Raw genomic sequence first — 53724 nt, 5'->3', positions numbered from 1 at the left:
CGCCTCAGGCAGCTGCCTTCGCAGGCGAGCCACCTGGCTGAGAACCTGCCCGAGACCCTCAAGGACCTGCCCGCCAAGGCCCAGGACGTCGTCCAGCACCTGCCCGAGCACCTCGAGGAGGGCGCCAAGTCCGTGCTGGCCAACGAGACCGTCGCCCAGGGCTGGCGCACGGTCGGCAAGGGGGTCGGCGAGCTCGTCGGCTTCCAGCCCGGGGACAAGGTCAGCCTGACCCACCCGGCCGCACCCGTCGTGAAGCCCCCGGTCTCGGGCGGCAACGCGGTCCTCAACCCCGCCGCCGAGATCCCCGCCGGCGCCGTCGCGGTCCCCAAGCCGAGCGCGGGCAGCGCCATCCCCAACGCCGCGACCAAGGTTTCGAAGGTCAAGCCGGTCGCCACCCCTCGGCCCGGCGCCGTGAGCGTCATCAAGGAGCCCGGCTTCGTTTCGGGCGGCACGGCCGTCACCGAGCCCGCGAATGCCGTCGCCAAGACGGTCCAGCGCGCCCGCAGCGCCAAGGAGGCGGGCCGGGTCGCGAGCGGCGTGCGCAACGCCGTCAAGCCCGCGGCCCCGGCGCTCGCCGCCCCCGTCGCAGAACCGATCAAGAAGGCCGCCGACGTCCTCAAGAACGGGGCGACGGTGCCGGTCAAGGTCAAGGACCTCAACAGCCTCAAGGAGTACGCTTCGGCGTCCAAGCACATCGCCGAGCGGGCCGCCCTGCTCAAGGAGGTGGGCCAGCCCGAGGCCGCCCAGACGATGACCGAGCTCTCGAAGCGCCTTTCGCGCGCCGGCGAGCTCGCCAAGCAGGGCAACACGCCCGCGGCCTCGCGCATGCTGCACGCCAAGATCAAGGTGGGGCTGCGCAACCCCGGCGTGCAGGACGCGATCCGACTGGCCGACAAGGCCGACGAGCTCAAGGCCGCCTTCGGAACGACCCCCGCCACCGCGCAGCCCTTCGCCGCGGCCTCCGAGAAGATGCTGTCGCGTGCCAAGCAGCTTTCCGACATGGGCCACGCGGGCGAGGCGCGCACCCTCACGAACTTCGCCAAGAAGCTGAGCAAGGCGGGCGAGACCTACGCGGCGGGCGACAAGTCGGGCGCCATGAAGCTCTTCCGCACGGGCTTCAACGAGAAGACCCAGCAGGCTCTCAAGGTCAGCGACAAGGCCGACGAGGTCTTCGCGGCCTTCGGCAAGGGCAAGGGCGCGGCCAAGAGCGCCACTTCGGCCAAGGCCGCCGTCGATTCGGCCTCCCAGGTCGCCCAGGAGGGCACCAGGACGGTAGCCAAGGCGGCGAAGGCCGCCAAGGGGAGCGCCCAGGCCGTCGAGGCGGGCGGGGCTGCAGTTGCCAAGGAGACCACCGCAACCGTCGCCAAGGAAGCCACGGCGAGTGCCGCAAAGCACGCAACCACCAGCGCCCGCACCGCCACCTCGGCCGCGCGCGTCGCGAAGGGCGCGAGTGGCACGAAGGCCGCGGCTTCGGCGGCGACTGCGGGGGATACCGCGCAGGCGCTAACCCAGACCGCGACCAAGGCGGCGAAGGCCGCCAAGGGTGCCCAGGCCGTTCAAGCCGGGGGCACCGCCGCCAAGGAGGTCGTGAAGACCGCAGGAACCACCGCCAAGGACGCCGTCTCGGCCGCCGGCGGCGCGGCGGGAACCGCCAAGGGCATGTTCGGCAAGCTGGTCGACGGCGCCAAGAACCTGTTCGGGAAGGCGAGCGAGAAGGTCAAGGGCCTCTTCGGCAAGATCAAGACGGGCGCAGGCAACTCGGCAGGCTGGCAGACCATCAAGCAGGGCTTCAAGGAGATGCTGCCGGGCCTCAAGAAGGCAGCCGTCTCGAGCGCCATCTTCTCGGCGGTCTTCTCGACGGCCGAGAACCTCTTCAAGATGTTCAAGGGCGAGCGCGCCCCCGGCCGCGCGCTGGGGGGGGTCCTCGGCGACACCCTGGGCGGGACCGTCGGCGGCGTCATCTCGTCGCTGGCGAGCGGCGGAGCCATCGCGGCCCTCGGAGCCCTCGGGGTGGTCGGCTGGCCCGTCACCCTCGCCGCGGGCGCGGTGGGCATCCTGGGCTTCATGGCCTTCGACCGCTTCTTCCGCAAGTCCTGGGTCTACGACCAGATCACCCACCTCTTCACCTGAGGTGACGAAGGCCGCTTGATAGGGTATACGAGAGAGGCCCCCAGAGGGGGGCCTCTTGAGCGTTTGGCAAAGCTGTTCCTTCGAGCCGCCACAGGCGGCAAATGGCGACACATGCCTGGCTTTGTCGAATGCTCATTCGTTCGAGGCGACGCATGGCAGACGATCCCAACCAGAAGGCCGGCTTCTTCAACCAGCTCCTTTCGACCCTGGGGCTCAAGAAGCCCGAGCCGGAGCCGGTCTCGCCTCCTGCTCGAGCGCGCACCGGCAACACCGGGGCGATCGCCCGCAAGCCCGGCACCGGTGAGCAGTTCGCCCGCTCGCGCACCGGCCCGGTCGGCGCCGAGCCCTCGCCCGAGAAGAAGGCCGTCACCGCGCCGCTCTCGCCCGAGGAGAAGGCCAAGCAGTCGGACGAGCGGCGCTACTTGATCGCGGCCTTCGAGTCGACCCCGACGCTCATCCCCGAGTTCCAGAACCCCCAGTACATGTACAAGCTCATCTCCAACGAGCGAGAGTACACCCAGGAGAAGCTCAACGCCCTGCTGGAGGAACGCAAGATGCTGCTCATCGCGCAGGGCGGCCAGCCGGGTCACGACCAGCAGGAGCGCCTCGACGCCCTGGAGGCCCAGGCCCAGGATCTGCGCAACGATCTCACGCGCCTCTTCCTGCTCATCAAGCGGGTCGCGGGCATCCAGAAGAGCGGCACCGGAGGCACGGACTTCCTGGATCCGCTCAAGAGCTAAGACTTAGTCGCCGCGAGGCATCTCGAGCGATCCCTTGTTGTACTCGCCGTGGGGCCGCGCTATATTGGCGCGCAACGAGAGTGAAGAAGGAGAATCGCCGTGAGAGTCCGAGGGATCCGCAACCTGCTCGAGCTTCCTCTGGTGACCGCGCAGCAGGTCCACATGGGGGACATCTCGGACGCGCTGCTCGATCTGAGCGAACAGCGGGTCATCAAGCTCGTGATCGACTGGGTCATGGACAACCGCCAGATCTCGGGCTCGGACATGGACCTGCCCTACAGCCAGGTTGCGACCTTCGACCCTCACCAGGTCGTCGTCAGCGACGAGATCGCCGAGACGGCGGGCCTGGACCTCCTCAACTACGACGACGAGGGTCTCGTCTCGGCGCAGCGCCTCCTGCTCGATCGCGACGTGGTCACGACCAGCGGCGATCGCCTGGGCTCGCTGGTCGACCTCTACTTCGACGAGGAGGACGGCGCCATCCTGGGCTTCGAGGTGAGTCGCCTGGATCTCGGCGCCGAGGAGGTCCGCACGCGCATGCTCGCCCCCACCACGGACATGGAGTTCAAGGACGGCGCGATCGTGATCCCCGACAAGATCCTGACCATCACCCTCGCCTCGGCCGAGGGCCTCTCGCGCGTGGAGGGCGAGGACCAGGAGACCTCGGACTACGTCTACGAGTCCGAGGGGCGCTCGGCGCGCACCCAGGAGCCCGACTCCGACGAGGAGCTCACCGACCCCAACCTGTTTCCCGAGGGGCACCCGTCGGGCATCGCCGCCGAGACGCGCGACAATCTCTTCGGCTGAGACCCCCGGCACGAGCGCGCCTGGGCGGGCGCTTTACAAGGGGGGAAGCGGGCTTCTATAATCGTCAGGCTTACGCCACATTCGCGCCATCGCAGGAGGACCACCGTCGCCATGACCCGCCTGAACCGCCTGAACCAGGCTCTTGCCAACCGCACCTTCGTCAAGGTGATCGCCGGGATTGAGAACTTCGACACCCACCACGTGATGGGCGTGGTCGCCGCCGCCGAGGCCGCTGGCGCCCATGCGGTGGACATCGCCGCCGACGCCGCGCTGATCCGCACCGTCAAGGAGTCGACCTCGCTCGCCGTGTTCGTCTCGGCCACCGAGCCCGCCAAGCTGATCGCCGCCGCCGAGGCCGGCGCCGACGTCATCGAGCTCGGCAACTTCGACGCCATGTACGCCCGCGGCGAGGAGCCCACCGCCGAGCAGATCCTCGGCTGGACCCGCGAGGTCAAGGCCGCCGTCGGCGACCGGCTGCCCCTGTGCGTGACCGTCTCGGGCCGCCTGCCCCTCGACGCCCAGCTCGACCTGGCCACCCAGCTCCAGGCCGCCGGCGCCGACCTGATCCAGGCCGAGGGCGTCATGGGCAACGTCGCGATCGTCGACACCCACAGCGCGCTCGCCGCGATCACCTCGGCCCTGGCCAACGCCAGCGAGATCGCCAAGGCCGTCGAGATGCCCGTGTTCGTCGCGGGCGGCATCACCCCCGCCAACGCGGCCTTCGCCGTCGGCGCCGGCGCCTGCGGCGTGGGCGTCGGCCGTGCGGTCAGCAAGCTTGCGACCGTGGCCGAGATGGAGGCCGTCGCCAAGGGCGTGGTCACCTCGCTGGCCAACGTCCGCGCCGCGGCCCCCAGCCTCGCGCTCGCCTAGCACGCCCCGTCTTCGAGCCCCGGCGACCATGGTCGTCGGGGCTCGTGGGCTGTGAAGGACCCCCGATGGCCAAGAAGCGACAAGCTCCGGTCTCCAAGAAGAAGCGCCGCAAGAAGCGCCGGCACGACCCGCGCGCCGCGCGGATCCGCGGCATCCTGATCGGCGGGGCGCTCGTCCTGGCCGCCTTCGTCGGCGTGGGCCTCGTCGCGCTCTACGAGCTCCAGGTGGAGGAGGCCGAGCGCCTCGAGGCCGCCCGGGCGACGGCCGCCCCGCGCCCCACCCCGACGAACGCCCCCTCGGCGTCAAGCGAGGAAGGTCCCGGGCCTTCGGCGCAGCCGACCAGGGTGGCCGATCTGAAGCTGGGCCTTCCCGAGAGCAAGGTCCGCGCCTTGCTGGGTGTCCCGGATGAGGCCCTCGACGACCATCGTTTCCGCTACGAGCGCCTGGGGCTCGAGCTGGCCTTCGAGCCGGGGCCGAACGGCGCCGCGATCCTGTCGGCGATCCGTCTGGTCGGCGCCTCGGTGCCCGCGGTCGCGCTGGGCGAGGGGCAGGAGGCCTTGCTCGGGGCCCTCGGGCTTTCGGGGATCGCGCCGGGCGGCGATCCGCATGCCCTTCGCGAAGCCCTGCCCGGCGGTCGGATCGTCTTCCATCGAGACACCGGCCACTTCACCCTCTACGCGCCCGAGCGGCGGCTCGCGGTCGATTTCACCCAGGAACGCATCACCGAGGTGCGCCAGGACGCCCGGATGAAGGGCAAGCTCGAGGCCGAGCTGAAGGGGCCACGCGCCTTCGAGGTCTCCTTCTCGCGGGCCTTCGACGCCCAGGGGCTGGTGCCTCAGGCGCTGAGCGACCACCAGGTCGAGACCCGCTCGCGCAAGATCGCTGCAAAGGGGGGGGCGGCGCGGGCCGTCGACCTGCGCCTCAAGGTCGACACCTTCGACGTCGACGACCTCAGGGCCCTCATCAAGCGCCGCGTCTCCATGCAGATCGCCGCGGGGGACGCGGCCGTCGCGATCACGGTCCGGGCAAAGAACGGCAGCAAGCTGGTGGCTTGCGACTGGTACTCGCCGCGCTACGCCCAGGCGGCCGGTGAGATGCCCGAGCGCCTCGGCAGCGTCGACAGCGCCGACAACATCTCCTGGCGGTGGTACTAGGACCGAGAAAGGGCCCGCAAAGGCCCGCTGTGCGTGCTCTGGCCCGGTCTGGTCGTGCTATAATGAGCCTTGCTCTGTCTATTTTTGCCGCGCCGCAGCGAACGCATATCAGGAGGCATCCTTGGAACCGACCGCGACCGTCCCGTCGAACGCCGACCTCTCCGAGCACGAGCAGGTTCGCCGTCAGAAGCTCGCCGAGATCCGCGCCCTCGGGATCGATCCCTACCCGGCGAAGTTCGACCGCACGCACGTGGCCGGCGACCTCCAGGCCAAGTACGCGGCGCTCGCAAGCGGCGAGGAGACCCAGGACGTGGTCCGGGTGGCCGGTCGCATCGTCGGCCGCCGCGAGGCGGGCAAGCTCAACTTCATCGACATCCAGGACGGCACGGGCAAGCTGCAGCTCTTCGTCTCGCTCGCGACCATCGGCGAGGAGTCGTTCGGCCAGCTGAGCCTGCTCGATCTGGGCGACTTCGTGGGCGTCGAGGGCACCGTCCGGCGCACCAAGCGCGGCGAGCTCTCGGTGGCCGTGACCTCGTGGCGCATCCTCAGCAAGAGCCTGCGTCCCCTGCCGGACAAGTGGCACGGCCTCTCCGACGTGGAGGCCAGGTACCGCCAGCGCTACCTGGACCTCATCAGCAACGACGAGGCGCGCGAGACCTTCCGCAAGCGCAACGCGATCATCAAGGCGGTGCGCGCGTTCCTGGACGAGCGGGGCTTCATGGAGGTCGAGACCCCCATGCTCCACGCGATCCCGGGCGGGGCGGCGGCGCGCCCCTTCAACACCCACCACAACGCCCTGGACATGGAGCTGCACCTGCGCATCTCGCCGGAGCTCTACCTCAAGCGCCTCATCGTGGGCGGCTTCGAGAAGGTCTACGAGATGAACCGCAGCTTCCGCAACGAGGGCATCTCGACCCGCCACAACCCCGAGTTCTCGATGATCGAGGTGTACGAGGCCTACGCGGACTACGATGACGTCATGCGCATGACCGAGGAGCTGATCAGCTCGGTGGCCCAGCAGGTCTGCGGCTCGACCCTGGTCCCCTACGGCGAGCACATGATCGAGCTGAAGGCGCCCTGGCCGCGCCTGACCATGGAGCAGGCCATCAGCCAGCGCCTGGGCAAGGACATCTCCGCCCTGGACGTTCCGGCCCTGGTCAAGCTCGCCGAGGAGGTCGGCGCCCAGATGCCCACCGAGCTCACGCGCGGGCGCCTGGTCAACGAGATCTTCGAGGCGCGGGTCTGCGACGAGCTGATCCAGCCGACCTTCATCATCGACATGCCGGTCGAGATCTCGCCGCTTGCCAAGAAGCACCGCAACAACCCCATGCTCACCGAGCGCTTCGAGGGCTTCGTCGCGGGGCGCGAGCTGTGCAACGCCTTCTCTGAGCTCAACGATCCCATCGACCAGCGCGAGCGCTTCGAGGACCAGCTCAAGGAGCGCGAGGCCGGCAACGACGAGGCGCACCGCATCGACGAGGACTTCCTCACCGCCCTGGAGCACGGCATGCCCCCGACGGGCGGCCTCGGCATCGGGATCGATCGCCTGGTGATGCTCTTGACCAACTCGCCCTCGATCCGCGACGTCCTGCTCTTCCCCCTGCTCAAGCAGCGGGAGAGCGTCTAACAAAACTGTTCCTACAAGCCGACTGCGGCGGCCACAGGAGGTAACATGCCTGGTTTTGTTAGAGGCTCGACGGGCGCGGCGGTGAAGCGTCCAGGCCTGCGCTCGGCGATCGCCCTCACGCTCCGTCAGGCGGGGGTGCTGCTGCACCCGCCGGGCGCGAGTCCCTACCTGGCGCTCATGATCGCGGTGGCCGGCTTCGAGGTCGGCTTCAACACGCCCTACACCATCGCCGAGACCCTGGCGGTCCGGACGCTCGCGACCGACGGGCCGGCCGCCTTCTTCGCCGCCATCCAGGCCGTGCCCGATCCCTCGCGACCCGCCCTCGGGTCGGCGCTGGCCCTGGCCGGCCTGTGCCTGCTGACGTTCGGCGGGTGGCTCAACACGGCCCATGCGCTCTCGCGCGGCGAGGAGCCGACCCCCGAGGTCTGGCACGGCGGCATGGCCAGCTCGGGACGGGCGCTCTTCTGGCTCGGACTCGCGGGCCTCGTCGCCATCGTGTTGATCGGTGGGCTCGGCGCCGCCTCGGCCGGGCTGATCAAGGCCGCGTCCATGGGGGCGCTCGGGGACGGCTGGCAGGCGCACGTGCTGCCCTGGGGGGTGACCAGCGCCTTCATCGCCCTGGTGCTCGTCGGGGTGTACGCCCTGGTCTTCGCCTTCCTCGCCGCGGTGGTGGCGGTGGGCGAGCCGGGTACCCGGCTGTTGCGCGTGCCCGGCCGGACCTGGCAGCTCTTCAAGGGGGTGGGCGGCGATCGCTTCTTGCCCCGGATGGGGGGGCTGCTCTTCGCGTGGTTCGTGCTCAAGACCGTCCTGCAGCAGGCGGCGATCCCCTTCCAGCCCCTGACCGGGCGAATCGGCGAGCTGGCCTCGGTCGGCGGTGCGGTCCTCGGGGGGCTCCTCATGCTCGGGGACGGGCTGGTTGCCATGGTCGGGATCGTGCTCGCGGTCCAGCTCTACCAGAGCGTCGTCGGCAGAGAGTCGCAACCATGAGATCCCCCCGCCCCACCCGGGGGCGGGGGATTTTTTTTAGCGGCCGAAGGTGACCTCGCCGGGCAGCATGACCCGGTAGCCGTCGGGGCGCTGGCCGCTGAGGTCGTCCATGACGTGGAAGAGCTGGTCGTCCGTGCCGCCCTTCTTGCGCACCGACACCTTGTAGGAGTCCAGCGGGCCCGCCTCGATCTTGACCTTGGAGAAGTCGAGCTCGGCCACCTTCTCGCCGGCCTTGCGGCGCGCATCGGTGCCCTTCTGCACGGCGATCGCGAGCACCAGGTTCACGTTGGTCCGCTTGGGGTCGGTGGGGATGGTCAGGACCTGGCCCGGGCGCAGCACGTCGGACGTGAGCCCGTTCACCTTCTTGAGCTCCTCGATGAAGCGGGCCGTGTCCTTGCCGTCCGCCTGGCCGAAGGTGTTGTCCCCGGCGTAGTCGGTGGCGTAGGCCCGCGCCAGGCTGTAAAAGGTGGTCGCCTTGGTGACCGGCACCTGGAGCGAATCCTTGCCGGGGGTCACCGTGATCCAGCGCTGGGACGAGAGCTTGACGGTGTCGCCGGCGGGCTTGGACGCGCGCGCGGCGCTCGGTGCGCTCGTGAGCGCCGGTGCGCGAAGCGGGGCGACCTTGGCGGTGGCGGGGACATCGAATGCGAGCAGCATCTGGCGAGTCTTTCCTTTCGCGGGCGCTTACCTGGTAGGGTTATCGTGCTTTTAAGGAGAGACTTGCTTCGGTTTAAGGGGGCATTACGAGGCCTGGGCCGGCTGTCGCGTCCGGACGAAGTCCATGATGAGGTCGAAGACGCGGTCCTTCTCCCAGTCGATCATCATCTCGTGGCCGGAGCGCTCGAACCAGTGGAGGTCCTTGTCAGTCGAGCCGACGCGGTCGTAGATGACCTGTGAGGATTCGGGCTTGATGGTCTTGTCGGCCTTCGAGACGAGGATGCGGATCGGCACCTTCACCTTGTCGAGCAGGGTCTCGACCTCGCGCCCGAGCTCGTAGAACTCGACGAACGCCTTGGTGGGGAAGATGGCGTAGTTCTTGGCAGTGCCGTACGCCGTGCCCTTGGGGGCCGGGGGCATCCACCAGTAGGGCACGACCTTGGCCATGAGGTGGCAGTAGGGGGCGAGGGGGTCCGCGACGCGCAGGGCGGGGGCCACCGCCACCACCCCGGCGAGGTCCGCTTCGCGGGAAATGGCGAGCTGGAGGGTGATGAGGGCCCCCATCGAGAGCCCGACCAGCACGACTCGCTCCGCCTCGACGAGCAGGTCGTCGAGCGCCGCGGTGGCGTCTTCGAGCCAGTCCTTGGCCGTGACCCCCACCAGGTCCCGCGGCTGGGTCCAGTGGCCGCGCATGGCGGGCATCCGGAAGGGGATGCCTGCGGCCTTGAGGTGGGGGATCAGGCCGTCCACCGTTTCCGGCAGGCCGGTGAAGCCGTGGAGCAAGAGGACGCCGATGGGCTGCTTCATTTTTGCCTCCAAAGGGGTGCTAGACCTCGCGTCGGCCCTCGAGGGCCTTCACGAGGGTCATCTCGTCCGCGTATTCGAGGTCGCCGCCCACGGGCAGGCCGAAGGCGATTCGGGTCACCCGGACGCCCAGCGGCTTGAGCATGCGGCTGAGGTAGAGGGTGGTCACCTCGCCCTCGATCGAGGGGTTGATGGCGAGGATGACCTCCTGGATCTCGCCCGGGGTGAGCCGGGCGAGCAGTTCCTGGATCTTGAGCTGCTCGGGACCGATCCCGTCCATGGGCGAGATCAGGCCCTGCAGCACGTGGTACCGGCCCTTGTACTCCTTGGTCCGCTCGACGGCGACCAGGTCCTTGGGCTCGGCGACCACGCAGACGGTGGACACGTCGCGGCCCGGGTGGGCGCACAGCTCGCATGGGTCGAGCACGCTCAGGTTGGAGCAGACCGAGCACAGGCGGATCTGCTCCTTGGCATCGAGCAGGCTCTGCGCGAGGCGCTTGACGTCGGCATCCGGCTGCTTGAGCAGGTGGAAGGCGAGGCGCTGCGCGCTCTTGGGGCCGATGCCCGGGAGCTTCTGGAGCTCTTCGATGAGCTTGGCGAGGGGCTTGGAGTAGAACACCGGTTCTCCTTGGTCTGGAGAGCACCCAACAAAACCAGGCATGTTTCGGCCTTTGGTCGCCGTGGGCGACGAGAAGGAACAGTTTTGTCAGGCGCTCTGAGGCTACCTGCCGCCGAAGCCCGGGATGTTGAGGCCGCCGGTCACCCCGCCGATCTGGTTATCGGCGAGGGCTCCGGCCTTGGCCTGCGCGTCGCGGACGGCGGCGAGCACCAGGTCCTCGAGGGTCTCGACGTCGTCGGGATCGACCGCCTCGGGCTTGATCTTGATGCCGGTGATCTCCTTGTGGCCATTGGCGCTCACGGTGACGGCGCCGCCGCCAGCGGTGCCCTCGACCGTCTGCGAGCCCAGGTTCTCCTGGGCCTTCATGAGGTCCTCCTGCATCTTCTGGGCCTGCTTCATCATCTTCTGGAGGTCCATCCCCCCGCCGAACCCGCCGGGCATGCCGCGCATCTTGCTTCCCTTTCATTCTTCGAAATCAGTGACACGATCCAGCCAACGAGTATACCACGCGGGCCCGATCGAACCTTTTGGGCCCTTTTCTCGTCGAGGGACCGGAAGGGTCAAGCCGAGGAGGAGACACGGATGGTTTCGAGCGCGATCGCCCTGCGGTCCTCCGGGACGCCCGGGTTGTGGGGGGAGTCCAAGTCCGGTAGAATCTCGGTCGGTAACCGAGTAATCGCAACGGTGGCGCCCGCGCCGCCGAACACGAAAGGACGCGGCGTGTCCAACCCCCCCGACCGGCAAGCGCTTCTGGCGCGGGCCCAGGCGGGCGACAAGGGGGCCTTCGAGCAACTGATTGCCCCCCTCCTCAACCGCTACTACGGCCTGGCCTACCAGATGATGGGCAACCAGGAGGACGCCTCCGACGTGGTCCAGGAGGCCATGATCAAGGCCTATCGCTCCCTGTCGAGCTTCCGCAGCGAGGCCGACGTGGCCACCTGGCTGGGGCGCATCGTCCGGAACTGCGCCCTCGACGAGCTCAAGCGCTCGGTGCGCAAGCACGAGGAGGCGACCGAGATCCTCCCCGAGGCCCTGGGCCCGAGCCTCGACCACCCGACCGAGCAGCGCGAGCTGCAGCAGATCATGGGCGAGGCCATCGGCACCCTCTCGGACAAGCTGCGCGAGCCCCTGGTGCTGTACGATATCGAGGGCTACAGCTACGACGAGATCGCGTCCATGCTGGAGATCAACCTCGGCACGGTCAAGAGCCGCCTCAACCGGGCGCGCGAGACCCTGCGCCAGAAGCTCCTCGCTCAGAAGGCACGCCTCGCCGAGTACCTGCCCGGCGAACATTTCGGCGAATCGAGGCAACCATGACCTGCGACGACGTTCAGAACTACCTGGGCGAGTACCTCGACCCCGCCGAGGACGCCATCCCGCGCGCGGCCATCGCCGAGCACCTGGCAAGCTGCCCGGAGTGCGCCGAGCACCTGCGCGAGCTCGAGATCGTCACGGCCATGCTGCGCGATCGCAAGGCCCCCGAGGCGCCCGCCGACCTGATGGACAAGATCCGCCTTCGGCTCGCGGACGAGCCGGTTCCCTCGAGCGCCCCTTCGTCGGATCCCGGCGTGCTCATGCGTGTCGCGCGGCTCATCAACTGGCCGAGCCTCGCCGCGGGCGCCGTGGCGGCCGGGACGATCATCGCCCTGGTGACGGTGGTGCTGCGCAACCAGGCCCCCTTGCCGACCATCCAGACGGCGGCCGTCGCGGTCTCGAGCCCGACCTCGGTCAACATCGGCTTCGACGTGGCCCAGGACGTCAACGACGTCACCTTCACCATCGATCTGCCCAAGGGGCTGGAGTTCGTCGATGCCAACAACCAGCCCATCGACTCCCAGACCGTGTCCTGGCAGGGCGAGCTGAAGCGCGGCAAGACCGTCGTGCCCATCACGGTGCGCGGCGTGCAGCCCGGTCGCTTCGAGATCCTGGCCACCGTCCGCAAGAACCAGTTCGCCCAGACGACCAAGATCGTCGTGCCGATCGAGGGCCGGCAGGGTACGAACCCTTCGGTCACGCCCTTGGCTTCCTTGATCCTCGAAGGGGGGAAACCCGATGCTTAGCGCCCTTGCGATCGCCGCCGTCCTGGTCACGGCCGTGCCCGATCCCGTCCAGCTCGCCGCTGCTCCCGAGCCGCAGCAGAGCCCGGGCCTCCCCATCAAGGGGGTCACGGTCGACAACCAGATGCCCCACGGGGTCACCCACATCGAGGCGCCGCCCTTCAGGGCCTACCGCACCCAGCAGCTCGCCCCCACGGCCACGCCCTCTTTCACGCCCGAGCCCAGGCGCCGCTAGCCGGCCGCCCTTTCGCAGCAAGGAATGCCGACCATGTCCGATTGTCTCTTCTGCAAGATCGTCGCAGGCGCGATCCCTGCCGAGATCGTGTACCAGGACGAAAACGCCGTCGCCTTTCGCGACATCAACCCCCAGGCCCCGGTCCACGTCCTGGTCATCCCGCGCGCGCACATCCCCTCGCTCGCCCACCTCTCGGGGGCTGCCTGCCACCACATGATGGAGGCCGTCAACGCCGTCGCCAAGGAGCAGGGGATCGCCGAGAGCGGCTACCGGGTCGTCACCAACGTCGGAAGGGACGCCCAGCAGACGGTCCACCACCTGCACTGGCACGTCCTCGGCGGCCGCGCCCTCCAGTGGCCTCCAGGTTAGGAGTTGTCTTTCACTCGCTTCTAGGTTAAGATTAAGCTTCCTGGGTTGCCAAAGAGCCTTTGGCGGATACCCGGCATCTTAAAAATCGGAGGGGGTGAGTTACTTGGCAGAAGTTCGTCTCGGCGAAAGCGAGTCGATCGAGAGCGCCCTCAAGCGTTTCAAGAAGAAGATCCAGAAGGCTGGCATTCTTTCCGAAATCAAGCGTCGTGAGCGTTACGAGAAGCCCAGCGTGCGCCGCAAGCGCAAGTCGGAAGCCGCTCGCAAGCGTCGCTCCTAAATCGCCTCTCTGGATAAACTCAGGAACGGAGCTTGGTTTCAGGCTCCGTTCTTGAGTTTTCTGCTATCATGCCCCTGCCCCCCGGCCCATTGCCGCCTCAGAGAGACCTGAATGCCCACGGAGATCCGGATCCCGCTCAAGACCCCCCACGACGCGCTGTTGCTGACCGGCAACAACGAGGAGAACCTTCGCCTTGTCGAGCACGAGCTCGGCATCCAGGCCACCATGCGCGGCAACGAGCTGGTGTTGATGGCCGGCGACGACGCGGGCGAATCGCTCGAGCTGGGCCGGCGCCTGTTCGAGGAGCTGGAGGCCTGGCAGGGGATCGACTCGATCAAGGCCTCCGAGATCTCCTACGCCCTGCGCCAGATCCGATCCAACCCTGACGCCCCCATCGGCACCCTCTACGCCGAGACCATCGTCACGACCCAGCGCGGCAAGCCGATCCGGGCCAAGACCCTTCACCAGCGCGCCTACGTCAAGGCCATCAACGACCACACCCTGACCTTCGGCCTCGGCCCCGCCGGCACCGGCAAGAGCTTCTTGGCCGTCGCCATGGCCGTCTCGGCCCTGAGGGACAAGCGCGTCAGCCGCATCATCCTGACGCGCCCGGCCGTCGAGGCGGGCGAGAACCTGGGCTTTCTGCCCGGAGACTTCCAGGCCAAGGTCGATCCCTACTTCCGTCCCCTCTACGACGCCCTCTACGAGATGATGGACGTGGAGCGCTTCCAGAAGTACGTGGAGCGCGGGACCATCGAGGTCGCGCCCCTGGCCTTCATGCGCGGGCGCACCCTCAACGACGCCTTCATCATCCTCGACGAGGCCCAGAACACCACCCCCGAGCAGATGAAGATGTTCCTGACGCGCCTGGGCTTCGGCTCCAAGGTGGTCGTCACCGGCGATGCCAGCCAGACCGACTTGCCCCGGGGCAAGACCTCGGGTCTCGCCGACATCGAGTCCCTGCTCCAGGGCGTCCACGACATCGCCTTCGTCAAGTTCACGCAAGCCGACGTGGTCCGCCACGATCTGGTGGGCCGCATCGTGAAGGCCTACGAGCGCTACGAGGCACAGAAACCGCATGATTCAAGCCGCAATCGACAGGGTTCGCGCTAGCGCGGCCGCTCGGATCCCCGAGCCGGTCCGCGCCGCCTTCGAGCGGGTCGAGACCCACCAGGCGATCGCCTTCTGGACCTCCTTTCTCTTCCTCACGGCGCTCCTGCTGCAGATCCACTCCGCGTGGCTGCCGGCAGGGCACCCGTCGAGCTTCCTGCCCGCGGTGGGGGTCGCGATCCTCGTGGCCACCCTCGTGAGCCTCTACGTCGCCTACCTCCAGCTCTTCGAGCGCCAGATCGTCCGCGAGCCGCGCCGCCTCTACGTGCTGGTGCTGGTGACCCTGCTCGTCTTCGTGGCGGTGTGGCTGCTGGAGCTCCTCAAGGCCTCGCCCTACCTCTCGCCCTTGCCCGCGGCGGCGATCCTGCTCGCGGTCTTTCTCAACCCGCGCATCGCCTTCTTCACGGTGCTCGTCATGGCCCTGACGGCGGGCGCCACCCTCGGCGCCGGGGCGCCCTCGGCCCTGGAGGGCGCGGGCGCGGTGCTGGTGAACATCGGCGGGGCGCTGGCGGCGGTGCTCACGGTCCACCGGATCCGGGCGCGATCCGACCTCGCCCGGGCGGGCCTGTTCGCGAGCCTGGTCAACGTGGCCCTCATCGGGGCGCTCGGCGCCCTGGAGGGCGGCATCGACCCGGCGGGCTGGAGCCAGAAGGCCATGTGGGGGGCCATCGGCGGCGTCGGCTCGACGGTGCTCGCGGTGGGGATCCTTCCCTACATCGAGGCGATCTTCGACATCGTCACCCCCTTCAAGCTCCTGGAGCTCGCCAACCCCACCCAGCCGCTGCTGCGCCTGGTGCTGACCAAGGCGCCCGGCACCTACCATCACTCGATCATGGTGGGGAACCTGGCCGAGTCGGCGGCCGAGGCCATCGGGGCGGACGGCCTGCTGTCGCGCGTGGGGGCCTACTACCACGACATCGGGAAGACCAAGCGCCCCATCTTCTTCGTCGAGAACCAGCTGGGGATCGACAACGCCCACGACCGGCTCAACCCGCGCCTGTCGGCCCGCGTCATCATCGCCCACGTCGAGGAGGGCCTTGAGCTCGCGCGCCACCACCGCCTGCCCAAGGACATCTCCGACTTCATCGCCACCCATCACGGCAAGAGCTTCGTCAGCTACTTCTACCACCAGGCCAGAGAGGCCGAGGGGGCCGACGCGGTCTCCGAGGAGGGCTTCCGCTACCCGGGGCCGCGTCCCTGGACCAAGGAGCAGGCCATCGTCATGCTGGCCGACGCCACCGAGGCGACCCTGCGGACCCTCAAGAACCCGACCATCGAGGCGATCGAGGCCACGGTGCGGCGCATCATCAACAATCGCCTGGCGGACGGCGAGCTCTCCGAGAGCCCCCTGACCCTGCACGAGCTGGAGGTGGTGGCCCAGACCTTCATCCGCATCACCCAGGGCCTCTACCACCAGCGGATCGAGTACCCGGACCAGTGGCTCAAGGACCTGAGCCCCAAGAAGCAAAGCGAAGGAAAAAAGGTTGGAAATCCTGCTCGATGACCAGAGCGAGGCGGGGCTCGACCTCGCCCGCTGGGAGGGGCTCGTCGCCGAGATGCTCGTCGCCGCGGGCGTGGAGGATCGCGCCGAGGTCTCGGTGACCTTCGTCGACGACGCGGCGATCCACGCCCTCAACCTCGAACACCGCCAGAAGGATCGGCCAACCGACGTCCTGAGCTTTCCCCAGTTCGAGCCCGACGAGGACTTTCCTCCCGAGCCCATCCCCTTCTCCCTGGGGGACGTGGTGGTCTCGGTCGAGACGGCCGCGCGGCAGGCCGAAGAGTACGGCCACCCCTTCGAGCGCGAGGTGGGCTTCCTCCTGGCGCACGGCCTCTTGCACCTTCTGGGCCACGACCACCAGACCCCCGACGAGGAGGCCGAGATGCGCGCGCGCCAGCGCGCGCTGCTCGAGGCGGTCGGCCTCGGCCGAGAGGGAGAAGAGGCTTGAGGTTCAAGGCCCATAGCCTCGTAGCCAGCTTCAAGTACGCCCTGGCGGGCCTCTACTTCATGCTGCGCACCCAGCGCAACATGCGCATCCACACCCTGAGCGGGGTGCTGGCCTTCTGCCTGGCGGTGGCGCTCAGGCTGCCGCGCCTGGAGCTTGCGATCATCGCCATGGTCTGCTCGCTGGTGGTGGTCTGCGAGATGTTCAACACCGCCATCGAGAACGCGGTGGACCTGGCCACCCACAAGCGGCACCCGCTCGCGAAGGCCGCCAAGGACGTGGCCGCGGCCGCCGTGCTCGCCTCGGCCCTCAACGCCGTGCTGGTGGGCGGTCTGCTGCTGCTGCCTCCCTTGCTCAGGGCTCTGTCGCTTCGGTAGCCACCGGCGCCAGGAGGGGCAGCTCGCTCGGGTGGTCCGCCTCGTTCCAGGCGGGCAGCGTGAACCGGAAGGTGGCCCCCTGCCCCAGCTCGCTCTCGACCTCGATGCGGCCTCCGTGCAGGGCCAGAAGCTCCTTCGAGATGGACAGCCCCAGCCCCGTGCCGCCGTATTGCCGCACGTTCTCCACCTGGGTGAAGCGCTGGAAGAGGCGCTCCTGGGCCTCCGGCGAGATGCCGATCCCCGTGTCCTTGACCTCGATCACGACCTCCTCGCCCGAGCGCCTCGCGGTGAGGGTGATGCTGCCGCCCGGCTTGGTGAACTTGATGGCGTTGCCCAGCAGGTTCACCAGCACCTGGATGATGCGCATCGGGTCCACCCAGACGAGCGGCAGATCGCCGGGGAGCGGGGCGATCGCTAGCGACAGCTCGCCGCGCTGGGCCAGGGGGCTGACCTGCTCGATGGCATGGGCGAAGAGCTCTGCGAGCGAGGCCGGCTGGCGATCGAGGTTCAGCCGGCCGCCTTCCAGTCGCGACAGGTCCAGGAGGTTGTTGATGAGCAAGAGCAGATCCTTGCCGCTCTGGATCATGCGGCGCAGCACCTCCTGCTGCTCCTCGGTGAGGGGGCCGTAGGTCCCCTCCTCCAGGAACTCGCCGTAGCCGAGCAGCGCCGTGAGCGGGGTCCGGATCTCGTGGCCGACCAGGTTGAGCAGATCGGCTTTCTGCTGGTTGAGCCGGGTCTGCTCCTGGTGAGCGACCTGGAGCGCCTCGTGCTTCTCGTTGAGCTCCTGGTTCAGCCGCTCCAGGAGGTGGGCGTACTGGCGGTAGCACTCGGCTTCGGCCCGGTGAACCTCGGCCTGCTTGCGGTAGGTGGCGACGAAGGGGGTGGTCGCCTGGGTCAGGAGATCGTTCGCAAGCTTGATCCCCTCGCGGGGGCTGAGCCGCTCGCATCGCCTGAGCGCCTGCGCGTGCAGATCGAGGAGCTTCTCGGGGCCGCACGCCCCGGCGATCAAGAGCTCGCCTATCACGCGGGCGCGATCGCGATCGGCCTGGTTCGGGTGCGAGACGTAGCGGCAGAGCAGCGTCGCGTACTCGTCCAGGAGCGGGCGAGTCCCGCCGTTGGTGCAGGCGAGCGAGGTGTCGGCCATCGGTTTCTCCTCTTGCCGCCCGGGTCGTCTCGTTGTTGCCGGGGCCCGGGCTGAGGCGACTCATTGTATCAACTCCGCCGAGCCAGTTGAACGCCATCTCCCCTGCATGGCCCCCCGGCCGCGTCGCTGTCGCGCGCGGGCCTTCGACAGGGGGGCAAGACGAGCGCCGCACCTGGTATAATCGAGATCAAGACGGATTCAGCACGCCAAGATCGAGGAGTCGCATGCCCACCAAGTACATATTCGTGACCGGCGGGGTCGTCTCGAGCATCGGGAAGGGCATCGTGGCGAGCAGCCTCGGGCGCTTGCTCAAGAACCGCGGCCACTCGGTGCGCATCCTCAAGCTCGACCCCTACATCAACATCGACCCGGGCACCATGAGCCCCTACCAGCACGGCGAGGTCTTCGTGACCGAGGACGGCGCCGAGACCGACCTGGACCTGGGGCACTACGAGCGCTTCACCGACACGGATCTCGCGCGCGAGAACTCGGTGACCTCGGGGGCCATCTACTGGTCGGTCATCACCAAGGAGCGCCGGGGCGACTACCTCTCGGGCACCGTCCAGGTGATCCCCCACATCACCAACGAGATCAAGGACCGCATCCACCAGGTGGGCGCCAAGGCCGACGTGGCCATCGTCGAGATCGGCGGCACCGTGGGCGACATCGAGGGCCTGCCCTTCCTGGAGGCCATCCGCCAGTTCCGCAAGGACGCCGGGCGCGACAACGTCCTCTACGTCCACGTGACCCTGGTGCCCTCGCTCAAGGCCGCCGGCGAGCTCAAGACCAAGCCGACCCAGCACAGCGTCAAGGAGCTGCGCTCGCTCGGCATCCAGCCCGACGTGCTCGTCTGCCGCACCGAGGCCCCTCTGCCCGAGTCCGTCCGCGAGAAGCTTGCCCTCTTCTGCGACATCGACCCCGAGGCGGTGATCGAGAACCAGGACGTCCGGAACATCTACGAGGTGCCCGCCATGCTCGAGCGGCAGGGCCTCGCCGAGCAGGTCATCGCCCGCCTCGGCCTGAAGCCCTCGGCCAACGACGCCGCGGCCTGGGACGACTTCGTCGCGCGCCTGTCCAACCCCGCCCGGAAGGTGCGGATCGGCATCGTCGGAAAGTACGCCAAGCTCGCCGACGCCTACCTCTCGGTCATCGAGAGCCTGCGGATCGCTTCGGCCCAGGAGGGCGCCGAGGTGGAGCTGAAGTGGATCCACGCCGACGCCGAGATCGAGCAGGACGGCGCCGAGCGCCACCTCTCGGACGTGGACGCGGTGCTGGTGCCCGGCGGCTTCGGCCTGCGCGGCATCGAGGGGAAGATCGCCGCCATCCGCTACGCCCGCGAGCGCAAGATCCCGTTCCTCGGCCTCTGCCTCGGCATGCAGACGGCGGTCATCGAGTTCGCCCGCCACGTGGCGGGGCTGGGCGGGGCCAACTCGGCCGAGTTCGACCCCGGCACCCCTTACCCGGTCATCGACCTGTTGCCCGAGCAGAAGGACGTCCACGGCATGGGCGGCACCATGCGCCTGGGGGCCTACCCCTGTCGCCTCTCGGCCGGCACCCGCGCGCGCGAGCTGTACGGCGCCGAGCTCATCTCGGAGCGGCACCGCCATCGCTACGAGGTCAACAACGCTCTTCTGCCGCGCCTGGTCGAGAAGGGCCTGGTCGTCAGCGGTACCAGCCCGGACGGCCGGCTGGTCGAGATCGTCGAGCTGAGCGACCACCCCTACTTCGTCGCCTGCCAGTTCCACCCGGAGTTCAAGAGCCGGCCCGGCAAGCCCCACCCGTTGTTCCTCGGGTTCGTCCGCGCTGCTCTCGCCCACAGCGATAGCGCCGGCGCCCCTCTCGCCGCGGAGGTCCGCTAACATGACATCAGGCCCAGGCTTCGATCCCACCGCCCTTTTGGACGCTGCGCGTGACGCCATGCGGTCGGCTTACGCCCCCTACTCGCGCTTTCCGGTCGGCGCGGCCCTCCTGACCGAGGACGGCCGCGTCTTCACCGGCTGCAACGTCGAGAACGCGGCCTACCCGCTCTCCATGTGCGCCGAGCGCGTCGCCATCGGCAAGGCCGTCTCGGAGGGGGCCACGCGCTTCGTCGCGATCGCCGTCACCGCCGAGCGGATCCGGCCCGTCACCCCCTGCGGGGCCTGCCGCCAGGTGCTCGCCGAGTTCGGCGAGATGACGGTCGTGCTGGACCAGCCCGGCGAGGGCTGGAAGCTGACGGTCGCCGATCTTTTGCCCCACGGGTTCTCCCCTGCCAGCCTCGAGGAAGTCTAATTTTGTCCGAAACTCCCTTTCGCTCCGGTTTCGTCGCCTTCGTCGGCCGCCCCAACGTGGGCAAGTCGACCCTCATGAACAAGATCGTCGGCCAGAAGATCGCGATCGTCTCGTCCAAGGCCCAGACCACCCGCCACCGCATCAAGGGCATCCTCAACCAGGACGCCGCCCAGGTGGTCTTCGTGGACACCCCCGGCGTCCACAAGCCCCTGCACCTCTTGGGCGAGCAGCTGGTCAAGGCCGCGACCGACACCCTCTCGGACGTGGACCTCGTCGTCTTCATGGTGGACGGCCGCACCAGCGCCGGCCGGGGGGACAAGTACGTCGCCGACCTCATCCAGCAGGTCAAGAAGCCCGTCATGCTGGTGCTGAACAAGGTGGACTCGCTCAAGGTGGACCCCGAGGTCCTCAAGAGCTACGAGGAGCTCGGCACCTTCACGGGCGTGCGCGTCATCTCGGCCCTCTACGGCAAGGGCGTGCCCCAGCTGGTCGACGAGCTGGTCGAGAAGATGCCCGTGGGCGTGCCCTTCTACGCCGAGGACGAGGTCACGGACCAGACCGAGCGCGGGATCGCGGGCGAGCTGGTGCGCGAGGCGGTGCTGCGCCTGACGAGCGACGAGGTGCCCCACGCGGTGGCGGTGCGCGTCGACGAGTTCAAGGAGCGCGAGGACGGCAACGCCTACATTCAGGCGACCATCTTCGTCGAGCGCGAGAGTCAGAAGGGCATCCTCATCGGCGAGAAGGGCAGCAAGCTCAAGGAGATCGGGCGGACGGCCCGCATCGCCATCGAGAAGTCGCTCGATCGCAAGGTCTACCTCGAGCTGTGGGTCAAGGTGCTCCCCAACTGGCGCAAGCAGGCGAAGAACCTCAAGCAGCTCGGCTATGCGGTCGACTAGCCGTCGCTCGTGCGGCCCGAGCCGGGGATGATCGAGGGGTGTCCACCTACACCGCCACCGGCATCACCCTGCGCCACTACCCCACCGGGGAGTACGACAAGATCCTCGTGGTCTTCACCCGCGAGCACGGCCTCAAGCGCGTGATCGCGAAGGGGGCGCGCCGCAAGCAGAGCAAGCTCGGCGGCAAGACCGAGCCGCTCGTGCGCGCCGAGTGGTTCCTCGGCAAGGGCAAGAACCTCGACGTGGTGGCCCAGTGCGAGGGCCTGCACGCCCACCGCGCCCTGCGCGAGGACCTGGATCGCCTCTTGTCGGGGATGTACCTGGCGGAGCTGGTCGAGGCCCTGGTCGAGGACGAGCAGCCGCACCCCGAGGTCTTCGACCTCCTGGCCTCGACCCTGATGGTCCTCGAGGTGGCCGCCTCCCCTCCGCTCGTGGTCGCCTGGTTCGAGCTGACCCTCCTGCATGCCCTCGGTTACGGCCTGGAGCTCGACGCCTGCGTGCTGTGCTCCGACGCGCTCGACCACGAGGGCTGCGGCTTCTCGGCCGAGGAGGGCGGCGCGCTGTGCGCGGCCTGCCGGGCCGTCCGCGGCCAGCGGCGCCTGCACCACAAGGGCCTCTCGCTCTTGCGCCGGCTCTCGGCGGTCGAGCTCTCGGCGATCGCCGCCCACTCCCTGGGCCCGGACCTGCTCGCCCATGCCCGCGGGGTGCTGCAGGCCTCCCTGGCGCTCCACGCCGGGCGCCCCTTGAAGACGCTCGATCTGCTTGCCAAGTCCTGAGAGGTAGCAAGCTTTCGTTAGCGCATCCCCCGGGCTTCGTCATATAATGTAATAATCGTTTATTCGCTTTTCCTCGCCGCGACTCGTCCGCCCTTGCCCTCGAAGAGGAGGCAGGACCCCGATGATCGACGCCCGACGCCGGGTCAGCGCGCTGACCTTCCTTCCGCTGGAGAATCCCGACTGGGACCACGCCCGCACCCGGCGCCTGGCGCTGCGCACGCCGCACGCGGAGTGGTGCCAGTCCGCCGTGAGCGCGTGCGAGGCCGACGGGTTCTGGTACCACCGGGTCGATTACGCGTACGAGGGGTTGCTGGCCCTCGTCCACGCGGAGAGCTGGAAGGCGATCGATCGCGTCGGCTTCAGGCTCCTGGTCAAGGGGCAGGCTCCCGCCATGCGAGCGGGGACGGTCACGGTGACGCCCGACTGGGCCGTGTACCGGTTCGAGGCCCTCGAGGGGCGCCTCAGCGTGCGCTACCAGCTCCTCGAGGTGCCGGGCGCCACCGGGGCGATGCTCGCGATCACCTACGCCTGGGAAGGCGATCCGGATGCCGCCATCCTCCTCAAGCCCATCCTGGACTTGCGCCACACGCACTACTTCTCAGATCCGGAGGGTCACCAGATCGAGCGGCTCGACGAGCGCCTCATCGTCGTCCACCAGCAGCGCCACCTCGCGATCGCAAGCGACGCGCCCTTCGCGTTCTTCCCCGATCGCCAGGTCCGGGACCTGTACTACCGCCTGGGCTCGGGCGACCGCGAGGCGGTCCACGGCCGGATCCACTTCAAGCGCGAGTACTTCCGCGGGCTGAGCCTCGGCAGCCTGGCCCTCGACCTCTCGGCTCCTTTCACCCTCGGCTTCGCCGCTTCTTTTGGCGAGGCCGAGGCCATCGGCACCGTCCAGACGGGCCTGGAGCGTCGCGAGTCGCTCGTCGCCGCGCGCGAGGCGATCGCGAGCACCTACCTCGAGCGTCTCTCGGCCCTTCCGCGCGAGGTCGCCTCGCGCGTCTACGTCATGGCCGAGAAGTTCGACCTGCCCCGGGACGGCCGCTCGGTGCCGGCGGCGGGCGCCTGGTGGGCGCGCTCGGCCTGGCTGCCGTCGGTCTTCGAGGGGCTGCTTCACAACCGGCAGACCCTGCTGCTGTTGGGCCGCGGCGGCCTGATCGAGGAGGCCATCCGGCAGGCCCTCTGCCACTCGGATTCCCGGACCACCCTGGTGCTCTTCGACTTCTTGGCGGATCACCTGGGCGCCGTGCAGGAGCCGAGCCTGCTTTACGCGCTGTACGAGGCCTACCTCCGTGCCTTTCGCGCCTTCGAGGAGGCCTCGCACGAGCAGCGCGGCGGCGGTCCCGTCCTGGACGAAAGGGGCCTGCTCTCGAGCCTTCCGACCGCGTCATGGATGGACGGGGTGCGCGCCCTCGCGTGCGACGGGCTCAGGATCGGAGGGCTGCCGACCCGGCTCGATCCGGCCTGGCAGCGCGAGGCAATCGCGTGGCTGCGCGACGCGCGCCACGTCCAGGCCCTCTTCCAGGTCCCGGCCTTCTACCTGCCCGAGCTGAACGCCCGCTGGATCCGCATGCTCGAGGCGGGGATGGCCCTGGCCGACCGGCACGGCGACGAAGCATTGCTCGCTTCGAGCCGCTCGGCGTTTCAAGGGGCGATCGCTCACTACAAGCGAATCTTCTGGAACCCGGCCACGGGCTTTCTGCACAACCTCGTGACGCGCGAGGGGCGAGCTGACCCGACCCGCTCGGTGACGTGCGTCGAGGCGGCCGCGCGCCTGGGCGAGCGCGTCTTCACCCGCCAGGAGCTCGAAGCGATCTGGGCGGGGGCGAGGACGCACCTGCTGGTGCGGCGCGCGATCGAAGGGCGGCCCTCGGCCTTCGGCCTCATCGCCAAGGAGTCGGCCGAGCGTGTCTACCTGGGGGATCCGCAAGCCCACGAGGCGGTCTGCTGGCCGAGCAAGACGCCCTACCTGCTGAGGATCCTCTCGCAGCTCGGCGAGACCCGGGTGATCCGCGAGATCCTTGCGACCAACCTCGCCCACCAGCTCGACGAGGGAGCGGTGTTCTACGCCGGCGAGCTCCTGAGCCTGCCCGAGGGGGATAATCCCTCGCCGCACCTGGTCACCGGCAGGGATCCGGTGCCGGTCAGGAACCCGATGCACTGGGCCTCCCTTTGGTGCGACCCGTACCTCGGTGTCGAGGCCCCCTCCGCTTGATGGGCGATTCCTCTAGGCCTCCTGCCGGTGCGCGCGCGTCGGCAGGAGGCGCGCGAGGCTCACGAGGCTGACCATCGCCCAGGTGACCTGCAAGAGGATGAAGCCGTACTGGCGGCCGACGACCGCCGCGTACCCGAGCCCCAGCGCGCCCAGCAGGTTGAGCAGCTGGTAGGACGCCGAGCGGTTGTTCATCCAGCCGAAGGTGTTGCCGGCGAAGGCCGCCAGCACCAGGAAGGCTCCCAGCAGGGAGACGAGCTGGACGACGTTCACCGCGCGGCCTCCTGCCAGGCGGGCTCGCGCTCGGGTAGGCCGGCGCCCAGCTCCTCTGCGGCGAGCTGGCGGATCGTCTCCAGCACCAGTGCGACCGAGCCGTCCACGGCCCGGCGCTCCTCCTCGGGGGTGGCGAAGGGGCGATCGTCGCCCACGACGCCGAGCACCGCGCCGGCGAGCACCCGGTGGGCGTGACCCTCTGCTGCCCGCCTGAGCCGGTGGTCCTGGAGCGCCGCGAGGATGAAGAGCTGGGCGGTCTCCATCTCGGAGGCGAGCACGCCCGAGGCGCTCAGAACCCTCATGTAGGCGTGGTTCTCCTCGCTCAGCGGCCCTGCGCCGAACTCGCGGGCGAAAAGCGAATCCTTGCAGTGGACGACCCCGAAGTGGGTGGAGGGGGCGAGGCCCAGCTCGGCGGCGGCCCGCTTGGCGGCGAGCACCACCTCCAGCGAGGCGACGGCCGGCACCTCGATCGGCACGTAGCGGCGCGAGGTGGCCTCGTCGCGCACGCTCGCGGTGGCGACCACCAGGCTGCCCGCACGGATGTTCGCGGGCTGCAGGGAGCCAGCGGTCCCCACCCGCACGAAGCGCTTGGCGCCAAGCCCGCACAGCTCGTTGACGATGATGTCGAGGCTCGCGCAGCCCATCCCCGTCGAGACGCTCGCCACGTCGACGAGGCGAGCGCCGACCCTCAGGCGCCCCAGGTACAGGTTGTGGCAGCGGGGGTGCGGCAGGACGCGCACGTCCTCGAAGTGCTCGGCGATCTGCTTGGCGCGCCCGTCGGACCCGGGCAGGATCACGTATCGGCCGATGCCGTCGTTGCCGGCGAGATCGCTCGGCGTGGCGTTGAGGTGATGGGGGACGAAGCCTGCGGTCGTCATCGCTCACTCCTTCGTGTCGCTGGATGCGGATCGGTCTTGTACCCTCAGCCCTTGCCTGTTACACCCCCTGGCGCCGGGTGGCGCTGGCCTTCAGGCTTCGGTATAATCAGGCTCGGCGGGCTTTTGCGCCCGCCTTCCGATTCGGAGGTACCGTGGGGCGCAACTGGGCCGAGACCTTCTACAAGCTCGCATCGATTCTCTTGATCCTGGTCCTGTGCTACATCGGGTGGCAGGCGACAGGTTACTTCCAGGACGTCCTGACCGTCCTGGTCAGCGCCATCCTGGTGGCCTACGTCCTGCAGATGGCGGTCGAGCCCCTCTCGCGCCGGATGCCGCGCTGGCTCGCGGTCCTGCTGGTCGTCGTCGCCTTCGTGGTCCTGGTCGGGGCCGCAGTGTCGCTCGCGGTGCCCCTGGTGCTCAACCAGCTCCAGATGATCCTGGTGCAGTTGCCTGCCGGCATCGAGAACCTGCAGGACCAGCTCGATCGGCTGAACGGCTACCTGGCTTCGCGCCACCTGCGCTCGGACCTTCGGATCGACGCGTGGGTCCTGCCTCGCCTCGAGGGGCTCGGCCAGAGCGTGGCGAGCAACCTGCCCGGCCTCCTGATGGGCTCCTTCTCGGGCTTCTTCAGCGGCGCCATGATCCTGGTCTGCTCGTTCTACTTCCTCAAGGACGGCTCCAGGCTCTGGCGCGCCCTGCTCGACGCGCTGCCGAGCCGCGCCTCGCTCCAGGCCACCTACCTGCAGGTCGAGCTCGAGCAGAGCCTCAACCGCTACGTGCGCGGCCAGCTGATCAACGCGGGAGTGGTCCTCGCGGCCGCCTCGACCGCGTTCAGCCTGCTCGGGATGAACTACGGCATCGTGGCGGGCCTCATCTGGGGCCTGGCGGAAATCATCCCATACTTCGGGCTCTACCTGGGCCTGGGGACGGCGGTCTTCCTCGCGATGCTCCAGGGTGGCCCGGTGGTGGGCAAGGTGATCCTCGCGGGGCTCGTCATCTGGTGGACCAAGGACAACATCATCGCGCCGCGCGTCATGAGCCACACGACGGGCCTTCACCCCATCCTCATCATCGCCGCGGTGCTGATGGGCGGCAAGCTCGCGGGGTTTCTGGGCATCCTGCTGGCCATCCCCATCATGGCGGTCGTGGTGACGACCCTTCGCTTCTGGCTGCAGCAGCAGCGGGCCCGCGAGCTCGGCCCCGTCGAGCCCCCGCAGCCCGTGCCCTCGGCCGCGCCGGTCCCGGAGGCCTAGGGGACCCTGCCAAGAAGGCTTGCCCCGGGCGGGATCAGGGCTCGCCCGTGCGCTCGGCCATCGTCAGGGTCACGTGCGCCTCGAACTCGGGCGCCCTTTCCATCAGCTCCAGGAAGGCGGCGCGATCCAGCGAGAGCAGCCGGCAGGGCGTGAGGGTCCGGATGGTCGCTCCGCGCGGCGCGTCGGTGGACAGCGCGATCTCGCCGAAGTAGTCGCCGTCCTCGAGCTGGGCGACGCGCGCCGGTGCGCCTCCGGGCTGGCCCTTGAGCACCTCGACGGTGCCGCGGGCGATCAGGTAGAAGCGATCGCCCGCATCCCCCTCGCAAAAGACCTCGCGCCCGGCCCCGACCTGTTCGGAAAGGAAGCGCTCGGCGAGCTTCTCGAGCAGGCCCGGATCGAGGGCGGCGAACAAGGGCAGGCGCGCGAGCCACTCGGGCCGGACCCGGTTGGCGACGAAGCCGCTCTGCTTCTCCCACCACGCGGCGTAGAGGCCGCCCGCCGCGATGAGCTCCGCGTGGGTGCCGCGCTCGGCGATCGCGCCGTCGTCCAGGACGTGGATCTGCTCGGCATGCCGGGCCGAGGCGAGCCGGTGGGTCGCGACGAGCACGGTTGCCCGGCCCCTCGTCATGGCATGGACCGTGGCAAGGAAGGCCTCCTCGCTCTCGGCGTCCATGGCGATCGTCGCGTCGTCGAGGATCAGCAGGCGCGCGCGTCGCAGCACGGCCCGCGCTAGCGCGAGGCGCTGCCATTCGAGCGGCGAGAGGCGCAGCTCGGGGCTCGGCGTGTCGAGCCCGAGGGGCTGGGCCCTGCAGGTCTCGCCCAGCCCGGCCGCGGCCAGGGCCTCTTCGATTTCCTCGAGGGACGCGTCCGGCGCCGCGAGCCGGAGGTTCTCGCGGATCGAGCCCGGGAAGAACTGCGGCTCGGGGCGCAGCACGGCCACGCGCGCTCGCAGGCTTTCGCGCGTGAAGGCGCCGGCCTCCTTCCCGTCCACCGTGAGCGCGCCCTTGATCGGCCGATCGTCTCCGGCCAGGAGCGACACCAGGGTGCTCTTCCCCGAGCCGCTCGGCCCCACCAGCGCCACCGCGGCGCCGCGGGGGATCTCGAGGCTCGCCTCGCGCAGGGAGTCGGTCGCCCCGAACGCGAAGCAGACCCCTTCCAGGCTCCACCGCTCGGGGTCCTCGGGGGCGGCGATCGCGCCGGGGGCCTCCGGCGGCTCGGGCGCTTCCTTCAGGAGGTCCTCGATGTGCTGGAGGGCTCCTGCGGCGGGCACGACGATGGGCAGGTAGTTGATCACGTACGAGACGGAGTAGCTCAGCGTCACGAGCAGCGCCTGGAACGAGACCAAGGAGCCGATCGTGATGCTTCCCGTGAACGCGAGGTAGGCCCCCACGCCCATGGTCAGCACCTGGAGCAGGCTGATCCCGATGTTCGCCGTGCGCTCCACGATCGCGCTCAGGAAGCTGACCTTCAGGCCACCGCTCGCCAGGCGGTGCGTGCGGTCCCGGAAGCGCGCGACGGCGTCCTTCTCGAGGCCGAGCTGCTTGATGAGCGGCTGGAAGGAGACGTTGTCCTGCACGTGCGCGACGATGGCCGCCTCTTCCTGCTTGTAGGCGTAGCTCTCGCGCGACGCCCGGCCCGAGAACAGCCGGGGCCCGATCAGGCTGAACGGCCAGATGAGCATGGCCACCAGCGCGAGGCGCCAGTCCAGCGAGAAGAGGAGGACGGTGCTCATGGCGATGTCCATGAGGGGCAGGATGACCCAGGGGGCGACGCCTGCGACCGCGTACTCGACCGCCGCGATGTCGATCGAGAAGCGCGAGAGGATGTCGGCCTCGCTGGCGCGGCGGTAGAAGCCGAGCGGCAAGCGCTGGAGGTGGGCGAAGATCTCCCGGCGCAGGTCGCGCTGGATCCGGGTCACCACCTGGGCGTAGAGGTAGTCCCGGCCGAGGCCCGTGACCGACACCAGGAGCAGGGCGCCGAGCAGGGCGCTGAGCGTCAGGGCCAGGGCCGCTCGATCCTGGTGGGCGATCGCCCCGTCGATCAGGTACTTGAAGCTCATGGGGACCAGCCCGGTGAACCCCATCTCGAGCGCCAGGGCCGCGACGATGAGCCCGCACATGGCCGGGTACCGCAGGAAGTAGCGGATGATCCGGGTGAGGCTCCCTACCACGCCGAGGATGGGCTCCTGGGCGTCTGAGGTGGGGCCTAGAGGGGACAGCGGGCCGGTGGGCATGGGGGCTCCGATCGCAAGAGGGTGAGCTCCCTCATTGTATCAAGCCGGCAGGCCCTGGCGGCGGGTGATTTTACCGGCTGGCCCAGACCGCGATGCCCCCGTTGAATGGGGCGATGCCGTCGCCGAGCGGCGTGGTGAGGGCCAGCTCGAGCTGCTTGCGGGTAATGGTGACCGGGGTCGCCGCCAGGGGGTCGTTGAGGTGGATGCGCTCGCCGTCGAAGCCGGTCACCAGGGCGAAGTGCCCGCCATTGAAGGGGTGGGCGAGCTGCTCGGCGTAGGCGGGGGTCGGGTTGACGTTGACGATCACCATGCGCCCGGGGACGGCCAGCTGCCGCAGGACGCCGTCGGCGCCCCCGTGGACCATCTGGGTGGCGAGGCCGAACCGTTTGGCCGCATCCGGGAACTGAGCGGGGTAAGTCCAGGTCCCTATATCGTTCTGGCCGGTCATGGCGAGGCGAACGGCATCGATCAGCTTGTCGCGGCTGCCCTGATAGGAATAGGGCACCTTGCCGTAGGCGGTGATGGCCATGGCGAGGCTGGTGGGCCCGCAGTTGGCGTTCTCGAGAGGGGTCGGCTCGGGGTGATAGACCGGGTGGGTGTACTGGGTGATGAAGAAGGAGCCGGGCTCGGGAGCCCTCTCGGCCATCGCGAGCGTCTGCGGCGCGCTGCACCCGACCAGGATCGCCCCGAGGGAGGCAAGGAGTAGCCTGCGAGGAACCATGATCGCTGAAACCCCCTTTTCATGCGTGCTTCAGCTTTTATTCCTCGCGGGGGGACCTTCGAAAACCTGGACCGGCTTGCGTTTTGTGAAGTGACGGATGACACTTGACTGAAAGGCAAACTTATATTAAGATGTAGATTACTTAAATACGTTCGCCATCTTCCATGCACCGGTGCGAGTCGCCGGTGCGATCGGCCCGCCGGGCCGTTCATGTCCAACCAAAGGAGGAACTCACGCATGGCAATGGAGCCTACGTCGCGGTTCACCAAGACCCCCAGGCCCCTCAAGGGCATCGCCCCCAAGTGGAAAGCCGCCTTCCCGGCGCCCATCCCCAAGCAGGCGGATCCCCAGAAGAACGATGCCTTCGGCGGCATCAACCACGGGGACCGGGGCAGTTCCGATCGCATGAGCTGGCGCTCGCATCGGGACCACTAGCTTGAACCCAACTGAATAGCATCGGGGGAGGCTACGAGCCTCCCCTTTTTGCTCCATTCGGTATCATCAAAGCCGGTTGGCTCGAATACCATCGTCTTCTTTTGCGCCATCCCGGGGCTCGCCCACCCACGCCGGTGATATCCTCTGCTCCATCACCGTGGAGTCTATAGATTGGCGAAGCGCCAGCAGGTCAGGCATTACAGATCCTGCCTCTGTTCTCAGGGCTTCCCAAAGCCCCGAGTAGTTCAGCAAGATGTCCTGGAGGCCTCCTCGCACGGCCTCCGAGTTGAGCGCCTGAGCGCTCATGGTCGTGTGGGCATCGAAGGCGCTCATGATGGCATCAAGAAGCTCGTTCTTGAGATCCGGCGAATTGGCGAACTGCTGCTTGGTGTTGTTGGCGGCTTGCTGGACCAACTTCGTGGACTCGAGCAACTTCCCGAGGAGCACGTTGTTCACGTAGACCAGCTTGTCATTGTCGGTGAGCTCACCCTCGAACAGGGTGTTCATTTTCTCGATGATTTCCTCGAGGCGCGCCTTCTCCTTTTCCTGTGGGCTTCCGGTACCGGGCGCGGTGAGCGGGTCGAGCTTGATGTTCTTTCCCTGGTACAGGTCCATGGCGGCCTTATCTTTTTCCTTCAAGCCGTGATGGGTGAGCTGCACCTTGGATAGGTCGATCTCCTCGCGCTCGCGCCCGAACTCGAGCAACGGCAGGAGGCGCTTGAAGAAGATCGCGCGCTTCTCGATGTCGGTGTTTGCGTAGTCGAAGATCTGGGAGAGGAAGGTGTAGAGCCGAATGTAGGCCCCGACGTCAGATTTGAAGAGGAGCATGGCATCCAGCTCGCTCTTCGCGTCCTGGCTCGCCTGCGAATCTCCGTGAGCCTTGGCTGAGCGGAAGGCGGCTTGAGCCGCCTTGTAGCGCTTGATCAGGCGATCGGCAACCGGCTCGATGGCCTTCACCAGGTCACTTTGCTTGGAGTTCGGGTTGAGATCCGCCCGGACCACGCGTTCTACCTCGTGGTCGTCGTAATAGCCCTGCGAGTCGAGCTTGGCACGGAGGTCGAACACGAGGTGGGGGTCGGTGGTCCCTGAGAGCTCCGCTGTCGTGTGATAGGTCTTGAAGGCTGCGAGGATGTCGGCAGGGTCATTGACGAAATCGAGGATGTAGGTCGTCTCTTTTCCGGGGTATGCCCGGTTCAAGCGCGAAAGGGTCTGGACCGCCTGGATGCCCGCCAGGCGTTTGTCGACGTACATCCCGCAGAGCAGCGGCTGGTCGAATCCCGTCTGGAACTTGTTGGCGACCAGTAGAATCTGGTACTCGTCGCCCTCGAAGGCCTTCCGGATATCCCGCCCCTTGAGGCGTGGATTCAGGGTCTTGCTGTTCTCGGAGAACGGCTCGGGGCCGGACTGCTCGTCGGCGACCTCTCCGGAGAATGCGACGAGCGTCCCGATCTTGTAGCCTCGCTCGAGGATGAACCTCTGGATGGCGAGTTGCCAGCGAACGGCCTCGAGGCGGCTGCTGATCACCACCATCGCCTTGGCCTTGCCGCCCAGCAGACCCGCGACCTGGGTGCGGTAATGGTCGACGACCACCTGGACCTTCTGAGCGATGTTGTAGGGGTGGAGCTTCACCCAGCCCATGAGCTTCTTCAGGGCGGCGCTACGGTCGACGGCCTTTTCGTCGAACTCCTCACCGCCATTGGCGATCTTGAATGCCAGAGCGTACGGCGTGTAGTTTCGCAGCACGTCGAGGATGAATCCTTCCTCGATGGCCTGCCGCATCGAGTAGACGTGGAAGGGGGCCGGCACGTTTTCCGGGCCGGGGTTGCTCGACGGGTCGGGTCGGGTTCCGAAGAGCTCAAGCGTCTTGTGCTTGGGGGTGGCGGTGAAGGCCACGAAGGTGATGCCCGCGTGATCGGCACGGGCTGCCATCTGAGCGGCGAGGATATCCTCGGTGCTCACCTCGCCGCCGTCACCGAGCGCTTCGAGCTCTTCGGGGGAGAGGAGCGCCTTGAGCTTGGCCGCGGCTTCGCCCGTCTGCGAGCTGTGAGCCTCGTCCGCGATGACCGCGAAGCGCTTGCCCTGGGTGGCCGCGAGCTTGCGGACTTCCTGGAGGGCAAACGGGAAGGTCTGGATGGTGCAGACGACGATCTTCTTGGAGCCTGACAGGGCCTTCGCGAGCTCCCCGCTCTTGCTGTTGGCTTCTCCCCGGATGGTCGCGACAACGCCGGTCGTCCGCTCGAAGTCGAAGATCGCCTCCTGAAGCTGGGTGTCGATGACGGTCCTGTCCGAGATGACGATGACCGTGTCGAAGACCTTGTTATGACTGGCGTCGTGGAGCTCGGCCAGGAAGTGCGCCGTCCAGGCGATGGAGTTGGTCTTTCCCGAGCCCGCCGAATGCTGGATGAGGTACTTCGTGCCGGGGCCGTCCCGCAGGACCGCCTTCTGGAGCTTGCGGGTGACGTCGAGCTGGTGGAAGCGCGGGAAGATGATGCGGGTGAGCTTCTTTTGTTTGTCCCGCTGGGCGGTGAGGTAGCGCCCGAGGATCTCGAGCCAGCTCTCGCGCGCCCAGATTTGCTCCCAGAGGTAGGCGGTGCGGTGCCCCCCCTTTGGATTCAGGGGATTGCCAGCCCCGCCCTCGTTGCCCAGGTTGAAGGGCAGGAAGACGGTCTCGGGGCCTTCCAGGCGCGTCACCATGTGGACCTCGCTGTTGCTCACGGCGAAGTGAACCAGGGCCCCGCTCGGGAAGCTCAAGAGGGGTTCGGCGGGAAAGCCCTTGGGGCGGGGCTGGCGGTCGAAGCGATACTGGTCGATGGCGTCGGCGATGCTCTGGGTGAAGTCCGTCTTGAGCTCGACCGTGGCGACGGGCAGGCCGTTGAGGAAGAGTACGAGGTCGATGCAGTTCTCATTGTGGAGAGAGTAGCGCACCTGGCGGATGACCCGCAGGCGATTGGTCTCGTAGCGCTCCAGGATCTCGGGGTTGATGGCGAGTGCGGGCTTGAACTCGGCCAGCTTGAGCGGCTGCTTCAGGCCCAGGAGCTCGATGCCTTGGCGCAAGACGTCCAGAGTTCCGCGCTTGTCGAGCTGGTCCCTCAGGCGGTCGAGAAGGGTCTCAGCGGCCTTGGCACCGTGGTTATTGGTGAGGATTTCCCATGCTTTCGGCTGGGTAGCCTGCACCCAGGTCAGGACATCGTCGGGGAAAAGCGCTCGAGCCCGATCATAGGCCTTGGCATCCCCTTCCGCGTATAGCCAGCCGTTGGCGGCCAGATGGTCGCAGATCTCGGTCTCGAAGCTGATCTCTTGGTGCAGTGAGGGCATTTCAACTCTCCTGGTAGCAGCGCAGAATGAGGGCCTTTGCTTTCTCAAGCGACCGCTCATCGCGGATTGAGACCTCCAGATTTCCCGTGCCCCAGTGGCCGATGTTGCTGACATCCCGGGTGAAGCCTTCTTCGAGCTGCACGCTGGCGGGGTCGATGCTCAGCCAGAGTAGGATGCGGGCGTCTTGTTTGGGCACGACAGTGGAGCACGCGAAGTTGCGCAAGCGCCGGTAGGCCGTGTACAACTTGAGCGGATTCACTTGGACGTCGTCGCCCAGTGAGGTGATGAAGCTTTCCATTTGTTCGAGCAGACCACGCAGCGCGGGGGAGGCAGATCCGATTTGCTGGGCATTGGTCTTGGTGGTTGACTTCTCCGAAGTAACGACGGGCTCTAGCTCTGGCTCTGATGTGTTTGTGGTCGTCAGCGCGGTACTCGGGCCGCTCACCGCGTTGACGAGTTCGAGAAGAAGCAGGTCAGGCCCGAACAGCTTGTAGCGGATCAACTCGATGTTGCGGTTGATCTGCGCCACGGCGTGCTCGTCGTACTTGGTAAAGTCGGCGGCGATGCACAGCAGGCGGGTGCCCTGCCACTGGATGTTGTTCGCATCTTCTTTGTTGAGCTGCTCCATCACCAGCCAGCGGAACTCGGCCTGGTGGTCGAGCAGCCAGTCGAGGTAGAACAGGCCCTGGTTGATGACGTTCTCGTTGATGTGGCGCTTGTACTCGATGATGACGGGGCAGCCGTTCTCGTCGAGGCCGAGGCTATCGATGCGTCCCTTGTGGGTCTTCCCCGTGCTGTACTCGCTTGCCAGGCAGCGCACGCCGAGGAAGGTCTCCATCTGGCTTTCGATTAGCTTCTGAAGGGATTTCTCAATCGGACGCGCATCGCCCGGAAGGGCGGTGGCTGACTGCTCATCATATCGGAACAGCTTCAGGTCGCTCATACAGCAAGGGCCTCCACCGGTGTGCGGACGTCGATTTGTCCGGTTACGGCCGCTGAAATGAGAGCGCAACGGCGTTCCTGAAGAGTAGCGATTGCTCTCTTGGTCTCTTCAGATAGGCGATCAAGCAGCGCTACTTCCTGCTTGATGAAAGCAATGATTGCAGCTTGCTCGTCGCGAGGGGGGAGCACCAGGTAGAAGCTCTTAATAGATGCCTGTGAAAGATTGTTGGCCAGCCCCTCCGCGCCGCTGATTGAACTGACGATCTGAGCCCGAACACAGGTCGAGTTAAACACTGCGACTAGATACTCAGGGTTGATAGAAGGCGATGGGTGAAGCCGAAAAATCTTGTCTGACAACATCAGCGCGGGCCTTGTTGAGTATACGTAAGCCACTGACCCAATCAATTCCGGAGATCCGCTTGCGCGAGACATCAGCACGTCACCTGCTCGAACCTCCAGTGCAGGAATTGGCTCGAGGCTTTCAGGAAGCGCCTTGTTCTCATTCTCATTGAAGACACCCCAATTGACGCAGCCCGACTTGAGAACGCCCCAAGACCCTTCTTCTGCGGAGAATCCGAGGCAATCTGGACTCCAGCCTTGCTCGAACCGTTCTATGATTCGCCTTACACAAACGACCTTCCAATGAGCGGGCACTTCCCCAAGCCACTTGATACCTGAGTCGTTCATCGCAGCCTCGGAATTCAATCCCTTGGTCACGGCATGAGAGATGACAGCTTGGCGTTTCTCTTCCAGCAACTCGACAAGCCGCTGCTGCTCGGCCACGAGTACATCGATCTTTGCCGTCTCACGGTCGAGGAAGTCTACGATGGCACCTTGCTCAACTAGGGGGGGGAGCGCGGCTTTGAAGTCCCGTACGAAGGTATCAGGGATCCGCTTTTGTCCTCCCGCCCCGTACATTTGACCTTCACCGAGTTTCCGGAACTCCGAAGAGTTGAAGAGGTAGTGCAGGAAAGCACCACTTGCCAGCTCCGGGTTGGGACGGACGACAATTAGCTCAGTGGTTCCAAACCCAATTCCATTGACAAGCCCTTGCATCAGGGCGCCTTTTCCATTTTCGTAGCAAGGAGTAATCTTGGCGATCGTGATATCACCCTCGCGGAAATACGAGTAGCCAGTACCGATGTCGTCAAGCTTCTTTTCGTTGAGCAAGCGTAGGGTACCGTCGTCGCCAATCAACTCCATCGGAAGGAAAGAGACAGGCATTGAACCAGGAAGGTCGCTCACTTCGGACCTGGGTGGATTCAGGGCAGCTACATAGCGGAGTCGCTTCATTTCCCAGTGAGACGGCACTACATCTAGCCATTTGACACCGCTGGCCTTGTACGTCGAATAGCGCTTGAAGCTCACGACGAGAGCCCCCCGAGCATCACCATGATCCGTTCAGTTACACCCTTGAGCTCCGCATCTATCTCAGCAAGCGGTCGGGGTGTCTGAAAGACATAGAATTGACGGTTGAAAGGGATCTCGTAGCCGACCTTCGTTTTCTCGTGCTCGATCCAGGCATCGGCGGCGTGGGGCAGCACCTCACGCTTGAAGTATGCCTCGACATCCACCGATAGCGGTACATTCTCGGTATCTCGAAGGCTCGTGTCCGGCATGGGCTTGCCCTTGGCCTTGCCCTTCGTGGCCAGAACGACACGGCCCTGCTCGTCCCGTTGAGGGCGCTCGACAGTGATCGTCCGGTAGCCGAAGTCCTCGTTCCGGAAGATGCGGCTGATGGGGATGCCGTCGCGAGTGACCTCCTCGAAGCCGCCGAACAGCCGCGTGATGTCGTCGATGTGCTCGGGGCCGAGCTCCTTGCGCTTGCTGCCGAGGCTCTTCCGCATTTTCTGAAAGAAGTTGCTCGCGTCGATGAGCTGGACCTTGCCCTTGCGTCGCTCGGGCTTGCGGTTGCTCACGATCCAGACGTAGGTGGCGATGCCCGTGTTGTAGAACATGTCGGTCGGTAGCGCGATGATGGCCTCGACGAGGTCATTCTCCAGGACGTGACGGCGAATCTCGCTCTCGCCCGAGCCGGCGGCGCCCGTGAAGAGCGGCGATCCGTTCAGGACGATGCCGAAGCGGCTACCCCCATCCTTCGATGGGCGCATCTTGGAGAGGAGATGCAGCAGGAAGAGAAGCGAGCCGTCGCTCACCCGGGGCAGGCCGGGGCCGAAGCGACCCGCGTGGCCGAGGTCCTCGGCTTCCTTGCGGATCTCGCGCTCGATCTTTTTCCATTCGACCCCAAAGGGCGGGTTCGAGAGCATGTAGTCAAAGTGCTTGCCCGGGAGCCCATCGGCCGAGAGCGTGTTGCCCTGGACGATGTTGGCGATGTCCTGGCCCTTGATGAGCATATCGGCCTTGCAGATTGCGTAGGACTCCGGATTGAGCTCCTGGCCGTACATGGCAAGACGGGCGTCAGGGTTGTGCGACGCAAGGTGGTCGTCGGCCACGCTCAGCATGCCCCCTGTCCCGGCGGTGGGGTCATAGAGCGATCGAACCACGCCCGGCTTCGAGAGCGCCTCGTCGTCCTCGATGAACAGGAGGTTGACCATCAGCCGGATGACTTCCCGGGGCGTGAAGTGCTCCCCGGCGGTCTCGTTCGAGAGCTCGGCGAACTTGCGAATCAGCTCCTCGAACACGAGGCCCATCTGGGCGTTGCTCACGACCTGGGGGTGCAGGTCGATGTTCGCGAACTTCTCGGTGATGAGGTAGAGCAGGCCTGCCTTCGAGAGCTTGTCGATCTGGGTGTGGAACTCGAAGCTCTCGAAGATGTCCCGCACCGCCGGCGAGAAACCCTGGATGTAGGAGCGCAGGTGCTCGCCGATGTTGTCCTGGTCCCCCATCAGCTTCTTGAGATCGAGGGGGGAGGTGTTGAAGAAGAACTGCCTGGACTTCTTGAGCAGGAAGGGCTCGGGGTTGAGCCCGGCTTTTTCCCTCAGCGCTTTCTCGGCGAGGACCGCTGGCTTGGTCTCCTCGAGGACGCAGTCTAGGCGCCTCAGCACGGTGAAGGGCAGGATCACCTTGCCGTACTCAGATTGCTTGTAATCACCGCGTAGCAGGTCTGCGACGGACCAGATGAAGGATGAGAGATTCGGGTTGGACATGAATTGGTTTCCTAGCAGTGTTCGGATTAAATGCCGAGCGACCGGATGATTCCGCAAGACAAGCTGGCTGAACCTGGCGTGGTCAGCCAAATCCTGCTTGATTATTACATGAAATAAAGGCGTGATGCGTGTTTAGGCTACACGACTATCGCCGTACATCGAAAAGCGCAGTGAGGCGTGGTTTGCTCAGCCGTCGGCTGCACGGTGCTGCTCGGGCTGCGTCGTGTGCTGCCGCTCCATCCATGCCTTCGAGCCGTAGTGCCCGGCCATCAAGGCAGGAAGGCTGCAATGCCAGTCCAGGCGGGGCCACTCCAGCAGGTCGCCAAGCGGCATCACGCCAATGGTGGCGAGATCGTCATCCGTCGCGCCTTGCAGGCCCTGCACCCTATCCACCGGAAAGATGAAGGTCGAACCCGTGTTCAATTCCACGATCACGCGCCGTGTTGCGCGATCGTAGCGGGCTGATAGGGCGAGTACCGCGTCTTCACGGGATCTGTCCGCCCTCACCCGGGCGGCCTCGATCTCCGCGTCTAGCTCCGTGTCGGTCGGCTCTTGCCAGGTTGGCTTCCAGTCAGCCATGGTACTTCCTCCATTCCGCAAGAAAGCGCCCCTGATTGCGCATGACCAAGCGTATTGCCTCTCGTACCTCGTGTCCTGGCATCCTGCCCGGGTCGATTACCCATGGTCGCGTTTTCAGATCCCCGAGAGCGATCTTAGCTTCCCATTCGCTTTTGAACAAATGCAGGTGAGGGGGCTCGTGATCGTCCGTGTTGAGCACGAAGGCAAACCCACGCTCCCGGTGAATCGTCGGGCTCATTTCACGCCGCCTTCCCGCTCGTCATCGTCGCTACAATCATACCCGTGTCGATAGAGAACGCCGAGGGTGGTGCCCGTGGCCGCTTGAAGGGCCTTTAGCTCCGAAGCGACGCGATCGCCTCGGCCGCGTCCGGCGCGCCGAAGACGTAGGACCCCGCGATCAGGACGTCCGCGCCGGCCTCGACCACCTGGCGGCCGCTCGTGACGTTGATGCCGCCGTCCACCCCGATGCGCAGGTCGCGTCCGGCGGCGTCCGCCATCTCGCGGATGGCCTTGATCTTGCGCAGCACCCCCGGGATGAAGCCCTGGCCCCCGAAGCCCGGGTTGACGCTCATGACGAGCACCAGGTCCAGGTCCTGGATCAGGTAGCGCAGGGCTTCCTCGCTGGTCGAGGGGTTCAGGGCGACCCCCGCCTTGATGCCCATCTCCTTGATCCCGTGGACCGTGCGGTGCAGGTGCGGGCACGCCTCGGCGTGGACCGTGAGCAGGTCGGCGCCCGCCTGCTTGTAGGCGAGCAGGTATTGCTCGGGCGACTCGATCATCAGGTGGACGTCGAAGGGCAGGTTCGAGTGGGGCCGCATGGCCGTGATGACGCCGGGGCCGAAGGTCATGTTGGGCACGAAGTGGCCGTCCATGACGTCCAGGTGGACCCAGTCGGCGCCCGCCTTCTCGATCCGGCGAAGCTCGCCGCCGAGGTCGGCGAAGTCGGCGGACAGGACGGAGGGGGCGATCAGGGTTTTGCGCATGGTTCGGACCTTTCGAGCGCCACGAGGGCGACGGCCGCCGCGGCTTGCTCGGCCTGCTTCTTGGAGGCGCCCTTGCCGTGGCCGAGGACGCTGCCTTCCACCTCGACCTCCACGAAGAAGGTGTGGTGGTGCAGGGGCCCCTCGCCGCCGGTCACCCGGTAGATCGGCAGGGTCCCGAAGCGCTCCTGGGTCAGCTCCTGCAAGAGGGCCTTGGAGTTCTCGGCGCCGGGGGCCTCGGCGGCCGTCACCAGCTCGGCCTCGAGCAGCTGACGGATGAGGGCCGTGACGACCTCCAGGCCGTAGGTGAGGTGCACCGCGGCGAAGACCGCCTCGAGCGAGGCCGCGATGTTGCCGACCTTCTTGCGGCCGCCGGTGCGCTCCTCGGCCTTGCCGAAGCGCATGTAGCCCGGCAGATCCAGGCGGCGAGCGATCGTCGAGAGGGTGGCGTCCGAGACGATCCGCGCGCGGATCTTGGTCATCTCCCCCTCGGAGAGCGCCCCGAAGCGCTCGTAGATCCACGCGGAGGCGACCAGCTTGAGCACCGCGTCGCCCAAAAACTCCAGCCGCTCGTAGTGAGGGTGGCCCGTGAAGGAGGAGTGGGTCAGGGCCTGCTCGAAGAGGTCCTCGCCCCGCACCGGCAGGCCGAGGACCTTCTCGACGAACTCGAGGACCGGCCGGCTCACGCGAAGCGACGGAAGACGAGGCTCGCGTTGTGGCCGCCGAAGCCCATGTTGTTGGTCATGCAGACGTCCACCTCGGCCTGGCGCGCCGCGTTGGGCACGTAGTCCAGGTCGCACTCGGGGTCGGGCGTCTCGAGGTTGATGGTGGGCGGCAGGATCCCCTCGTTGAGGACCATGACGCAGGCGATCGCCTCGACGGCGCCGGCGGCTCCGAGCAGGTGGCCCGTCATGCTCTTGGTCGAGGAGATGGGGATCTTCTTGGCATGCGCGCCGAAGACGCCGCGGTAGGCGGCCGACTCGTACTTGTCGTTGGCGCCGGTCGAGGTGCCGTGGGCGTTGATGTAGTCCACGTCTTGGGGCTCGAGGCCGGCCTCCTTGAGCGCCTTCTTCATGGCGCGCTGGACGCCCTCGCCCTCGGGGGCGGGCATGGTGATGTGGTGGGCGTCGTCGGTCAGGCCGTAGCCGACGACCTCGGCCAGGATCCGCGCGCCGCGCGCCTTGGCGTGCTCGAGGGTCTCGAGCACCAGGACGCCCGCGCCCTCGCCCATGACGAAGCCGTTGCGGTCCACGTCGAAGGGGCGGCTCGCGCGGGTGGGATCACCCGAGGCGTGGCCGGTGGAGAGGGCCTTGGCCGATGCGAAGCCCGCGATCGCGAGCGGGGTGATGGTCGCCTCGGTGCCGCCGGCGAGCATGACGTCGACTTCGCCGAACTGCAGCTGGCGGAAGGCGTCGCCGATGGCGTGGGCGCCGGTGGAGCAGGCCGAGACGTGGCACAGGTTGGGGCCCTTGGCGCCCAGGTGGATGGCCACGTTGCCGCCTGCCATGTTCACGATGACCGAGGGGATGAGGAAGGGGCTGACGCGGTCGGCGCCCTTGTCGCGGAGCTTGAGGGTCTCCTCCTCGATCACGTCGAGGGCGCCCATGCCCGAGCCGATGAAGACGCCGACGCGCTCCATGTCGAGGGCGTCTTTGTCGAGGCCGGCATCGGCCCAGGCCTGCTTGGCTGCAGCGACGGCGAAGTGGGTGAAGCGCGCGGTGCGCTTGGCTTCCTTGCGTTCCATGTACTCGGTCGGATCGAAGTCCTTGACCTCGCCGGCGAAGCGCACCGGCAAAGCCGAGGCGTCGATCGAGGCGATGGCGGCGATGCCGCTCTTGCCGGCCTTGAGGCCTTCCCAGTACTTGGTCACCGAGGAGCCGAGAGGGGTGATGGCTCCCAGGCCGGTGATGACGACGCGATGTTTCATGGCGACGAGGTGCCTCTCTAGAAGTATAGCCGCAGGGCTAGCGCGGAGGGCCTTCCGCGAACGAATCGAAACCGGAGATTACCAACATGGTATCGCGCCCTGGCCCAGGACGCTACTAAGCGCGGTCGCGGCGGGGATGCCCCGCCGCGACCGTTGGTGGTGACCGCTTAAGCGGGCTGGTGCTTCTTGATGTAGTCCATCGCGGTGCGGACGGTGGTCAGCTTCTCGGCGTCCTCGTCCGGGATCTCGACCTCGAAGGCCTCTTCGAGGGCCATGACCAGCTCGACGGTGTCCAGCGAGTCGGCGCCCAGATCCTCGGTGAAGGAGGCGTCCATGGTGACCTCGTCGGCGCTCACGCCGAGCTGCTCGACGATGATCTGCTTGACCTTCTCAAAGAGTTCTTGCTCGTTCATTTGAATGTTCCTTCCGTTGATGGGTGGGTGAGGGGTTAGGTATGCATGCCGCCGTCGACGTTGATGACCTGCCCGGTGATGTAGCTTCCGCCGGTCGCGAGGAACGCGACCAGGGCGGCCACCTCTTCGGGATCCCCGAAGCGCCCCAGGGGGAGCGAGTCGAGGTAGGTCTTCTGGACGTCGTCGGTGAGCTTGTCGGTCATCTCGGACCTGATGAAGCCCGGGGCGATGGCGTTTACCAGAACGTTGCGGCTGCCGAGCTCCTTGGCGAGCGACTTGGTGAAGCCGATGATGCCCGCCTTGGAGGCCGCGTAGTTGGCCTGGCCCGCGTTGCCCATGACGCCGACCACGCTGGAGACGTTGATGATCCGTCCGGCGCGCTGCTTCATCATGGGCTTGGCCACGGCCTTGGAGACGAGGAAGACGCTCTTGAGATTGGTGTCGAGCACCGCATCCCAGTCCTCTTCGCTCATCCGCAAGAGCAGGGTGTCGCGGGTGATCCCCGCGTTGTTGACCACCACGTCGATCTTGCCGTCGCCCCAGGAGAGGACGTCCTTGATCAGGCGATCCACGTCATCGGCCCTGGAGACGTCGGCCTGGATGGCCTTGGCCTCGCCGCCGGCCTGGGTGATCTCCGCGACGACCGCATCCGCAGCCGAAGAGTTGCTCACGTAGTTGATGGCGACCTTGGCGCCGAGCTTGGCGAGGGCAATGGCGCAGGCGCGGCCGATGCCGCGGCTGCCGCCGGTGACGAGTGCGACTTTTGCGTCGAGTGCGTTCATGAGACTGCCTTGGTTCGTGTCCGGTCAGGACGAGAGGGATGAAAGATCAGATTCTACCACGCTTGCTACACAGACACCGGGACGTTGAGGGTATCGATCGCCTTGCGAAGGGCCTCGGGGTCTTCCGTGGCGAGGGTCGGTGCCTTGCGATCGAGCTTCTTCACGAGGCCCGAGAGCACCTTGCCCGCCCCCAGCTCGACGAAGGTCGTCTCGCCCTCGGCCATCATCCGGCGCAGGGAGTCGGTCCAGCGGACCGACGAGGCGAGCTGCCTGGCGAGCTTGGCCGAGAAGTCGGCCGCGCGCGTGGTCGGCAGCGCGTCCACGTTGGTGACGACGGGGACGAGGGTGTCCTGCCAGGGGGCCTTGGCGAGCGCAGCGGTCAGCTGCTCGCTCGCCACTTCCATCAGGGGTGAGTGGAAGGCGCCCGCGACGACCAGGGGCACGACGCGCTTGGCACCGGCCTCGGCGGCCTTCTGGCTCACCTCGGCGACCCCCTCGGGGGTGCCCGAGATGACGAGCTGATCGGGCGAGTTGTAGTTGGCGACGACCACCGTCGCGCTGGCCTCGCGGCAGAGGGCTTCGAGCTTTTCCGCCTCGAGGCCCATGACGGCTGCCATGGTGCCGGCTTCGGCCTTGGCCATCAGCTCGCCGCGCAGGCGCACCAGCCTGAGGGCCGTCGCGAAGTCCAGCGCGCCCGCAGCGCAGATGGCCGAGTACTCGCCGAGCGAGTGGCCAGCGAAGAAGGCGGGCTCCGGGGCGCCCAGGGCCCTGAAGGCGCGCAGGGCGGCCATCGAGGTCACGAAGAGCGCGATCTGGGCGTTCTCGGTGGCGCGCAGGGTCTCCTCGGGGCCTTCCCAGCACAGCTTGCGCACGGGCAGGCCCAGGATCTCCTCGGCCTCCTCGAAGGTGCGCATGGCCTCGGGGAAGGCCTCGGCGAGGGCCTTGCCCATGCCGACGACCTGGGAGCCCTGGCCAGGGAACAGAAATACGAGTTTCATGATGCCTCCTCGTGGGCCGCTAGGCCCGGGTGGGGAAGGGGGCAGGGCCGCTAGGCCCGAGTGGGGAAGGGGCGATCGCACGTCCAGCGCAGCAGCGCGCTCGCCCAGGTCAGGCCCGAGCCGAAGCCCACCAGGCAGACCAGGTCGCCCTTCTTGATGGTGCCCGCCTCGACCGCTTCGGCCAGGGCCACGGGCACGGTGCCCGCGCTGGAGTTGGCCATGCGATCCACGTTGACGATCATCTTCTCCATGGGAACGCCCATGCGCTTGGCGGCGGCCTCCATGATGCGGTAGTTGGCCTGGTGCAGCACGAAGTGATCGATCGCCTCCACCGGGACGCCGGTGCGCCGGGCGATCTCGTCGACGCACTTGGGCACGATCTCGACGGCGAACTTGTAGGTCTCGCGGCCGTTCATGTGGACGGTGTGCTGCCGGGCCTCGACCGTCTCGGCCGTCGGCGGCACGCGCGAGCCCATGGGGATCTGGATGTGGGACGAACCCGCGCCGTCCGCGCCCATGTAGCTGCCGAGTAGGCCTTCTTCCTCGCCGCCGCGCAGCACGACCGCGCCGCAGGCGTCACCGAAGAGCACGGCGGTGCCGCGGTCCTGCCAGTTGATGTACTTGGAGAGCAGGTCGCCGCCGATGACCAGGGCCGTGCGGTACATGCCCGTGGCGAGGAACTGGGCGGCGACGACGGTCCCGTAGACGAAGCCGCTGCACGCGGCCTCCATGTCGAAGGCGGCCGCGGGGGACGCGCCGAGCGCGTGCTGCACCAGGGCGGCCGTCGAGGGCATCGCCATGTCCGGGGTGGAGGTCGCGACGATGATGAGATCCAGCTCGGAGGCCTCGACCCCCGCGTGCGCAAGCGCCTGCCTGGCGGCGGGGATCGCCATGTCGCTCATGGCGTGCTCCGGCGACGCGATGCGGCGCTCTCGGATGCCCGTGCGCTCGCGGATCCAGGCGTCGTTGGTGTCGAGGAAGGTCTCGAACTCGGCGTTGGTCATGATCCGCTCGGGGACGTGGTAGCCGCAACCGATGACGGAGACGGGGAGCAGGGAAGTGGTCATGGGGCTCTTTCTCAAGACGGGACAGACGGGTCTGTCCAGTATCTCATGCCGCGCCGCCGCCGGTAGGAGGCGCGAGGGGCTCGCCCGGTTCGGCATTCGCCAGCAGATCGTGCGTGTCCGCGAGGATGGCGTTCTGTGCCAGTTCGGCATTCGCCAGTAGACCGAGCGTGTCCGCGAGGATGGCTTCCTTGGCGACGCGGATGGCGTTGACGATGGCCTGCGCCTTGCTCGAGCCGTGGCTGATGACGCAGATGCCGTTGACGCCAAGGAGCAGGGCGCCGCCGTACTCGGCGGGATCCAGGCGCTTCTTGAAGCGCTTGAACACGGGCAGCAAGAGGGCCGCGCCGAGTTTCGCCGCGAGACCGCCCTGGTTGATCTGCTCCTTGAGCAGGCCGTTGAAGAGGTCGCCCATTCCCTCGGCCAGCTTGAGCATGACGTTGCCGACGAAGCCGTCGCACACCGCCACGTCCACGTTTCCTCGCGGCAGGTCCCGCCCCTCGACATTGCCGATGAAGCGGAGCCCCCGGGTCTCGGCGAGCAGCTGGTGGGCCGCGAGCGCCAGCTCGTCGCCCTTGCCGGGCTCCTCGCCGATGTTCACGAGCCCCACGCGGGGCTCGGCGATCTTGAGCACCGCCCGGGCGTAGGCGTCGCCCATGCGGGCGAACTGGGCGAGGTAGAGGGGCTTGCAGTCCACGTTGGCGCCCACGTCCAGCAGGACCACCGGGCCCTTGAGGGTGGGCATGACCACGGCGATCGCGGGCCGTTCGATGCCGCGCACGCGGCCGAGGCGCAGGAGGGCGGCGGCCATGGCGGCCCCGGTGGATCCCGCGGCGACCACGCCCTGGCAGTGGCCGGCCTTGACCTGGTCCATGGCCACGACGATCGAGGCGTCCTTCTTCTTGCGAACGGCGCTCGCGGCCTCGTCCATCTGGATCACCTCCGCGGCGTGCACCACGGAGAGGGAGAGGTTCTCGCCGGCGTACGGCGAAAGCTCGGCGTTCAGCCGCGCCTCGTCGCCGACCAGCACCAAGGACAAGGCCCGGTCCGCTCGCAAGGCCTCGACCGCACCCTTGACGATCTCGGCCGGGGCGTGATCCCCGCCCATGGCGTCAAGGGCAATGCGAATGTCGGGCATTGGAGCGAACCGGGCCTCGAAGGTCTGCTTACTGAGCGACCGAGAGGATCTGCTTGCCGTTGTAGAAGCCGCAGGTGCGGCAAACGGTGTGCTGCAGCTTGGGGGCGCGGCAGTTGGTGCAGGTGGTCAGGTTGGGGGCCTTCGCCTTCCAGTGCGAGCGGCGGTGCCACTGCTTGGAGTTGGAAGTCTTCTTCTTAGGTTGAGCCATGGGTCTTGGATTCCTCCTCAGTGGTTCGACTTAGCAAGGCTTCGAGCTTACGCCAGCGCGGGTCGAGGGGCTTGTGCTTCGCGAGGTATTCGGGCTCGCACCCGCAGAGGCTGCGGCTGGGCAGATTCAACAGCAGGTGCTGCCGTAACAGGTCGGAGAGGTCGATCTCCCCGGTCGCTGCGACGGCCTCATCGACCTCGAGCGCCTGGGTCGGCGTCTCGGTCACCTCGAGCGTCTCGTCGAGATCGAAGGAGATCTCGGCGGGGGTCGGTCCCAGGCAGCGATCGCAGACCAGGTCCGCGGTCGTTTCCAGGTGGCCCGTGAGGGTGAAGAGGCTCTCGTCGACGGCGCGGGAGATCCTCACTTCACCGGAAAGGGGACGCTTGAGGGAGCCCAGGTCGGCCGGAAACTCCACGAGCTCGCTGAACGCGACGCGGGTTTCGCTCTCCGGGGCCTGAAGCAGGGTTTCCACATCCAAGAGCACGGGAAACCTCCTTCCGGGCACCAGCTGGACGACACGACAATTGGGCGCGTATTACCGACGATTCAGTATAGCAGCGGGGGTCCCTTTGTCAAGGCGTAACCTCGCCTTTACCGGGCCTTACCCCCCGCGGTGACGCTCTTTCAGGGCCCGCTCGATGTCGCGCTTGGCGTCCTTGGCGTGGAGGGCGTCGCGCTTGTCGTAGAGCTGCTTGCCCTTGGCAAGGCCCAGCTCGACCTTGGCCCAGTCGCCGTGCCAGTAGATCTTGAGGGGGATGAGGGTCAGGCCCTGCTCCTTGGTCTTGCCGATCAGGCGCGAGATCTCCATGCGCTTGAGCAGGAGCTTGCGCTTGCGCAGCGGATCGGGGTTGTAGCGGTTGCCGTGGGTGTAGGGGGCCACGTGCATGTGGTGGAGCCACACCTCTCCGTCCTCGATGCGCGCGAAGCTGTCGCTGAGGTTGGCCCGGCCCATCCGCAGGCTCTTGACTTCGGTGCCGGTCAAGGCGATGCCGGTCTCGAAGCGCTCGAGGATGTGGTACTCGTGGAAGGCTCGCCGGTTGTCGGCGATCAGGGAGGATTTACGGGTGTTCGCGGTTGCCATGTTGGCGCCCCTTGTTGATTTGCGTCTTCAACCTTGCTAGAATTACGCCGTCCATTATCGAGTGTCCCGACGCTCGGCGCAAGGGGACCGAGAGCGTCTGATCGGGGGAGCCTCACGATGATCCGTCCGGTCCGTTTCATGGACCTGCCCGCCCTCAAGACGATCTTCGAAGGATCGTTCACCGAGGAGTTCGAGCGGCGCGGCGTCGACATGACCGGCCAGCTGGTCCGGTGGCAGCAGATGTACCCGCTGGTGCGGGCCCTTTCGCTCTTCCCGAATCCCTACCAGTACACCATGAACCTCCAGGTGGCCGAGGTGGATGGGGCGATCGCGGGCTTCATCCAGACCAGCCCCGGCAACCACCAGAAGACCCGCTGGCACATCGACTACATGGCGGTCGCGGGCGACTATCGCCACCGGGGGGTGGCGACCGCGCTGCTCGACCACGTCTTCGACGCCTACGGCGGGATGGGGGTCAAGAGCTTCACCCTCGAGGTGGACACGCGCAACCTGGCGGCCCTGGGGCTTTACGCCAAGAAGGGCTTTCGCACCTACGCGACGCTCTGCTACTACCAGCTCTCCCCCGAGCGCCTGGCCGACTACGCGCCCGTCGAGCCGCCCGAGGGGCTGCGCGCTTACCGCCCCAAGGACGCCGAGGCCCTGTTGGCCCTGCACAACGCATGCACGCCCGCGAGCGTCCGGCTCGTCGACTCGCGCTCGGCCGAGGATTTCGAGCTGGGGTTCATCGAGCACAACTTCTCGCGCTGGCGCCGCAAGCTGGGCCTCTTCGAGGACCGCCGCTACGTGCTGGAGAACGCCGATCGGGTCGTGGTGGGGTACCTGCGGATCCTGGGCCACTTCCGCCACAGTCCCCAGAGCCTGCGCCTGACGGTACATCCCGGCTACGAGCACCTCTACGAGCCGCTCTTGCGCTTCGGACTTGGCAAGCTGCGCGGCTACCCCGAGAACGTGGTCCTCGCCTGGGCGCCCGATTATCAGGCGGCCAAGGCGCGCGCCTTCGAGGAGGCGGGCTTCAGTCTGTTGACCGCGGATCACCTGCTGGTGCGCGACAGCTTCCTGACGATCCGCATGCCCCTGCCCGGGGTCAAGGTGGACGAGGCCGCCTTCAAGCCCGCCTTCTGCGAGCCCTGAGAACCAAAGAGCATCCAACAAAACCAGGCATGTTACGGTCGCTGGCCGCCTTGGGCGGCTTGACGGATCAGTTTTGTTAGACGCGCTAGATCAGCTGACCGCCGGTGATCACCGGCGCCCACTGCTGCACCGCCGCGATGAGCGGCATGATCGCCCCGGCGATGTGCGAGTGGGCGATGGCCTCCTGGAGTTGCGGGATCTGCTGAAGCAGGGGGAAGTGCGCGAGGAGCAGAAGCGGGGTCGCGAGCACCACCACCCCGGTCATCAGGCCGAAGACGGCCCCGCCGATCCGGTCGGCGAGGATCAGCGGCGTCAGTCGCACCATCAGGCGCACCAGGCTGCCGATCACGTTGACTGCGCTGAAGGCGATCGCCCACGTCAGGACGGGGCGGGCGAAGATGGCCAGGGGCCACGTGGGAGGCACGAAGGAGTCCACGAAGGGGGCGACGAGCCCCTGGTACTGCCAGGCGGCGTAGGTCGCGATCACCACGGCGATCGCCCCGACGCTGGTGCGGATGAGGCCCGTGGTGAGCCCCCGCAAGACGTTGTAGCTCAGGATCAGGACGCCGAACACGTCCATCCAGGTCGCGATCACGTCACCCTCCGCTCTGAACGCGCGTTGTGGACAGCCCATGGGAATCCCGGTAGCATGGATTCCGGCACCTTCAAGGCTGGCGCCGTGTCGCCAAGCGCCTCGATCAAGGATACCCGGATGCAGTCCCTCAAGCAACTCGTCGCGCGCGCCGCGCGCCTCACGGTGTCCCAGCCCATCCTGTGGACCCCGCCCCTCGGCATCGCGCTGCTCTCCAGCCTGATGGCCCCCCAGGCCACCCCCCAGATGGGAATCATCCTCCTGGTCACGGCCCTCATCACCCTGGCGGTGACGGCCGGCTGGTACGCCCTCATCGCGGGGGCCGACGGCGACCAGCCTCCGGTCTGGGACGACTTCTTCGTCGCCATCGGCCGGCACTTCGTCCCCTTGATTGGCGGGACCATCGTCTTCGGCCTCCTGGTCGCCGTCGTGGCCATCCCCCTCGTCGTGGGAGGGGCCTCCTGGGCCGGCCCCGAGGCCCTGAACAAGCTGAAGGACCTGTTGCCCGGTCTCCTCGAGCAGGCCCAGACCAAGCCCGAGGTCCTGCTCTCGCTCGATCCCGCCCTGCTGCAGGCGGCCAACCGCTTCTTCATCGGGATCTGCGGCGCCGGGCTGTGGTTCGCCCTGGTGAGCATGGGACTGCTGTACTGGAAGCAGGCCGTGGTGCTCGGTGCCATGTCCTGGCCCGAGGCCTGGAAGGCCAGCCTCACGGTGCTGCGCCGTCACTTCGGCCTCTCCATGGGCGTGATGAGCGTCCACGGCGTGGCCTACATGGCGGCCGCCTTCCTGAGCCTTCTGCCGATTCCCCTCGGCCTGGTGGGGTGGCTCTTTCTGATCGGGGTGGACGTCTTCGCGACCGTCGCCTACACCCTGCTTTACCTGGAGGCGCTGCCCCCGGTCAAAACCGCTGAGTCAGCTTCAGCGACACCGACAGGCCAGCAGAGCTAGCTCCGGGGCAGGTCCAGCTTCGCAGCCGGAGCTGCATGGGCGCGGCACTCAAGATGAGCTCGCCCGACGCGCCGAGGCCACCCTGGGTGCCAAGCACGCTGACCTGGGCCTCCGCCACCCAAGGCAGCCACCGGAGTCGCCCGAGCAGTCCCACCGTTGGCCCGACCCCCAGGTCGGGCCTTTTCTTGTAGCCGAGGTCCAGCTCCAGCCGCCAGAGGCTTCCCGCTGTCGCGAGCGGCCCCTCCCAGGTGGGCTGCGGCAGGCTGAACAGGCTGCCGTTCGCGACCTTGAGGGCCCAGTCGAGCCATGGAGGCACCTCTTGGCGGGGCGAGGCGCGCTTGAGGTCCAGGGCCTCGCGCGGGGCGGTGTCCACCCGGCCGTCGAGGGGGAGGCTGATCGCCTCGGCCGGCTCGGGGAGCGAGAGGGTGAGCGCGAGGCCCAGGCTCAGGCCTCTGGTGCTAGGCATGGCCAGGCGCGCGGCGATCGTGCTAGTCGATCGCTTTGCGCCAGTAGCTGCTCGCCCGGTCCTCGACCACCTCGTAGGTCCCGGCCGGGACGACGAGGGTGGCGTGCTCCGGGTGATCGACCACCGTGTCGTGAGGGGCTACCAGGTAGAGCCTGCTCTCCTTGCGGTAGACGGTGCAGTCCACCGGGTTGTGGCGCCCGATGAGGCGCCCCCAGTCGCTGCTCATGACCTCTTCGTCGTGGGCGGGATCGCTGAAGAAGCTCTTGAGGCCCCCCACGGCCCGCTGCCAGAGGCCGGCCGCCTTGGGGCGCTCGATCTCCTCGACGTTCGACGGCAGGCGCTTGCGGGGCAGAAGCACGAAGTCCCCTTGCTGCAGCCCGCCGCGCCCGAGCCACTCGAAGCAGGTGTCGGGCTCGCTCGGCGCCCAGGATCCCATGGGCAGGCGCTGGCAGTAGGTGGTGCCGTTCTCCTGGAAGACCAGGTAGCGATAAAGCTGCTTGATGGCGCCCTCGCCGCGCCGGTAGCGGGCGGCGACCTCGATCAGGATGGCCTGCTCGCCTTCGACGCGCTTCTCTTCGGAGAGGCTGAGCCCCTGGGAGACGATGGAGACGATCTGCTCGCCCTGATCGACCTCGATCCTGGGCGTGATCAGGGTGCGGAGGGTGGCCTCCTGGAAATTGGGGATGTTGAGCACGCGCAGCGAGATCCGGTCCTTGATGCTCGGCGTGGCTTCGATGGTCTTGAGGGGTGTAGGAACCTGCGGCAGGATGCTTGGCTGCTGCGCGGACTGCAACTCGGGCTTCAGCTCGATGGCCATGAGGGGGCCCTCCTCTCGATTGACATTCGGGATGCGCGATTACCCTTCGAGCAAGCAACCATGCGGTGCTGCGGCCTCGGAGCGCCCCTATCCTAGGAGGGGGGTGGAAATGGTGTCAAGAAATGTAAAGTTAACTTCCTGTGTGGATTTCGGCTAAGAGGAGCGCGGGGGTGGGTTGACACGTATGGCCTGGCTGGGTATAGTAAGGAAGCTTCGCGGGTGTAACTCAGCTGGTAGAGTACCTGCTTCCCAAGCAGGCTGTCGCGCGTTCGAATCGCGTCACCCGCTCTCACTCGAAAGGTCACTTTTGAGTCGGCTTGAGCCTCAAGGTGCCTGGCACCCGAGGGTCCAATTTTTTCGGCGGCATAGCCAAGTGGTAAGGCAGAGCTCTGCAAAAGCTCCACCCCCAGTTCGAATCTGGGTGCCGCCTCTCCCTCACTTTCGAGGGCGCATAGCTCAGTTGGTTAGAGCGCTACGTTGACATCGTAGAGGTCACTGGTTCGAATCCAGTTGTGCCCACTGCAAGACCTTCAGCAATCGCTGAGGGTCTTTGTTTTGGAAAGCCTTCAAGCTCGTGCTGGTGCGGGAAAGGAATAGTAGGCAAGTCGATGATCAAATCGGTGACACCGTTTCTCATGTTCCAGGGCAATCTGGAGGAGGCGATCAACTTCTACGTTTCCGTCTTTCCGGGCGCTGAGGTGGCCGTTATTGACCGCTTTGGCGCGGAGCTACCTGAACGCGAAGGTAAGGTCATGCGAGCGAACTTGTCCTTTGCTGGACAGACGTTCATGGTCTTTGATAGCCCCGTGAAGCACGCCTTCTCTTTCACGCCGGCTTTTTCCATCTTCATTGAATGCGAGTCCGAGGACGAGGTTCGGCGCCTGTACGAGGCCTTGAGTGACGGCGGGTCGCCCTTGATGCCGCTGGGCGCGTACGACTTCAGCCGTCAGTTCGGCTGGGTGAACGACCGTTTCGGAGTCTCTTGGCAGGTAATTTTGGTCTGAGCAGCGGCACATTCTTCCTTAAATTCGAATCCAGTTGTGCCCACTAATGACCCGCTGGTGAAATAGCAGGGTTTCTATTCTTTGCGGAAGTAAGCGAGCGTACTCATGAAACTGGTTCAAAAAGCACCGATCAAGGTGGTCGGGGTCGAAGTGGTCGCGGATTGGGATCACCTCTCCCGGGCCATGCTAACTGCTTGGGACGCCTTTCTGAGTCGTCGCGGGGAGATCAAAAACCGCGTGGGCGAGGCGTTGATGGACATCTCGTTCAAGCAAGAGGGAACACAGTTCACTCAGGTCATCTGTTCCGAGGTATCGACGGTGGAGACGCTGCCGGAAGGCATGGTGACGCTGGACATCCCCGCCCAGTGGTACGTGCATCACCGGCACGTCGGTCCCGTAAAGGCCATACCAGCCACCTTCAACGAGATGATTGACTGGGCCGAGAGCAACGTCCATGTGACGGACGGCTTCAAGCTTGACATCGGCTACACCGCCCGCGGGCAACGCGCCCATGATCTCTACCTTCGCGTCTTGCGATAAGGGTTGGTTTGTCGAAATGGGTCTTTGACCTCGTAGAGGTCACTGGTTCGAATCCAGTTGTGCCCACTAGGTCCCCAGCCAATGGCTGGGGGTTTCTTCTTTTTGTCTAATTATCGCTCAGTCGGTTTTGGGTCAATTTCTGGATCGGATGTGAAACAAATGAAACGAATGAAACAGGATTGTTTCACGGAGTCTCGGACGTGCCATTGACTGAGCAATAACGTGTAAGCAGGTCTTCCCAAGTGCCACCCTTGGCAAAGTAGACCTGAGCGGGAACGTCAACAATGCTGCGCTTTTCAAACCAATGCCAGTAGCGTTCACCGCTGAGCAGTTCACTGGCTTTATGACAGTGCGAACATAGGAGGTGAAGATTCGATGCCTCATCACTTCCCCCTTCGCATCTGGCCTGGATATGTGCTCTCTCGGTGAGGTCACTGGTTCAGGTAGCGTCCCATAGACTGGTGTAAATCCGACCGGCACCTTGAAAAGAAGCCGCCGTCATGGTCTTTCCGTAGTTGCAACACACCGGAAAGGACGTAACCATGACGACGACCAATAACAGCATGACCGTGGGCGAGCTCGTAGGCAAGATCCTGGGCGAGGGGAACTCCGATTTCCTGAGGCAGGCCTTGATGGCTCTGGTGGAGCAGGTCATGGCCGTAGAGGTCGAGCACTTGATTGGCGCTGGCAAGCACGAGCGCAGCGAAGCTCGCACCAATCAGCGCAACGGCACCCGTGCGCGCCGCTGGGACACGCGAGTTGGCACGCTCGACCTCGCCGTCCCCAAGCTGCGCAAGGGCTCGTACTTCCCGAGCTTCCTGGAACCGCGGCGCCGCGCAGAGCAGGCCTTCGTCAGCATCATCCAAGAGGCCTACGTTCATGGGGTCAGCACTCGCAAGGTCGAGGACCTGGTGCAGGCGATGGGCGTGGAGAACCTCTCCAAGAGCGAGGTCAGCCGGATTTGCGCCACCCTGGACGAGCAGGTCGATGCCTTCAGGAGCCGCCCCTTGAGCCGCTGCTACCCCTATCTATGGCTCGATGCCACCCACCTCAAGGTCAGGGAAGGGGGCAGGGTGACCTCGAACGCGATCGTCGTGGCCTACGCCCTCAACGACGACGGGCACCGGGAGGTGATCGGCATCGATGCGGGCAGCAGCGAGAACGGGGCCTTCTGGCATGAGTTCCTGCAAAGCCTGGTGGCACGGGGCCTGCGAGGGGTCCAGCTGGTGATCAGCGATGCCCACGTCGGCCTCCAGCGGGCGATCCGGGCGGTGCTGACGGGTGCAAGCTGGCAGCGGTGCACCGTGCATTTCATGCGCAACGTCCAGGCTCGGGTTGCGAAGTCCGCCCAGGCGATGGTGACCGCGGCGGTGAGGACCGTCTTCGTCCAACCCGATCGCGCGTCGGCGGACGCGCAACTCGACCGAGTCGCCGAGACCCTGGAGGCCCGTCACCCCGAGGTGAGCCGGATGCTCTGGGACTTCAGGGAGGATATCCTGGCGCACTTCGCCTTCCCCCAGCTGCACTGGAGCAAGATCCGCAGCACGAACCTCCTGGAGCGGCTGAACCGCGAGATCGCCCGCCGGGCGGATGTGGTGGGCATCTTCCCGAACCGAAACTCGCTGCTGAGGTTGGTCGGGATGGTGCTTCTGAAGCAAAACGACGAATGGCAGGCCGAGAGGCGATACCTGAGCCTGGAGGCGATGGCGCTGTTGAAGCTGGAGGTACTCGAAGGCGGCACGGCGCTGTCCGAGGCGATGACGGCCCTGCCGTCGGCGGCTCGGGTGGCTTAAACGGGAACCAGGAAAACCAT

56 protein-coding genes and 3 tRNA genes are annotated in these 53724 nt (G+C 66.8%); 31 read left to right on the top strand and 28 right to left on the bottom strand.

The annotated features are described in order from the left end of the window. The 7 genes from V6D00_03780 to V6D00_03750 form a co-directional block, all read left to right on the top strand. Positions 1 to 2130 (top strand): hypothetical protein (locus tag V6D00_03780; GenBank protein ID HEY9898280.1); only part of this gene is annotated, 2130 nt, incomplete at its 5' end. 152 nt (positions 2131 to 2282) lie between these two features. Next, positions 2283 to 2870 carry a hypothetical protein gene (locus tag V6D00_03775; GenBank protein ID HEY9898279.1) on the top strand — a complete coding sequence of 196 codons (588 nt, stop codon included), beginning with the start codon at positions 2283 to 2285 and terminating at the stop codon, positions 2868 to 2870. Between the two features lie 99 nt (positions 2871 to 2969). Beyond that, complete coding sequence (locus V6D00_03770; GenBank protein HEY9898278.1) at positions 2970 to 3677, top strand: PRC-barrel domain-containing protein; 708 nt, start codon at positions 2970 to 2972, stop codon at positions 3675 to 3677. Positions 3678 to 3788: 111 nt separating this feature from the next. Further along, a complete protein-coding gene (locus V6D00_03765) occupies positions 3789 to 4547 on the top strand; it encodes a DUF561 domain-containing protein (protein HEY9898277.1) in 759 nt (252 codons plus the stop codon). A 65-nt stretch (positions 4548 to 4612) separates the two neighbouring features. Next, positions 4613 to 5701: a hypothetical protein gene (locus tag V6D00_03760; GenBank protein ID HEY9898276.1), complete on the top strand. Its 1089-nt coding sequence runs from the start codon at positions 4613 to 4615 to the stop codon at positions 5699 to 5701. 121 nt (positions 5702 to 5822) lie between these two features. After that, positions 5823 to 7328 carry a lysine--tRNA ligase gene (gene lysS, locus V6D00_03755; protein ID HEY9898275.1) on the top strand — a complete coding sequence of 502 codons (1506 nt, stop codon included), beginning with the start codon at positions 5823 to 5825 and terminating at the stop codon, positions 7326 to 7328. A gap of 45 nt (positions 7329 to 7373) precedes the next feature. Continuing rightward, positions 7374 to 8315 (top strand): hypothetical protein, encoded by a 942-nt coding sequence (locus V6D00_03750; protein HEY9898274.1) that lies wholly within the window; start codon positions 7374 to 7376, stop codon positions 8313 to 8315. Between the two features lie 36 nt (positions 8316 to 8351). Here V6D00_03750 and V6D00_03745 read toward each other — a convergent pair whose 3' ends face one another. The 4 genes from V6D00_03745 to V6D00_03730 form a co-directional block, all read right to left on the bottom strand. Then, a complete protein-coding gene (locus V6D00_03745) occupies positions 8352 to 8972 on the bottom strand; it encodes a LysM peptidoglycan-binding domain-containing protein (protein HEY9898273.1) in 621 nt (206 codons plus the stop codon). Positions 8973 to 9056: 84 nt separating this feature from the next. Beyond that, positions 9057 to 9779, bottom strand: a complete 723-nt coding sequence (locus tag V6D00_03740; GenBank protein ID HEY9898272.1) for an alpha/beta fold hydrolase — start codon at positions 9777 to 9779, stop codon at positions 9057 to 9059. 19 nt (positions 9780 to 9798) lie between these two features. After that, positions 9799 to 10395: a recombination mediator RecR gene (gene recR / locus V6D00_03735; GenBank protein ID HEY9898271.1), complete on the bottom strand. Its 597-nt coding sequence runs from the start codon at positions 10393 to 10395 to the stop codon at positions 9799 to 9801. 102 nt (positions 10396 to 10497) lie between these two features. Beyond that, positions 10498 to 10836: a YbaB/EbfC family nucleoid-associated protein gene (locus V6D00_03730; GenBank protein HEY9898270.1), complete on the bottom strand. Its 339-nt coding sequence runs from the start codon at positions 10834 to 10836 to the stop codon at positions 10498 to 10500. Between the two features lie 279 nt (positions 10837 to 11115). Here V6D00_03730 and V6D00_03725 point away from each other — a divergent pair, with 279 nt between their 5' ends. The 9 genes from V6D00_03725 to V6D00_03685 all read left to right on the top strand — a co-directional run bounded on the left by V6D00_03725 (position 11116) and on the right by V6D00_03685 (position 16766). Further along, a complete protein-coding gene (locus tag V6D00_03725) occupies positions 11116 to 11712 on the top strand; it encodes a sigma-70 family RNA polymerase sigma factor (GenBank protein ID HEY9898269.1) in 597 nt (198 codons plus the stop codon). After that, positions 11709 to 12455 (top strand): zf-HC2 domain-containing protein, encoded by a 747-nt coding sequence (locus V6D00_03720; protein HEY9898268.1) that lies wholly within the window; start codon positions 11709 to 11711, stop codon positions 12453 to 12455. The genes V6D00_03725 and V6D00_03720 overlap by 4 nt, the downstream gene beginning before the upstream one ends. Continuing rightward, on the top strand, positions 12448 to 12687 hold the full coding sequence (locus V6D00_03715) for a hypothetical protein (GenBank protein HEY9898267.1): 240 nt from the start codon (positions 12448 to 12450) through the stop codon (positions 12685 to 12687). The genes V6D00_03720 and V6D00_03715 overlap by 8 nt, the downstream gene beginning before the upstream one ends. Before the next feature lie 33 nt (positions 12688 to 12720). Further along, on the top strand, positions 12721 to 13056 hold the full coding sequence (locus tag V6D00_03710) for a histidine triad nucleotide-binding protein (protein ID HEY9898266.1): 336 nt from the start codon (positions 12721 to 12723) through the stop codon (positions 13054 to 13056). 103 nt (positions 13057 to 13159) lie between these two features. Beyond that, a complete protein-coding gene (gene rpsU / locus V6D00_03705) occupies positions 13160 to 13333 on the top strand; it encodes a 30S ribosomal protein S21 (GenBank protein ID HEY9898265.1) in 174 nt (57 codons plus the stop codon). A gap of 111 nt (positions 13334 to 13444) precedes the next feature. After that, positions 13445 to 14446, top strand: coding sequence for a PhoH family protein (locus V6D00_03700; GenBank protein HEY9898264.1), 1002 nt, complete (start codon positions 13445 to 13447; stop codon positions 14444 to 14446). Then, positions 14412 to 15947, top strand: coding sequence for an HDIG domain-containing metalloprotein (locus tag V6D00_03695; protein ID HEY9898263.1), 1536 nt, complete (start codon positions 14412 to 14414; stop codon positions 15945 to 15947). Before V6D00_03700 ends, V6D00_03695 begins: the two co-directional genes overlap by 35 nt. Continuing rightward, the gene (gene ybeY, locus V6D00_03690; protein ID HEY9898262.1) at positions 15928 to 16392 is read left to right on the top strand and encodes an rRNA maturation RNase YbeY; all 465 of its coding nucleotides are present in this window, start codon (positions 15928 to 15930) and stop codon (positions 16390 to 16392) included. Before V6D00_03695 ends, ybeY begins: the two co-directional genes overlap by 20 nt. Then, on the top strand, positions 16389 to 16766 hold the full coding sequence (locus tag V6D00_03685; GenBank protein ID HEY9898261.1) for a diacylglycerol kinase family protein: 378 nt from the start codon (positions 16389 to 16391) through the stop codon (positions 16764 to 16766). Before ybeY ends, V6D00_03685 begins: the two co-directional genes overlap by 4 nt. Here V6D00_03685 and V6D00_03680 read toward each other — a convergent pair. Continuing rightward, the gene (locus V6D00_03680) at positions 16744 to 17910 is read right to left on the bottom strand and encodes a HAMP domain-containing sensor histidine kinase (GenBank protein ID HEY9898260.1); all 1167 of its coding nucleotides are present in this window, start codon (positions 17908 to 17910) and stop codon (positions 16744 to 16746) included. The two genes, V6D00_03685 and V6D00_03680, sit on opposite strands and share 23 nt — an antisense overlap. Before the next feature lie 224 nt (positions 17911 to 18134). Here V6D00_03680 and V6D00_03675 point away from each other — a divergent pair, with 224 nt between their 5' ends. The 5 genes from V6D00_03675 (at position 18135) to V6D00_03655 (ending at position 24068) form a co-directional block, all read left to right on the top strand. Then, positions 18135 to 19769: a CTP synthase gene (locus V6D00_03675; GenBank protein ID HEY9898259.1), complete on the top strand. Its 1635-nt coding sequence runs from the start codon at positions 18135 to 18137 to the stop codon at positions 19767 to 19769. Position 19770: 1 nt separating this feature from the next. After that, positions 19771 to 20181, top strand: coding sequence for a cytidine deaminase (locus V6D00_03670; GenBank protein HEY9898258.1), 411 nt, complete (start codon positions 19771 to 19773; stop codon positions 20179 to 20181). A gap of 2 nt (positions 20182 to 20183) precedes the next feature. Then, positions 20184 to 21077, top strand: coding sequence for a GTPase Era (era, locus tag V6D00_03665; protein ID HEY9898257.1), 894 nt, complete (start codon positions 20184 to 20186; stop codon positions 21075 to 21077). A gap of 38 nt (positions 21078 to 21115) precedes the next feature. Next, the gene (gene recO / locus V6D00_03660; protein HEY9898256.1) at positions 21116 to 21853 is read left to right on the top strand and encodes a DNA repair protein RecO; all 738 of its coding nucleotides are present in this window, start codon (positions 21116 to 21118) and stop codon (positions 21851 to 21853) included. Positions 21854 to 21974: 121 nt separating this feature from the next. Next, complete coding sequence (locus tag V6D00_03655) at positions 21975 to 24068, top strand: hypothetical protein (GenBank protein ID HEY9898255.1); 2094 nt, start codon at positions 21975 to 21977, stop codon at positions 24066 to 24068. A gap of 12 nt (positions 24069 to 24080) precedes the next feature. Here the strand turns inward: V6D00_03655 and V6D00_03650 are convergent, their stop codons facing one another. Then, positions 24081 to 24338 carry a hypothetical protein gene (locus tag V6D00_03650; protein ID HEY9898254.1) on the bottom strand — a complete coding sequence of 86 codons (258 nt, stop codon included), beginning with the start codon at positions 24336 to 24338 and terminating at the stop codon, positions 24081 to 24083. Beyond that, positions 24335 to 25216, bottom strand: coding sequence for a nucleoside phosphorylase (locus V6D00_03645; protein HEY9898253.1), 882 nt, complete (start codon positions 25214 to 25216; stop codon positions 24335 to 24337). Before V6D00_03645 ends, V6D00_03650 begins: the two co-directional genes overlap by 4 nt. A 152-nt stretch (positions 25217 to 25368) precedes the next feature. Here V6D00_03645 and V6D00_03640 point away from each other — a divergent pair, with 152 nt between their 5' ends. Beyond that, on the top strand, positions 25369 to 26469 hold the full coding sequence (locus tag V6D00_03640; protein ID HEY9898252.1) for an AI-2E family transporter: 1101 nt from the start codon (positions 25369 to 25371) through the stop codon (positions 26467 to 26469). Positions 26470 to 26503: 34 nt separating this feature from the next. Here the strand turns inward: V6D00_03640 and V6D00_03635 are convergent, their stop codons facing one another. Next, positions 26504 to 28702: an ABC transporter transmembrane domain-containing protein gene (locus V6D00_03635; protein HEY9898251.1), complete on the bottom strand. Its 2199-nt coding sequence runs from the start codon at positions 28700 to 28702 to the stop codon at positions 26504 to 26506. 70 nt (positions 28703 to 28772) lie between these two features. After that, the gene (locus V6D00_03630; protein ID HEY9898250.1) at positions 28773 to 29423 is read right to left on the bottom strand and encodes a C39 family peptidase; all 651 of its coding nucleotides are present in this window, start codon (positions 29421 to 29423) and stop codon (positions 28773 to 28775) included. Between the two features lie 237 nt (positions 29424 to 29660). On the opposite strand from V6D00_03630, the gene V6D00_03625 reads away from it, so the two are divergent. Continuing rightward, complete coding sequence (locus V6D00_03625; protein ID HEY9898249.1) at positions 29661 to 29858, top strand: hypothetical protein; 198 nt, start codon at positions 29661 to 29663, stop codon at positions 29856 to 29858. Positions 29859 to 29924: 66 nt separating this feature from the next. Here the strand turns inward: V6D00_03625 and V6D00_03620 are convergent, their stop codons facing one another. The 16 genes from V6D00_03620 to smpB all read right to left on the bottom strand — a co-directional run bounded on the left by V6D00_03620 (position 29925) and on the right by smpB (position 46392). Continuing rightward, positions 29925 to 33173, bottom strand: coding sequence for a type I restriction endonuclease (locus V6D00_03620; protein HEY9898248.1), 3249 nt, complete (start codon positions 33171 to 33173; stop codon positions 29925 to 29927). Position 33174: 1 nt separating this feature from the next. Then, entirely contained in the window at positions 33175 to 34116 is a 942-nt protein-coding gene (locus V6D00_03615) for a DUF5655 domain-containing protein (GenBank protein ID HEY9898247.1), read from the bottom strand. Continuing rightward, entirely contained in the window at positions 34113 to 35483 is a 1371-nt protein-coding gene (locus V6D00_03610) for a hypothetical protein (GenBank protein ID HEY9898246.1), read from the bottom strand. The genes V6D00_03615 and V6D00_03610 overlap by 4 nt, the downstream gene beginning before the upstream one ends. Further along, entirely contained in the window at positions 35480 to 37222 is a 1743-nt protein-coding gene (locus V6D00_03605; GenBank protein HEY9898245.1) for a class I SAM-dependent DNA methyltransferase, read from the bottom strand. Before V6D00_03605 ends, V6D00_03610 begins: the two co-directional genes overlap by 4 nt. 186 nt (positions 37223 to 37408) lie before the next feature. Continuing rightward, on the bottom strand, positions 37409 to 37801 hold the full coding sequence (locus tag V6D00_03600) for a DUF2442 domain-containing protein (GenBank protein ID HEY9898244.1): 393 nt from the start codon (positions 37799 to 37801) through the stop codon (positions 37409 to 37411). Between the two features lie 332 nt (positions 37802 to 38133). Further along, complete coding sequence (gene rpe / locus V6D00_03595) at positions 38134 to 38784, bottom strand: ribulose-phosphate 3-epimerase (protein HEY9898243.1); 651 nt, start codon at positions 38782 to 38784, stop codon at positions 38134 to 38136. Next, complete coding sequence (rnc, locus tag V6D00_03590; GenBank protein ID HEY9898242.1) at positions 38769 to 39467, bottom strand: ribonuclease III; 699 nt, start codon at positions 39465 to 39467, stop codon at positions 38769 to 38771. The genes rpe and rnc overlap by 16 nt, the downstream gene beginning before the upstream one ends. Further along, on the bottom strand, positions 39464 to 40708 hold the full coding sequence (gene fabF, locus V6D00_03585) for a beta-ketoacyl-ACP synthase II (protein HEY9898241.1): 1245 nt from the start codon (positions 40706 to 40708) through the stop codon (positions 39464 to 39466). Before fabF ends, rnc begins: the two co-directional genes overlap by 4 nt. A 167-nt stretch (positions 40709 to 40875) precedes the next feature. Continuing rightward, on the bottom strand, positions 40876 to 41121 hold the full coding sequence (gene acpP, locus V6D00_03580; protein HEY9898240.1) for an acyl carrier protein: 246 nt from the start codon (positions 41119 to 41121) through the stop codon (positions 40876 to 40878). Positions 41122 to 41156: 35 nt separating this feature from the next. After that, a complete protein-coding gene (gene fabG, locus V6D00_03575) occupies positions 41157 to 41903 on the bottom strand; it encodes a 3-oxoacyl-[acyl-carrier-protein] reductase (GenBank protein ID HEY9898239.1) in 747 nt (248 codons plus the stop codon). 65 nt (positions 41904 to 41968) lie between these two features. Further along, positions 41969 to 42901 (bottom strand): ACP S-malonyltransferase, encoded by a 933-nt coding sequence (gene fabD, locus V6D00_03570; protein HEY9898238.1) that lies wholly within the window; start codon positions 42899 to 42901, stop codon positions 41969 to 41971. A 50-nt stretch (positions 42902 to 42951) separates the two neighbouring features. Beyond that, complete coding sequence (locus V6D00_03565) at positions 42952 to 43968, bottom strand: beta-ketoacyl-ACP synthase III (protein ID HEY9898237.1); 1017 nt, start codon at positions 43966 to 43968, stop codon at positions 42952 to 42954. 43 nt (positions 43969 to 44011) lie between these two features. Then, positions 44012 to 45103, bottom strand: a complete 1092-nt coding sequence (plsX, locus tag V6D00_03560) for a phosphate acyltransferase PlsX (GenBank protein HEY9898236.1) — start codon at positions 45101 to 45103, stop codon at positions 44012 to 44014. Positions 45104 to 45131: 28 nt separating this feature from the next. Beyond that, positions 45132 to 45311, bottom strand: a complete 180-nt coding sequence (rpmF, locus tag V6D00_03555; GenBank protein ID HEY9898235.1) for a 50S ribosomal protein L32 — start codon at positions 45309 to 45311, stop codon at positions 45132 to 45134. Next, positions 45298 to 45795 (bottom strand): YceD family protein, encoded by a 498-nt coding sequence (locus V6D00_03550; protein ID HEY9898234.1) that lies wholly within the window; start codon positions 45793 to 45795, stop codon positions 45298 to 45300. Before V6D00_03550 ends, rpmF begins: the two co-directional genes overlap by 14 nt. Positions 45796 to 45912: 117 nt before the next feature. Then, positions 45913 to 46392 (bottom strand): SsrA-binding protein SmpB, encoded by a 480-nt coding sequence (smpB, locus tag V6D00_03545; GenBank protein ID HEY9898233.1) that lies wholly within the window; start codon positions 46390 to 46392, stop codon positions 45913 to 45915. 117 nt (positions 46393 to 46509) lie between these two features. Here smpB and V6D00_03540 point away from each other — a divergent pair, with 117 nt between their 5' ends. Then, the gene (locus V6D00_03540; GenBank protein HEY9898232.1) at positions 46510 to 47544 is read left to right on the top strand and encodes a GNAT family N-acetyltransferase; all 1035 of its coding nucleotides are present in this window, start codon (positions 46510 to 46512) and stop codon (positions 47542 to 47544) included. 85 nt (positions 47545 to 47629) lie between these two features. On the opposite strand, the gene V6D00_03535 is transcribed toward V6D00_03540, so the two are convergent. Then, positions 47630 to 48139, bottom strand: coding sequence for a CvpA family protein (locus tag V6D00_03535; protein HEY9898231.1), 510 nt, complete (start codon positions 48137 to 48139; stop codon positions 47630 to 47632). 54 nt (positions 48140 to 48193) lie between these two features. On the opposite strand from V6D00_03535, the gene V6D00_03530 reads away from it, so the two are divergent. Continuing rightward, the gene (locus tag V6D00_03530) at positions 48194 to 49084 is read left to right on the top strand and encodes a hypothetical protein (protein ID HEY9898230.1); all 891 of its coding nucleotides are present in this window, start codon (positions 48194 to 48196) and stop codon (positions 49082 to 49084) included. Here the strand turns inward: V6D00_03530 and V6D00_03525 are convergent. Both V6D00_03525 and V6D00_03520 read right to left on the bottom strand, forming a co-directional pair. Next, entirely contained in the window at positions 49035 to 49550 is a 516-nt protein-coding gene (locus V6D00_03525; protein HEY9898229.1) for a hypothetical protein, read from the bottom strand. The two genes, V6D00_03530 and V6D00_03525, sit on opposite strands and share 50 nt — an antisense overlap. Before the next feature lie 22 nt (positions 49551 to 49572). Further along, complete coding sequence (locus tag V6D00_03520; protein ID HEY9898228.1) at positions 49573 to 50367, bottom strand: hypothetical protein; 795 nt, start codon at positions 50365 to 50367, stop codon at positions 49573 to 49575. Between the two features lie 215 nt (positions 50368 to 50582). On the opposite strand from V6D00_03520, the gene V6D00_03515 reads away from it, so the two are divergent. From V6D00_03515 to V6D00_03490, 6 genes are all read left to right on the top strand, one after another. Continuing rightward, positions 50583 to 50655, top strand: a tRNA-Gly gene (locus tag V6D00_03515). A gap of 71 nt (positions 50656 to 50726) precedes the next feature. Further along, positions 50727 to 50797: transfer RNA gene (locus V6D00_03510), tRNA-Cys, on the top strand. Between the two features lie 15 nt (positions 50798 to 50812). Then, a tRNA-Val gene (locus V6D00_03505) sits at positions 50813 to 50886 on the top strand. Between the two features lie 89 nt (positions 50887 to 50975). After that, a complete protein-coding gene (locus V6D00_03500) occupies positions 50976 to 51371 on the top strand; it encodes a VOC family protein (protein ID HEY9898227.1) in 396 nt (131 codons plus the stop codon). A gap of 105 nt (positions 51372 to 51476) precedes the next feature. Further along, positions 51477 to 51911 (top strand): GyrI-like domain-containing protein, encoded by a 435-nt coding sequence (locus tag V6D00_03495; protein ID HEY9898226.1) that lies wholly within the window; start codon positions 51477 to 51479, stop codon positions 51909 to 51911. A gap of 542 nt (positions 51912 to 52453) precedes the next feature. Continuing rightward, positions 52454 to 53704 carry an IS256 family transposase gene (locus V6D00_03490; GenBank protein ID HEY9898225.1) on the top strand — a complete coding sequence of 417 codons (1251 nt, stop codon included), beginning with the start codon at positions 52454 to 52456 and terminating at the stop codon, positions 53702 to 53704. Positions 53705 to 53724: the final 20 nt, after the last annotated feature.

The sequence above is a fragment of the Pantanalinema sp. genome, from assembly GCA_036704125.1.
Lineage (GTDB): Bacteria > Cyanobacteriota > Sericytochromatia > S15B-MN24 > UBA4093 > JAGIBK01.
Note: the sequence above shows the minus strand (reverse complement) of the source record. Positions and strands in the feature narration are given on the sequence as shown.

Bases quoted from the DNA above. Each gene is read 5' to 3' on its own strand.
- V6D00_03775 (HEY9898279.1), top strand. From the start codon at position 2,283: ATGGCAGACGATCCCAACCAGAAGGCCGGCTTCTTCAACCAGCTCCTT.
- V6D00_03765 (HEY9898277.1), top strand. From the start codon at position 3,789: ATGACCCGCCTGAACCGCCTGAACCAGGCTCTTGCCAACCGCACCTTC.
- V6D00_03760 (HEY9898276.1), top strand. From the start codon at position 4,613: ATGGCCAAGAAGCGACAAGCTCCGGTCTCCAAGAAGAAGCGCCGCAAG.
- V6D00_03750 (HEY9898274.1), top strand. From the start codon at position 7,374: ATGCCTGGTTTTGTTAGAGGCTCGACGGGCGCGGCGGTGAAGCGTCCA.
- V6D00_03745 (HEY9898273.1), bottom strand. From the start codon at position 8,972: ATGCTGCTCGCATTCGATGTCCCCGCCACCGCCAAGGTCGCCCCGCTT.
- V6D00_03740 (HEY9898272.1), bottom strand. From the start codon at position 9,779: ATGAAGCAGCCCATCGGCGTCCTCTTGCTCCACGGCTTCACCGGCCTG.
- V6D00_03730 (HEY9898270.1), bottom strand. From the start codon at position 10,836: ATGCCCGGCGGGTTCGGCGGGGGGATGGACCTCCAGAAGATGATGAAG.
- V6D00_03720 (HEY9898268.1), top strand. From the start codon at position 11,709: ATGACCTGCGACGACGTTCAGAACTACCTGGGCGAGTACCTCGACCCC.
- V6D00_03715 (HEY9898267.1), top strand. From the start codon at position 12,448: ATGCTTAGCGCCCTTGCGATCGCCGCCGTCCTGGTCACGGCCGTGCCC.
- V6D00_03710 (HEY9898266.1), top strand. From the start codon at position 12,721: ATGTCCGATTGTCTCTTCTGCAAGATCGTCGCAGGCGCGATCCCTGCC.
- V6D00_03700 (HEY9898264.1), top strand. From the start codon at position 13,445: ATGCCCACGGAGATCCGGATCCCGCTCAAGACCCCCCACGACGCGCTG.
- V6D00_03695 (HEY9898263.1), top strand. From the start codon at position 14,412: ATGATTCAAGCCGCAATCGACAGGGTTCGCGCTAGCGCGGCCGCTCGG.
- V6D00_03680 (HEY9898260.1), bottom strand. From the start codon at position 17,910: ATGGCCGACACCTCGCTCGCCTGCACCAACGGCGGGACTCGCCCGCTC.
- V6D00_03675 (HEY9898259.1), top strand. From the start codon at position 18,135: ATGCCCACCAAGTACATATTCGTGACCGGCGGGGTCGTCTCGAGCATC.
- V6D00_03670 (HEY9898258.1), top strand. From the start codon at position 19,771: ATGACATCAGGCCCAGGCTTCGATCCCACCGCCCTTTTGGACGCTGCG.
- V6D00_03655 (HEY9898255.1), top strand. From the start codon at position 21,975: ATGATCGACGCCCGACGCCGGGTCAGCGCGCTGACCTTCCTTCCGCTG.
- V6D00_03645 (HEY9898253.1), bottom strand. From the start codon at position 25,216: ATGACGACCGCAGGCTTCGTCCCCCATCACCTCAACGCCACGCCGAGC.
- V6D00_03635 (HEY9898251.1), bottom strand. From the start codon at position 28,702: ATGCCCACCGGCCCGCTGTCCCCTCTAGGCCCCACCTCAGACGCCCAG.
- V6D00_03630 (HEY9898250.1), bottom strand. From the start codon at position 29,423: ATGGTTCCTCGCAGGCTACTCCTTGCCTCCCTCGGGGCGATCCTGGTC.
- V6D00_03625 (HEY9898249.1), top strand. From the start codon at position 29,661: ATGGCAATGGAGCCTACGTCGCGGTTCACCAAGACCCCCAGGCCCCTC.
- V6D00_03620 (HEY9898248.1), bottom strand. From the start codon at position 33,173: ATGCCCTCACTGCACCAAGAGATCAGCTTCGAGACCGAGATCTGCGAC.
- V6D00_03615 (HEY9898247.1), bottom strand. From the start codon at position 34,116: ATGAGCGACCTGAAGCTGTTCCGATATGATGAGCAGTCAGCCACCGCC.
- V6D00_03605 (HEY9898245.1), bottom strand. From the start codon at position 37,222: ATGTCCAACCCGAATCTCTCATCCTTCATCTGGTCCGTCGCAGACCTG.
- V6D00_03600 (HEY9898244.1), bottom strand. From the start codon at position 37,801: ATGGCTGACTGGAAGCCAACCTGGCAAGAGCCGACCGACACGGAGCTA.
- rpe (HEY9898243.1), bottom strand. From the start codon at position 38,784: ATGCGCAAAACCCTGATCGCCCCCTCCGTCCTGTCCGCCGACTTCGCC.
- fabF (HEY9898241.1), bottom strand. From the start codon at position 40,708: ATGAAACATCGCGTCGTCATCACCGGCCTGGGAGCCATCACCCCTCTC.
- acpP (HEY9898240.1), bottom strand. From the start codon at position 41,121: ATGAACGAGCAAGAACTCTTTGAGAAGGTCAAGCAGATCATCGTCGAG.
- fabG (HEY9898239.1), bottom strand. From the start codon at position 41,903: ATGAACGCACTCGACGCAAAAGTCGCACTCGTCACCGGCGGCAGCCGC.
- fabD (HEY9898238.1), bottom strand. From the start codon at position 42,901: ATGAAACTCGTATTTCTGTTCCCTGGCCAGGGCTCCCAGGTCGTCGGC.
- V6D00_03565 (HEY9898237.1), bottom strand. From the start codon at position 43,968: ATGACCACTTCCCTGCTCCCCGTCTCCGTCATCGGTTGCGGCTACCAC.
- plsX (HEY9898236.1), bottom strand. From the start codon at position 45,103: ATGCCCGACATTCGCATTGCCCTTGACGCCATGGGCGGGGATCACGCC.
- rpmF (HEY9898235.1), bottom strand. From the start codon at position 45,311: ATGGCTCAACCTAAGAAGAAGACTTCCAACTCCAAGCAGTGGCACCGC.
- smpB (HEY9898233.1), bottom strand. From the start codon at position 46,392: ATGGCAACCGCGAACACCCGTAAATCCTCCCTGATCGCCGACAACCGG.
- V6D00_03540 (HEY9898232.1), top strand. From the start codon at position 46,510: ATGATCCGTCCGGTCCGTTTCATGGACCTGCCCGCCCTCAAGACGATC.
- V6D00_03530 (HEY9898230.1), top strand. From the start codon at position 48,194: ATGGATTCCGGCACCTTCAAGGCTGGCGCCGTGTCGCCAAGCGCCTCG.
- V6D00_03525 (HEY9898229.1), bottom strand. From the start codon at position 49,550: ATGCCTAGCACCAGAGGCCTGAGCCTGGGCCTCGCGCTCACCCTCTCG.
- V6D00_03520 (HEY9898228.1), bottom strand. From the start codon at position 50,367: ATGGCCATCGAGCTGAAGCCCGAGTTGCAGTCCGCGCAGCAGCCAAGC.
- V6D00_03500 (HEY9898227.1), top strand. From the start codon at position 50,976: ATGATCAAATCGGTGACACCGTTTCTCATGTTCCAGGGCAATCTGGAG.
- V6D00_03495 (HEY9898226.1), top strand. From the start codon at position 51,477: ATGAAACTGGTTCAAAAAGCACCGATCAAGGTGGTCGGGGTCGAAGTG.
- V6D00_03490 (HEY9898225.1), top strand. From the start codon at position 52,454: ATGACGACGACCAATAACAGCATGACCGTGGGCGAGCTCGTAGGCAAG.